Annotated in this window: 40 protein-coding genes and 2 pseudogenes (1 of these 42 running past the window's edge); 33 read left to right on the top strand and 9 right to left on the bottom strand. The window is 28.3% G+C overall.

The features are described from left to right. The 18 genes and pseudogenes from B2W91_RS03665 to B2W91_RS03575 form a co-directional block, all read left to right on the top strand. On the top strand, positions 1-105 hold the end of the coding sequence (locus B2W91_RS03665) for a DUF6483 family protein (RefSeq protein WP_291578923.1). Its footprint begins 249 nt before the window's first position; only the last 105 of its 354 coding nucleotides appear in the window; its start codon lies beyond the left edge, outside the window; its stop codon occupies positions 103-105. Positions 106-444: 339 nt separating this feature from the next. Then, positions 445-1,077: an HD domain-containing protein gene (locus B2W91_RS03660; protein ID WP_291578922.1), complete on the top strand. Its 633-nt coding sequence runs from the start codon at positions 445-447 to the stop codon at positions 1,075-1,077. A 297-nt stretch (positions 1,078-1,374) separates the two neighbouring features. After that, positions 1,375-2,160, top strand: coding sequence for a class I SAM-dependent methyltransferase (locus B2W91_RS03655; RefSeq protein WP_291578921.1), 786 nt, complete (start codon positions 1,375-1,377; stop codon positions 2,158-2,160). A 156-nt stretch (positions 2,161-2,316) separates the two neighbouring features. After that, a complete protein-coding gene (locus tag B2W91_RS03650) occupies positions 2,317-2,829 on the top strand; it encodes a GrpB family protein (protein ID WP_291578920.1) in 513 nt (170 codons plus the stop codon). Between the two features lie 29 nt (positions 2,830-2,858). Continuing rightward, positions 2,859-3,377, top strand: coding sequence for an NUDIX hydrolase (locus tag B2W91_RS03645; protein WP_291578919.1), 519 nt, complete (start codon positions 2,859-2,861; stop codon positions 3,375-3,377). Between the two features lie 275 nt (positions 3,378-3,652). Further along, positions 3,653-4,927, top strand: a complete 1,275-nt coding sequence (locus B2W91_RS03640) for a S8 family serine peptidase (RefSeq protein ID WP_291578918.1) — start codon at positions 3,653-3,655, stop codon at positions 4,925-4,927. Between the two features lie 380 nt (positions 4,928-5,307). After that, entirely contained in the window at positions 5,308-5,790 is a 483-nt protein-coding gene (locus B2W91_RS03635) for a GNAT family N-acetyltransferase (RefSeq protein ID WP_291578917.1), read from the top strand. 204 nt (positions 5,791-5,994) lie between these two features. After that, on the top strand, positions 5,995-7,002 hold the full coding sequence (locus B2W91_RS03630; RefSeq protein WP_291578916.1) for a phosphotransferase enzyme family protein: 1,008 nt from the start codon (positions 5,995-5,997) through the stop codon (positions 7,000-7,002). Between the two features lie 265 nt (positions 7,003-7,267). After that, positions 7,268-7,825, top strand: coding sequence for a DUF3795 domain-containing protein (locus B2W91_RS03625; protein ID WP_291578915.1), 558 nt, complete (start codon positions 7,268-7,270; stop codon positions 7,823-7,825). A 798-nt stretch (positions 7,826-8,623) separates the two neighbouring features. After that, positions 8,624-9,070 carry a GNAT family N-acetyltransferase gene (locus B2W91_RS03615; RefSeq protein WP_291578913.1) on the top strand — a complete coding sequence of 149 codons (447 nt, stop codon included), beginning with the start codon at positions 8,624-8,626 and terminating at the stop codon, positions 9,068-9,070. A gap of 82 nt (positions 9,071-9,152) precedes the next feature. Then, positions 9,153-9,401 (top strand): annotated as a pseudogene (locus tag B2W91_RS03610) (CatA-like O-acetyltransferase); the annotation flags it as partial. A gap of 208 nt (positions 9,402-9,609) precedes the next feature. Next, positions 9,610-10,239 carry a DUF1847 domain-containing protein gene (locus B2W91_RS03605; protein ID WP_291578912.1) on the top strand — a complete coding sequence of 210 codons (630 nt, stop codon included), beginning with the start codon at positions 9,610-9,612 and terminating at the stop codon, positions 10,237-10,239. A 359-nt stretch (positions 10,240-10,598) separates the two neighbouring features. Continuing rightward, positions 10,599-11,180 (top strand): annotated as a pseudogene (locus tag B2W91_RS03600) (flavodoxin family protein). A 352-nt stretch (positions 11,181-11,532) separates the two neighbouring features. Continuing rightward, entirely contained in the window at positions 11,533-12,492 is a 960-nt protein-coding gene (locus B2W91_RS03595) for an alpha/beta fold hydrolase (RefSeq protein WP_291578911.1), read from the top strand. Positions 12,493-12,806: 314 nt separating this feature from the next. Next, positions 12,807-13,373: a non-canonical purine NTP pyrophosphatase gene (locus B2W91_RS03590; RefSeq protein WP_291578910.1), complete on the top strand. Its 567-nt coding sequence runs from the start codon at positions 12,807-12,809 to the stop codon at positions 13,371-13,373. 36 nt (positions 13,374-13,409) lie between these two features. Continuing rightward, positions 13,410-13,739, top strand: coding sequence for a GNAT family N-acetyltransferase (locus B2W91_RS03585; protein WP_291578909.1), 330 nt, complete (start codon positions 13,410-13,412; stop codon positions 13,737-13,739). A gap of 353 nt (positions 13,740-14,092) precedes the next feature. Further along, positions 14,093-14,506, top strand: coding sequence for a GNAT family N-acetyltransferase (locus B2W91_RS03580; protein ID WP_291578908.1), 414 nt, complete (start codon positions 14,093-14,095; stop codon positions 14,504-14,506). Between the two features lie 77 nt (positions 14,507-14,583). Next, positions 14,584-15,180, top strand: coding sequence for a hypothetical protein (locus tag B2W91_RS03575; RefSeq protein WP_291578907.1), 597 nt, complete (start codon positions 14,584-14,586; stop codon positions 15,178-15,180). A gap of 109 nt (positions 15,181-15,289) precedes the next feature. On the opposite strand, the gene B2W91_RS03570 is transcribed toward B2W91_RS03575, so the two are convergent. Next, positions 15,290-15,817, bottom strand: coding sequence for a hypothetical protein (locus B2W91_RS03570; RefSeq protein ID WP_291578906.1), 528 nt, complete (start codon positions 15,815-15,817; stop codon positions 15,290-15,292). A gap of 363 nt (positions 15,818-16,180) precedes the next feature. Beyond that, entirely contained in the window at positions 16,181-18,724 is a 2,544-nt protein-coding gene (locus B2W91_RS03565; protein ID WP_291578905.1) for a lipase/acyltransferase domain-containing protein, read from the bottom strand. Positions 18,725-18,953: 229 nt separating this feature from the next. Here B2W91_RS03565 and B2W91_RS03560 point away from each other — a divergent pair, with 229 nt between their 5' ends. Then, positions 18,954-19,463, top strand: a complete 510-nt coding sequence (locus tag B2W91_RS03560) for a dihydrofolate reductase (RefSeq protein ID WP_291578904.1) — start codon at positions 18,954-18,956, stop codon at positions 19,461-19,463. A 123-nt stretch (positions 19,464-19,586) separates the two neighbouring features. On the opposite strand, the gene B2W91_RS03555 is transcribed toward B2W91_RS03560, so the two are convergent. The 4 genes from B2W91_RS03555 to nhaC all read right to left on the bottom strand — a co-directional run bounded on the left by B2W91_RS03555 (position 19,587) and on the right by nhaC (position 25,534). Beyond that, positions 19,587-20,885, bottom strand: a complete 1,299-nt coding sequence (locus B2W91_RS03555; RefSeq protein ID WP_291578903.1) for an AfsR/SARP family transcriptional regulator — start codon at positions 20,883-20,885, stop codon at positions 19,587-19,589. Positions 20,886-20,920: 35 nt separating this feature from the next. After that, positions 20,921-22,468, bottom strand: coding sequence for an amidohydrolase (locus B2W91_RS03550; RefSeq protein ID WP_291578902.1), 1,548 nt, complete (start codon positions 22,466-22,468; stop codon positions 20,921-20,923). 406 nt (positions 22,469-22,874) lie between these two features. After that, positions 22,875-24,077, bottom strand: coding sequence for a M20 family metallopeptidase (locus B2W91_RS03545; protein ID WP_291578901.1), 1,203 nt, complete (start codon positions 24,075-24,077; stop codon positions 22,875-22,877). A gap of 11 nt (positions 24,078-24,088) precedes the next feature. Next, positions 24,089-25,534: a Na+/H+ antiporter NhaC gene (gene nhaC / locus B2W91_RS03540; RefSeq protein ID WP_291578900.1), complete on the bottom strand. Its 1,446-nt coding sequence runs from the start codon at positions 25,532-25,534 to the stop codon at positions 24,089-24,091. A 342-nt stretch (positions 25,535-25,876) separates the two neighbouring features. On the opposite strand from nhaC, the gene B2W91_RS03535 reads away from it, so the two are divergent. The 6 genes from B2W91_RS03535 (at position 25,877) to B2W91_RS03510 (ending at position 35,446) form a co-directional block, all read left to right on the top strand. Continuing rightward, positions 25,877-26,686 carry a DUF368 domain-containing protein gene (locus tag B2W91_RS03535; RefSeq protein ID WP_291578899.1) on the top strand — a complete coding sequence of 270 codons (810 nt, stop codon included), beginning with the start codon at positions 25,877-25,879 and terminating at the stop codon, positions 26,684-26,686. 648 nt (positions 26,687-27,334) lie between these two features. Continuing rightward, a complete protein-coding gene (locus B2W91_RS03530; RefSeq protein ID WP_291578898.1) occupies positions 27,335-28,906 on the top strand; it encodes a sigma 54-interacting transcriptional regulator in 1,572 nt (523 codons plus the stop codon). Between the two features lie 194 nt (positions 28,907-29,100). Then, positions 29,101-30,300 (top strand): methionine gamma-lyase, encoded by a 1,200-nt coding sequence (megL, locus tag B2W91_RS03525; protein WP_291578897.1) that lies wholly within the window; start codon positions 29,101-29,103, stop codon positions 30,298-30,300. Between the two features lie 423 nt (positions 30,301-30,723). Further along, positions 30,724-30,969, top strand: a complete 246-nt coding sequence (locus B2W91_RS03520; protein ID WP_291578896.1) for a FeoA family protein — start codon at positions 30,724-30,726, stop codon at positions 30,967-30,969. A gap of 10 nt (positions 30,970-30,979) precedes the next feature. Beyond that, a complete protein-coding gene (gene feoB, locus B2W91_RS03515; RefSeq protein ID WP_291578895.1) occupies positions 30,980-33,106 on the top strand; it encodes a ferrous iron transport protein B in 2,127 nt (708 codons plus the stop codon). A gap of 645 nt (positions 33,107-33,751) precedes the next feature. Continuing rightward, entirely contained in the window at positions 33,752-35,446 is a 1,695-nt protein-coding gene (locus tag B2W91_RS03510) for a phospho-sugar mutase (protein WP_291578894.1), read from the top strand. A gap of 143 nt (positions 35,447-35,589) precedes the next feature. Here the strand turns inward: B2W91_RS03510 and B2W91_RS03505 are convergent, their stop codons facing one another. Together B2W91_RS03505 and atoD are read right to left on the bottom strand one after the other, a co-directional pair. After that, a complete protein-coding gene (locus B2W91_RS03505) occupies positions 35,590-36,249 on the bottom strand; it encodes a CoA transferase subunit B (protein WP_291578893.1) in 660 nt (219 codons plus the stop codon). A gap of 1 nt (position 36,250) precedes the next feature. Continuing rightward, positions 36,251-36,904: an acetate CoA-transferase subunit alpha gene (gene atoD / locus B2W91_RS03500; RefSeq protein ID WP_291578892.1), complete on the bottom strand. Its 654-nt coding sequence runs from the start codon at positions 36,902-36,904 to the stop codon at positions 36,251-36,253. Between the two features lie 439 nt (positions 36,905-37,343). On the opposite strand from atoD, the gene addB reads away from it, so the two are divergent. The 7 genes from addB to B2W91_RS03465 all read left to right on the top strand — a co-directional run bounded on the left by addB (position 37,344) and on the right by B2W91_RS03465 (position 55,197). Beyond that, on the top strand, positions 37,344-40,787 hold the full coding sequence (gene addB, locus B2W91_RS03495) for a helicase-exonuclease AddAB subunit AddB (RefSeq protein ID WP_349680781.1): 3,444 nt from the start codon (positions 37,344-37,346) through the stop codon (positions 40,785-40,787). Continuing rightward, positions 40,780-44,502, top strand: a complete 3,723-nt coding sequence (addA, locus tag B2W91_RS03490; RefSeq protein WP_291578890.1) for a helicase-exonuclease AddAB subunit AddA — start codon at positions 40,780-40,782, stop codon at positions 44,500-44,502. Before addB ends, addA begins: the two co-directional genes overlap by 8 nt. A 187-nt stretch (positions 44,503-44,689) precedes the next feature. Next, entirely contained in the window at positions 44,690-45,049 is a 360-nt protein-coding gene (locus B2W91_RS03485) for a hypothetical protein (RefSeq protein ID WP_291578889.1), read from the top strand. A 138-nt stretch (positions 45,050-45,187) separates the two neighbouring features. Then, positions 45,188-45,424: a hypothetical protein gene (locus B2W91_RS03480; protein WP_291578888.1), complete on the top strand. Its 237-nt coding sequence runs from the start codon at positions 45,188-45,190 to the stop codon at positions 45,422-45,424. A 303-nt stretch (positions 45,425-45,727) separates the two neighbouring features. After that, positions 45,728-46,891: an exonuclease SbcCD subunit D gene (locus B2W91_RS03475; protein WP_291578887.1), complete on the top strand. Its 1,164-nt coding sequence runs from the start codon at positions 45,728-45,730 to the stop codon at positions 46,889-46,891. A 1-nt stretch (position 46,892) separates the two neighbouring features. Then, positions 46,893-50,042, top strand: a complete 3,150-nt coding sequence (locus B2W91_RS03470; protein ID WP_291578886.1) for an AAA family ATPase — start codon at positions 46,893-46,895, stop codon at positions 50,040-50,042. Positions 50,043-51,108: 1,066 nt separating this feature from the next. After that, positions 51,109-55,197, top strand: a complete 4,089-nt coding sequence (locus tag B2W91_RS03465) for a glycosyl hydrolase family 18 protein (protein WP_291578885.1) — start codon at positions 51,109-51,111, stop codon at positions 55,195-55,197. Positions 55,198-55,420: 223 nt separating this feature from the next. On the opposite strand, the gene B2W91_RS03460 is transcribed toward B2W91_RS03465, so the two are convergent. Beyond that, a complete protein-coding gene (locus B2W91_RS03460) occupies positions 55,421-56,272 on the bottom strand; it encodes a 4Fe-4S binding protein (protein WP_291578884.1) in 852 nt (283 codons plus the stop codon). Positions 56,273-56,698: 426 nt separating this feature from the next. On the opposite strand from B2W91_RS03460, the gene B2W91_RS03455 reads away from it, so the two are divergent. Further along, the gene (locus B2W91_RS03455; protein WP_291578883.1) at positions 56,699-57,352 is read left to right on the top strand and encodes a DUF2628 domain-containing protein; all 654 of its coding nucleotides are present in this window, start codon (positions 56,699-56,701) and stop codon (positions 57,350-57,352) included. Positions 57,353-57,671 lie beyond the last annotated feature (319 nt).

Below are 57,671 nucleotides of genomic sequence, written 5' to 3'. Positions count from 1 at the left end.
AATATTTTACTTTCAAAGAGTGATGAAGAACTTATTAAAGGAAAATTCTCAAGGGAAGAAGTACTTCAAGGATTAAAGGATATGGAAAAAATTATTGAGAATTAATATTAAAATCAGTTTTTAAATAGATAGTAATTATTAAGATATCGTATTGTTCAGCAATGAATTTTACGGTGTTTTTATTTCAAAATTTAAAGGTTTTTATATTAAATTTAGTAAGTAATTTATAGAACATAATATTATTTTGTATAGGGGAGTGCAGTGCTCACTTAAAAATTAAGCTCTTTTAGAACTAAGTAATATGATGTTAGAAGATAAAAATCATTCCTAGGGAATATGGCGAAATAATACAATAAAGTGTAAAATATGTTATAATTTTCGTATAAATTAAGACATAATTGTATTATGATGGCAAACAATTTGATTATTAGGGGGATGAGTGAATTGAAAAGTCATATTATAGAGGGAGTTCCAACTTTAGAAGAAGCAAAGTTATTATTGGAAGAGGCTGAAAAGATAAATCCAGGACCGTGGATTGGACATTGTAAATATGTTGCGGAAAGTGCAAAATTGATAGCAGCTAATTGTAAGGATTTGGACCCTGAAGTGGCATATACCTTAGGTCTTCTTCATGATATTGGTAAAACAACACCGAGTGGAAGGACCACCATAGGACATATTATGGAGGGATATAAGTATTCTATGGAAAGGGGATATAATTTTTTAGCTAAAATTTGTGTAACACATTCTTGTCCAAGTAAAAATATTTCAGATATTTTTGAAGTTAAAGAAAGTTGCACAGGTGACGGATATAACTTTGTTGAAGATTTTTTAAATAAAGTTGAGTATGATGATTACGATAAATTAATACAATTATGTGATGCATTAGGATTACATAATGGTTTTACACTTATAGAAAAAAGACTTGTAGATGTGGCATTACGACATGGGGCAAGTGAACATGTTATTCCAAAATGGAAAGCTTTCATGGAACTGAAAAATTATTTTGATGAAAAAATAGGAAAATCTATATATAGCATACTACCAGGAGTTGTAGAGAATACCTTTGAATTATAAAGATAACTTTCTACTAAGAATATAATGATTAAATTTGAAATATTCTTATAAAATGTACTACATTAATAATTAAATAATTTATTCATAATACCGTATTATTCAAATTTGAATTTTACGGTATTTTTGTTCCATAATTCAAAGGTTTTATACTAACTTTAATAAGTAATTTATAGAGCATAATAATGACTTTAAATGACTTGTTTCATATCTAAAATTTCGAGCGTCTTAGGTTTAAAAAATATGTTATGATTAATTCATTATAGTAAAATATTGTGAGATAAAAGGGAGGAGAAAGTTATGGGTGAACTTAAATATTTAACAGAGTATTATAATAATTATGATGAAGATGGTCGTCTTACATCAAAGCATGGTCAGGTGGAATTTCTTACTACGATGAAGTATATAAACAAGTTTCTGAAAAAAGGAATGCGTGTTTTAGAAGTAGGTGCAGGGACAGGCAGATATTCACTTACAATTGCAGAAAAAAGATTTCAAGTTGATGCGATTGAACTTATACAACATAATATTGATATTCTCAAGGACAAGGTTACTGAAAATTGCAATATAGATGTCAGACAAGGCAATGCGATAGACTTGTCATGCTATGACGATGAAACTTTTGATATTACGTTAGTTCTTGGTCCTTTATACCATTTGTTTAATGATGATAAAAAACAAGCCATCAGTGAAGCTATCAGAGTTACGAAAAAAGGTGGGGTTGTATTTGTCGCGTATTGTATGAACGACGCAACGATTGCAACTTGGGGTTTCCAGCAAGGCAATATTCTTGAGGGTATTCAAAATGGTATTGTTGACGGAGATACGTTTAAATGTCTGTCAAATCCATCATTACTGTTTGAAATGTATAGGAAAGAGGAAATTGATGAATTAATGGCAGGATATAATATTGAACGCCTTCATTTTGTTGCAACTGATTTGTTAACAAATCATATGCGTAATACAATTGATGAAATGGATGAAAAAATGTTTGAAACTTATTTAAAATATCATTTTTCTATATGTGAGCGTACTGATTTAGTCGGAATAACGCATCACAGTTTAGATGTTTTTAGAAAAAAGTAATACATATATAAAATATATTATATAAATTACCTATGATAGTAAGAAAAGGTGAAGTAAAGATCATTTGTATGATATGCAGATAAATTCAAATGACAAATTCAAAATTATTATTTAATGTTAAGTATGATAAATAGTAAATTTGTGGAGGAGATTTTAATGAAAACAAAATATGTAATAGTAGAAGATTATAATCCAGGATGGAAAAATGAATTTGAACGTATAAAAAATGAATTGTTAATAGTTTTGTCTGGCAAAATAAATTCAATTGAGCATGTAGGAAGTACATCTGTTGAAGGATTGGCAGCAAAACCAATTATTGATATAGATGTTGTGATTGACAAAAATTTCGAAGAAGTAAAAAAGGCATTAAAGTCTATTGGATATATATATGAAGGAGATTTAGGTATATCTGGTAGAGAAGCATTTGCTTATGAGAATAAGTCACATTTAATGACACACCATTTGTATGTATGCAATAAAGATAATGAAGAATTGTATCGGCATATAGTATTTAGAGATTATTTAAGACAACATAAAGAAGATATAGATAGATATAGTTCAATAAAAAAAGAGATGGCTTTGAAATATCCAGAAGATATAGATTCGTATATTGAAGGTAAACAATCTGTAATTTTGGATATTTATAAGAAGTGTGGTTTATGTGAATAAATACAGTAAATTTGAAAGGATGGTGTAATGTGGCAAGAGAAATTTGGGATGCTTATGATAAAGATGGTAACAAATTAGGATTTGATCAATTTAGGGATGAAACTATTCCAGAAGGTGTTTATCATATTGTTGTTGAAATTTATGCGGTGACAGAAAATAATGAAGTGTTGATAACTCAAAGACATCAAAATAAATCATGGCCGTTAAAATGGGAAGTAACTGGCGGCTCAATTTTAAAGAGGGAAACACCAGAGCAAGGCGCTGTAAGAGAACTAAGAGAAGAAACAGGAATAGAAGCAACAGAGTCCGATTTAAATTTTGTATATTCTTATATTTATAAAAATGTTCCTTCAATTTATAAATGTTTTTTAGTATTCATAAATAAAGAAAAAACAAAGATTAAATTGCAAGAAGGAGAAACTATTGATTATCGTTACTTACCATATAATAATTTTAAACAATTCATTAGAACAGATGATTATGTTGATTCGATAAGAGAACGTTTTTGTACTCATGAAAAAATATTTGATACTATCATCAATCAGTGATATATTTCCAATTTACAATAAGTTTATATATAAGTATGATATGCCTAACATCTGAAATTAACTTACATCCTTTATTAAATGAACCAATGACTACATATGTCATTGGTTCATTTAAAATGGAGATATTTATGTGAGCAAAATAGGAATGGATTGTTTACAATCACTATAAAATATTGCTGAAAGATATGTAAGGTAAATGTAAGATAAATTTAACCTCTTTCGATTTCTTCATATGGTTATTAGTACTAAAATGAAGGTAACAAGGGGGGTGGATTATGAAAAAGAAGATATTTTTTACACTTGTTATTATTTTAGGGGGATTTTTAATATTTGCCTTTAATTTCCCACTGTTCAAATATGGAGATTCTAATGTGGATGGAAATAGTGGAATAGCTAGAGTACCTACTGCTGTGGAGTATAAAAGAGGAAAGCTTAAAGAACTTCCTAAATATGATGAAAACTCAAAAAAACCGTGGCAGGTTGATTTGAGAAGCTATGATTTATCAGAACTCAATGTTAAAAATAACTTAAAGGATTTAATGCATGCTGATTTTGATAGTAAAACAAAATGGCCTTCTGATATTCCAAAAGAATTTGATATACAAACTATTATGGAATATGGAAAAAACCCAGGATTGAATTTAAGAAAACTTCATGAAAAGGGCATTACAGGAAAAGGAGTGAGCATGGCCATAATTGATGGGACTCTTTTAGTAGATCATGAAGAATATAAAGATAGATTAAAGTTCTATGAAGAGATTCACAATTATGAAGATGATACTACAACTCTGCATGGGGCGGCTGTTAGCTCTATTGCAGTAGGGGAAACTGTAGGTGTTGCACCAGAGGCAGACTTATATTATATTGCAGAAACTGATGATGATGGAAAATTTACTTTAAGTAATATGGTAACTGGTATTAACTTTGATTTTAAGTATTTAGCGAAATCTATAGATAGAATTATAGAGATAAATGAAACTCTACCTAAAGAAAAAAAGATAAGGGTCATTTCTATGTCTATAGGATGGGATAAGAGGCAAAAAGGATTCAATGAAGTAGAGTCAGCAGTAAAAAGGGCTAAAGATGAAGGAATATTAGTGGTTTCATCAAATTTTGAAGAACATTATGGAGTTGCATTGAGAGGACTTGGAAGAGAAAGCATGAAAAATCCAGATGATTTTAAAAGTTATGAACCAGGATTATTTTGGAAAGATGAATTTTTAAAAAATTACGAAAGATTTAATATAGAAAAGGACTTTATGGTACCGACGGATAGCAGGTATATTGCATCACATAGGGGAAACTCAGATTATGTATTTAGTAGAAAAGGTGGATTTAGTTGGGCTATACCTTATGTATCCGCTTTATATACCTTATGCTGTCAGGTAAATCCTAATATAATTCCAGATGAGTTTGTAAAAGCAGTATTAGATACAGGAGATGTAGTGAAAATAGAGGAAGAAGGGAAAAAATACAATTTAGGAAAAATAGTAAATCCAGAAAAACTTATAGAGAAAGTATCCTCTCAGGAATTAAAAAATCTTAATTAATTCTCGATTAGAATAGAAACCTTATACCATATACTTTTTATTTAATGTAACGACTAAAAAATGAATGATTTATGTGAACATCCCACTATTTAAATATGAATTTTGGGGTGTTTTTATGTTATATTTCAAATATATTACGACTTTATACTGACTTCAGCCAAGTAGCTTATAATAATATGATAGATAATGTTATTTATAAAATAAGGAGAGTAATTATTTTTATTGAGATAAGAAGAAGGAGAACAGTACTTTCTAGGGAATATATTACAATTAAATATTGAAATCAGACTTGAATTTATAAAAATAAGCTTTGAGTGGAATTTAGCACAATAAAAATAAAATTTACATTATAGCAGAATTTTTATGGAAGGATGAGTTTTATGGACATAATGCTAAAAACAAGAAGGAAGGATCATGTAGTGACCTTTTGGGAAAAAACTCGAGATAAAGAAATAAAGAAATTATTTCCCTTTAGTATTAGATCTTTAGACGAAGCATTAAGATTATTTGAGGAGTCTATAAAAGGGGATGCTTTAAGCTACGGCAAGGTAATATATTTTGAAGGAAAATATATTGGAGATATTTGGTGTTATGGTATAGATGAAAGTAATGAAAAAATGTCTATGCTAAGTGTTGTCATCTTTGAAAAGGAGTTATGGGGCAAGGGTATAGCAACAGAGGCTACAAAAGCTTTTGTTAAAGAAGTATTTAATAAGTTTGATATAGAAAAAATTGGAGCATTTACATATTCCAATAATTATGGATCAATAGGACTATTAGAGAAAGTTGGATTTATAAAAATTGAAACATTTATTGAAGATGGAATTGAATCAATATATTTTGAAATACAGGATAAAAAATAAAAGAGACACTAAGAGAATATGATATTAGCTATAGCATTATATATGAGGAAAATAGAATATTTTAAACAAAGCTAAGAAATTTGTTATTAACAAAATATAATCATGAGATATTGTATTCAAACAATCTATTGATTCAATTATTCATCGATTTAAAAAACTGAAAATAGATAATTTTGTGTGAATTATTCTGAAGTGGGAGGAAAAATGGAGGATAATAACAATTTAATTCTAAAGCAAGCTTTTAAACTTTTTCAATTAGACATATCAGAAGTTAATATTAATAAAATTGGTAATTCGGCTAATCTTATTTATGATTTGCAAAATGAACACAATGCATATATTTTAAGAATTTCAAAAAAGACATCTTATAATTTATCACGTTATGAGGCTGAGATGGATTATGTAAATTATTTATTTAGTATGAAAGTAAATGTATCGAGAATAATACTATCTATAAATAATAAGTTTGTAGAAGTTATATATGATAATGATGAATGCTATTTTATTTCGGTATTTGAAAAAGCTAATGGGCATCCTCCAAGAGTGGATAATGCTGATGAATGGAATGAACGCTTATTTTATCAATGGGGAAAGACAATGGGCAAGATTCATTGTTTAGTGAAGGATTATACACCAAAAGAAGGAATAGTTGCAAGAGAGCAGTGGAATGAGGACATTAATTTTGAAGAAGGATATAGAGTTACCAAAGAGGATTTTGCTATTTATAATATATGGACAGAAATAATAAATGAAATGAGTACTTTTCCTAAAGATAAGAACTCTTATGGATTGATACACAATGATTTTCATCAATGTAATTTTTTTATTCATGATGATAGTATAGTTGTCTTTGATTTTGATGATTGTTTATATCATTGGTATGCTTGTGATATTGCAATTGCTCTTTATCACTCGTTACAAACAATTCCTATAGTGAATGCGCAAGAGCGTACAGAGTTTGGAGTTAAATTTATTGAAAATTTTTTAAAAGGATATTTAGAAGAAAATAAAGTTGAAGAAGAATGGATAGAGAGAATACCATTATTTTTGGAATACAGAAGGATTTGTTCATACAACTTTATTTTAAAATTATGGACAAACAATGAGCTTAATGATTCACGAAAAGAGTATTTAAAAAATATCAGATATAATATTGAGAATCGACTACCTTATATTGATATAGATTTTAAAAGGTTGAAAAAATTTGAATGATTTAATGTAATATATTTTGTTTCATGACTTGATTATTAGACGACATAACTACTTAAATAAGGGATGCAAACAATGTTCTTTGAAAATTGAATAATAGTCTATAAAAAATAAAAGTTAGGTCAAGGGTATGGAAAATTAATTTAATAAAATGGTAAATATGATAGGCTTTTCTTATGAGTTAAGACATAGTTGTAAATAACTTCGAAATAACGATTATTTATATAATCTTACTGATAAACAGGAATCTAACAGGGGAGGTACATAAATGAAAAATTTCAAAAGGAACTATCCTTTATTTTCTCTATGTGGCTTAAACTGTGGTTTATGTCCAATGCACTTGGGTAATTATTGCCCTGGTTGTGGTGGTGGTGCAGGTAATCAGTCATGCAAAATTGCAAGGTGTAGCCTACAGCATGGCGAAACTGAATATTGCTATCTTTGTGATGAATACCCTTGTGAAAAATATGATGATATAGATATGTTTGATTCTTTTATTACTCATCGCAATCAGCTGAAGGATTTGGAGAAGGTCAAAAAAATAGGAATAGATGCTTATCAAATTGAACTGGCTGAAAAAATAGAAGTATTAAAATATTTATTGGCGAACTACAATGATGGGCGGAGAAAGAATTTTTTCTGCATAGCTGTCAATCTTTTAGAATTGCAAGATGTAAAATCCGTAGTGGAGCAAATTGCAACTGAAACAAAATCAGATAATCTAACACTAAAAGAGAAAGACACACTTGCAGTAAGCATGTTTCAATCTATGGCAGTAAGTAGAAATGTTGTGTTAAAACTTAATAAGAAAACCAGTAAAAAGTAGTAGTTAAATTACTATTTGTAGTTGAGGTATTTCACATTCTCTTATTTAACGCCAAACAATAAAAAATGAATAATTATTTTAAACACCGTATTATTCATAATAATTATATATTGTGCTCGATAAATAGGAATTTGAAATTCAGATTATTTATAATGCTCAAGGAGAATTATTTATGAAAAAGAAAATTAGAGTTATCACCATACTTTCATTAATAATAGTAGCCGGATTGCTATTTCTAAGCACTGGGGGAAAAATGGCAGGTATTATGCTAACTGATTACTCAATATCCGAAGATGGCAATGTAATGACGCTAGAAGTTGGTGTTGCAAGTAGTATGGGATATATAAGAACGTTTAAATCGAGTCAAGACGGAAATAAAAAATATATTACCTTTTATTCAACATACGGACTTAACAGTAATATCGGTGCTAAAAACGAATTTCAAGTTGAATTAGACCCATCTTGCGATGAAATATATTTTTATCGTGGGAATAGCGAGTACNNATTATTCAAATGAATTTTACGGTGTTTTTACGTCGCAGTACAAATATTTTGCGACTTTATATTAATTTTGATAATTAGCTTATAGTATATAAGGGAAAAGAAATCTAGATGTGCAAAAGAAAACCAGCAAGTACTCTTCCTATCTACGACATCATAGATAATAAAGTAGAATATTATCTGTAAATCTAATACAGCATACACACATTATATATGAAAATAGTAAGGCGTTAGAGATATGTATAATGCATTAATGCGTATTTAATAAAATATTAAGAAGTAAATAATGGGGGTAATATGAGAGACTTAATTATTAGAGAATGTACACATGAAGATTTAGATAGAATCATTTTTCTTCAGCAACAATGGTGTAATACAGATATAACTTATGGGTTTATTCCTGCTGATAAAAAATATCTAGAAGAAAAGCTTGGTAAATATTTTTTTGTTGCTGAGTTAAATGATGAGATTATAGGATTTGTCTATGGGACAGTTCATAAAGCAGAAAATATATGTGTAATTGATAGTGGTCAGTTTTATATAGAAATAGATGATATTTATATATCAGCAAATAATAGAGGATTAGGTATAGGAAGTATTTTATTAAAAAAAATATTAGAAGTTGCTAAAAACAATGGAATTGAGAGGTCTTTAATTTATTCATCAACAAAGGATATTGATAGTATTATAAATTTTTATAAAAAGCATGATTACAAGACATGGTGTGTTCAAATGTTTAAGTAATATATTAAATATAGAGAATGATATTATAACTTTTTCAAATAATGCAAAGAAGAAATCAGAAGAATAAAAAGAATATTTCCCAAAGATAAGTGAAGTAAGAGATGATTTAATATACTATTCTTGTATTCCATGGATATCATTTACACATATATCTAATGAAATAATAATGAATAAAGAAGACTCTATTCCTAAAATATCTTGGGGAAAATATTTTAAGGATGGGGACAAGGTGTTACTACCTTATTCTATACAAGTAAATCACATGCTATTAGACGGTGTGCATGTAGGAAAATTCATTGAAAGATTGCAAGACTTTATAAATTCCATGTAAATTTATTTTTGTAGTGGTGAACAGTGTTTATTTCTAAGATATCATAAATAATAAAGCAGATGAAAAATATTCTTTAAAAATTGAATAATGAGGTGTTAATAAATAAAAATAACTATCTGAAATTATGTAAATATGATATATTTATCATTAGTTAACTGAAAATGTAATTTGAGATGACATATTTTTAATATTAATGGGAGGGTTAAATATGTATACTTGTGCTATGTGTAGTGAAAATTATTGTAAAAAAGGAGAACTTGAAAAATTACCCCGTAATTGTCCATGCAATGAAAAAGAAGAACAAGAAAAAATAAAGAAATTATATAATGAAGAGGAAAATTATAAATTAGCATATAACTCAGCATTAGTTGAAGCAGAAGGATACTGTAAAAACACAAGACTTGAAGAGATAATGGATTTTGCAAATAAGTGTAATTTTAAAAAGTTAGGAGTAGCTTTCTGTGTAGGTCTAAATAAAGAAGCAAAAATATTATGTTCAATATTAAAAAATAATGGGTTTGAGGTTAATTCAGTTGTATGTAAAAATGGAAGCATACCTAAAGATTTTTTAAATATTAAAGATAGTGAAAAAGTAAGCCCAGGCACTTACGAGCCAATATGTAATCCTATAGGACAAGCAATACTTTTAAATGAATCTAAAACAGAACTTAATATAATTTTAGGTTTATGCGTAGGGCATGATAGTTTATTTATAAAGCATTCCAATGCACCTATAACTGTTTTTGCAGTAAAGGATAGAGTTTTAGGTCATAATCCATTAGCTGTAATTTATCAAGCAGAAGCCTACTATAAAAATAAATTATTTCCACAAAAATAATAAGTTGTATTCACCTCAAAACTTGATACTCAAACAGATGAATATAATAAAAGCTTCGGAATATTCTCATTTGAGGTAACAATGGAAAAATGAACAATTTATAAAGACACCGCATTATTCAAAATTGAATTCTGTGGTGTTTTTTCGCCGCAATTCAAATAAATTGTTACAATATGAATAGTAGACGACACATACGGATAATGTTCTTTTAAAATTGAATAATGCGATGATAGAAAATCAAACAGTTTTACATTTATTGCAAAAACAATCCTACATTATTATATGAATGTGATATAATTATCATTAGTTAAGACAAAATATGAAATTTTTATGAAGTATCTTTAAAATGGAGGTATAAAATGAAATATTGCATTCTTATGGGTAGCCCGCGTAAAAATGGAAACACATCTAAGCTATTAAAACCTTTTGTTGAAGAACTTAAACTTCAACAAGTTCAATATGATTTAATTTGACTTTATGATAAACATATTAAGCCTTGTACTGCTTGCCGGAATTGTCAAAAAGACTGGACAATTTTTGGATGTCGATATGCTGATGACGTGCAGGAAATTTTTGATAAAATATATGGTTGTGATGTCATTATTTTAGCTACACCTATCTATTCATGGTATTGCACACCACCTATGAAATCATTATTGGATCGTTTAGTGTACGGAATGAATAAGTATTATGGCGATGAAAAAGGGCCTTCTCTTTGGAATGGTAAAAAGTTAGCTATTATAACTACCTGTGGGTATAAACCAGGAGAAGGAGCTGATTTATTTGAAGAAGGTATCAAACGATATTGTAAGCACTCTCAGCTAAAATATATTGGAATGCTTGCTGAAAGAGATTTTGGATATAAATCTACTTTTATAACGAATGATAAAATTGAGCATTCAAGATTATTTGCCCGAAAACTAATAAGTGGTAAAGTATAATATGATATAATTCTTAGCTCATAGTTTTCTTATTTAATGTTATAATCGAAAAATAAATGACTTACTTGAACACCGTATTATTCAAACTAAATTTTGTGGTGTTTTTGCGTTGTAATGAAAATATATTGTAAATAGGCAAAATAGCTAAATGATGAAAAAATATATAAATATTAAATATGAAAATAATATTCTTTTATTATTTAATTTGTAAAATATATTGATGTATATTTGGTAAAATCGGGTATGATCTCATTAAAGCTAATTCTACATTGTATTAGAAGGTAACCAAATATTATTTATATAACATAACTCAGTAGAAAAGGGGGCAATTACTATAAAGATAGTGAAAAATGTGAATGTAAGCATTGTAACAATTGCTGGTATTTTACTAATAATTATTTTAATTAGCTTTATTAATCATAAAATTAAGTTAAGCCAAGAATCGAAATTATTTCAACCATCAGGTACAATGGTTACGGTCAATGAACACCTTATGCATGTTTATAGTGAAGGTAAGGGTGATTTTACTTTAGTATTTATGTCAGGAGGGGGGACTTGTTCTCCAACATTGGACTTTAAAAGTTTATATTCCCGATTAAGTGATGATTATCGTATTGCAGTTGTAGAGAAAGCAGGATATGGATTTAGTGAAGTTGTAGATGTTCCTAGAGATATAGATACAGTTCTAGAAGAAACGAGAAAAGCGTTAACCTTAGCTGGAGAAAAAGCTCCATATGTACTATTTCCTCATTCTATGTCTGGAATAGAAGCATTTTATTGGGCAAGAAAGTATCCAAATGAAGTTGCGGCTATTGTAGGATTAGATCCAGCTGTTCCAGATGCATATGAGAACTATCCAATGCCAAATAAAGTTGCTTTAAATTTGTCTGCATTTGCAGCTAAAATTGGATTAACTCGATTTATTCCATCTATTTGTAGCAATTCAGCAGCAATACAAAGTGGTTCTCTAACTGATGATGAAAAACAAATATATAGATCAATTTTCTATAGAAGAACGGCTACGAAGACAATGTTACGGGAACTAGATTATATTAAAGAAAGTGCAAAGAAAATTAATGAAATGGGATTATTGAGAGTACCTATGTTATTCTTTATTTCAAATGGTGATGATACAGGTTGGGAGAAAGGACAGTGGCGAAAATATTTAATAGACTATGTTTCAAGGGTGCATGAAAGCCAACAAGTCTTATTAGATTGTGGTCACTATGTTCATGATTACGAGTATGAAACAATTGCAAATCAAAGTAAAAAGTTTTTAAGCAAGGTAATAGTAGGAGAAAGAGTAAATTAAGAAGTTAAGTCGCTTTTTTCTTAAATAATATAATAACTATAAAATCAAAAAATTCTTAAGGTAATCTATTATTCAGTAATAAATTTTACAGTATTCATTAAAGATATTACTGATTTATGTGATGAGGCAAATTGATAAACTTTAGTATAAAAATAGTGATCTCTAAAACCTGAATAATGCTATATTAGAAATAATGTGCTGATACATATTTAAAGAAATATAGTGAAATTCTCCTAAGATAATTTTACATTATAAAAAACTGTTAATTATGTAGAAAAATTAAAATTAATTAAAAGATAAAAAGGAGTTTATTTATGGATAATACTTTAGTTTATGTTACAGGCAATGATACTAAGTTTGAGGTTGCGTTAAAAACATTTTCTAATACAGGAATTACTCTATTACAAAAGAGTTTAAGTACTCCTGAAATTCAGAGCGAAAGTGTTCAAGAGGTAGCTATGTATTCTGCTAGTTGGGCAAGTAAGGAACTAAATAAGCCAGTTATTGTAACAGATGCTGGTTTTTATATTGAAGCTTTAAATGGATTTCCTGGACCTTTTATCAAGTTTGTAAATGAATGGTTCTCTGTAGATGACTATATTAACTTAATGAAAGGTAAAACTAATCGCACTATTATCATTCAAGATTGCTTGGCATATTGTTATCCCGATGAGGATCCAGTTGTTTTTACTGGAACATATCGAGGAAAATTATCAGTTAACCCTGGAAATAAATGCGGTACTCCAATTGAACAAATTTTTATTCCTGAAGGTTTTGATGTTCCCATTTCAAATATACCTGAGGAGGAAATGGTAGCCTATTGGAGTAATGGTGAAATAATGAGTAATTTTAAAGAATATATTTTGACTAAATGTAGGTAGTCTTGAAATAAATATTATTTTAAAAAAGGAGTTACAATGAGAGTATATAGATGTACTAGTTTAGATATCGAACTAGTAGTTGAAGCAATGAGTAAAGTAAAATCAGAAGAAGATAGTGTTGAAATATTAAATGAAACTGCTATTAATAAATTCCTTGCTAATGAAAATAATTATTTTTTAGCTGCAATGGAGAATCAACAGGTTTTGGGGTATGCAATAGGTTATTGTCAAAATCGTTTGGATATGACAGGAGATATGATGTGTTTATATGAAATTGGCGTATTAAAAGAATTTAGACGACAAGGTGTTGGAAAGGCATTAATTAATGAGCTAATAGAAATATGTCATAACATAAATTNNCTATAAAAATGTGGGTGCCAACAAATAAACATAATATTTCAGCTTGTACTCTTTATGAAAAAACCGGCGGAATTACTTCTGTATTAGAGGATGAGATTATATATACATACAAATTTTAAGTATATTGATCTAAATATAAAAATGTTTTTAATTAGGGGGAAAGCCATGGAGGATAAAAATATAAAAGAACTCCATAAATTCTTTACCAGAAAATGAAGAAATGGATAAGATTTTTGTTCATATAAATAATTTTATGGATAATAGATTAAAATTGAAATGCTAAATTATTAATTTTAAATATATTGGTAACAAATATAAAGTTCTTATATAGATAGTAATGTATAAAGGATGTGAAATATTTGATTATAGCTAAGTTAGCAACTTTAGAAGATATAGATGAACTTATTAATATGAATTATGAATTTAATGGTGTAAAGGTAAGTTATGAGAAAGTTAGAGAAAGTCTTAAAAGAAATAATGAACTAGTAGCTGTATCTATAGCTGATGATAAAATTATAGGTTTTGCTTGTGCACAGTATAATAAATCTTTTTGTTATGAAGAGTTCAGTGGCGAAATTACAGAACTTTATGTAAAAAAAGATTTTAGGCGCATGGGAGCAGCCTCTACTTTAATATCCTATCTTGAGAAAGAATTAAGATCATTAGGAGTTAAAGATATAAAGATAATAACTAATATAAAAAATGAAGCTGCTCAAAAAATTTACACTGCATTAAATTACAAATTAAAGAATTGGGTAGTGTTTCATTCGTAAATTTATTAATAAAAATTATAATAAATTTTACAAAAGATTAAACTGGACTTATCTAATTATATGAAAAGAGGTTATTCATGTTTAAAAGTAGAAAAATAGAAAATTCACAAGTCATAGAGATGAGGACAAACTTTGAATTGAAACTTCTTGAGAAAGCAAAGCTAATGGAAGTAAAATCACCACCTACTCCTTGGACTAATAAAGTAATTCTTTCTGGAGCTGGAATTATTGCAGGTGGTTGGGATTCACAGGATAAAATCTTTCTAATTTCAGATTCTGCATATAGTATAAATAATCCATCAACTGGTGAGATGATTAACATAGTTTATGATGTTGAAATTATAGACAATAATCTTGCGGATGATTATTTAAGGTTCATTAATCCAGTTACTAGGGAAGTTATTGATATTTTTGGACTGAATGCAGGAGATGGGGTTCATGTAAGCTATGATGGATGGTGTTTGGAAGTAATATATCCTTGGTGGCCACGAGCGTCAGTTGTTATTAACAACGTTTTTCAGCCTGGAGCTTCATCAAGAGAATATTTAGATTATGCATATATGATTGATACTGAACAATTAGATGGATGGATCAAATGTGGATTTTCTAAATCAGGTAATCATTTTGCAATATTAGGTTCAGGAGGGGCAATTATATATTCAAGAGAAATATGATTGATTGTAAAATTTAATAGTTACAGATATTTTATAATAAAATTTATTTTATGTAGGGGAGAACAGTGTTCTCCCGAAAATTTAAATTAGTTATTGAATATATAATTTTTTATTTATAAGTTTTAAAAGCCACATTAAAATGACCCTCTTTAAATTCTTTACATAAACTTTTTTCTAAATAATCCTTAAAATAATCATATTCTTCATTTGGAATAGAAAGAGTAACTATTATATCAGCATAAAAGGTACCTCTTAAATTATTAAAAGATATATTTATACAATTTTTATCAATGTATATATGCTGTTTTTTAAGTTCATTTAATACGGTATATATAATTTTGTCTTGATATTTATTTAAAAATTTTTTATTTGAAGTCTCTTTATTTTTTTCCTTGCAAATACTTATAGTAGGTATTGCTAAAGGAATAAAAGTGAATATTAAATGAACTTCACTAAGATTATAATATTGTCTTAAAATTAAATTTATAGTAAAAATAATTAGAGGCGCTACTAGGGTTGCGTATAAAGTTAGTATAAAAATGTCTATTAAAAGTTTTTTACTACAACTTTTATATAAAAATCTATAAATGATAAAAATTATTATTAAGAGCACTATATTAATTAATATTACTTCCATAATAAATAGCTCCTTTAAGGCATTTTAGCATATAGATGTACTACTCATAAATTTAATCTATCTCTGGAAAATTAGTATCTGAACTAAAATTCAATTTACAATGCACAATTCATGATTAACAATTATGGATATTTCTCAGTGGTAACTGGGAAATTTAAAATTGATTAATTGTAGCGGCGAACAGTGTTCGCCATATAATAACTAGCAATTGTATTGTTAGTCAAAAATCTATTAAAGAAATTATTTTGATAAAAATAATTCCATCCTTAATTGTGCATTTTGCATTGTGAATTGTGAATTAAAATACAATAAAGGTATGCATTAATTTTTAAAGTAGTTTATCTATTATTTTTAAAAAGATGCCTAATATCTAAAAATTATATTATGAACCCTAAGTACTTTAACACTATTAATTTTTACTTCAATTACAAGGAAAAAAGTGTTAAATTCCTCAGAAAAAATATTTTTATTTAAAAGAGAAGCTTTTAAATCTTTAGGAATTAATTTTGAAGAATAAGTAAAATCTTCATTAAAAGCAGTAGACAATTGATAAATGTCTTGAAAAGCTTTGTCCTTATCTTTTATACCTATATAAGATTTTAAATTGGGATATATTAATAATTCCTTTGAAGATTTATTAAAAAGCTTATAAGTAAAGCTATAAGGATTGTCACTATTTAAGTCTATCTCCTCATGAAGATTATTAAATATTACTTTTAAAAGTTCTTCTTTAATTATTTCAACTTCAAAAATATCAGATATTATAAATATAGAGTTATTGCTTATAACATTATCTCCCTTAGAAGGTTTTAATTCTACTAACAAATCATTATCTTTTTTGCATATTTTGTAGTTATCAGTTTGTAGACCTTTCATAAAGAGGTCAATATATTTACAACTGTCCTTATGGGATTTTATTATTTTTTCTATAGCATCTTCATCAATAGTAAAGGTTAAACTTCTTTCTATGTCAAAAGCATCTTTAACTTTTATCTCCATAGGTCTGACAATATAATCATAATTTATTCTAGTAAGCTTATTACTTTCTATTAGAGATAAATCAATAAGTTCAATTTCTTTGTAAAGGCTTTTATTATTTAATTCTACAGAAACAGAATATGATAAACTATTAAATTTTAATTTTACTTTTATATCTTTTATATCTAAGTAATAAAATGTTTTTTCTTCTATAGGCTCTTTATTTCCTAAGGCATCTTTAGAATATACTATAATATTATTTATTCCAGGTTTTAACTCTAAATCAATTAAATCACCATTATCAATTAATATAGGTTTATTTTTGTTTATTGAGCACCAAGTTTGAACTACACCATAAGAGCCTTCTTCTAAATTATCTATTTTTAAATTAACTTTCCCAGTACCATATAAGTACCCTTCATCAGAAGCATTTATTTTCTCTCCTATTATGCTATATTTTGTTTTAGGAAGATCTATATTGTTTTTGTTAATAAAGTTATCCAGAATATAAAGTTGCTGCTTAATTTTTTCTATACCATTATTGATGAATAGTTGGAACTTATCAATGAGTGAATTAATTATTAAATCTGCTCTAAGTCCTTTATCAATATTAAAGCTTTTAAATACCGCAGTCTTTTTTAAATTTCCATCCTCGTATTCATCTACTGAAATTGTTACAGCACCTCTATCATAGCCTTCAATAATGAAACTTTCGCTATCATCTTCATCTTCAACTATAAAATAAATACTATCGCCTATACTTTGAACTTTGTTATTATAGCTATATATATTTAGGTTATCCAATTGAAGATTTTCTGTATTGCCATAAAGTGTATTGCCTTTTTTATCTTTCAAATATACAACTACTGGACAAGCAATTTTAACAATTTTATATTTAAAATTCATGGCATTTACATCATCTAGAGTATAAACTTTATGTTTATCTCCATATTGTACTGGAGCGTTATTAAAAATAAGCTTTAACATATTGTGTACAACAGAACTCCTAACTAATTCACCATGATCACATTTCACAAAGTATTTTTTTGTAGTATCAGTCATAGCACTGTAAAGAGGCACTGTACCATCACCATCATTAAATTTGCCTTTAAACTCACCATGATTTTCAATTAAATTACATAGAGTAGGTATGTTAAAACCTATGACTTCATGATGAGATATATGAGATGGCAGGGAAGAAGTTAAAGCTTTATAAAATTTATCTAAGGTTAAAATTGCATTTAAATCCACATCTTTTAATAGAGAAATGTATATATCATTATAAATTTCTTTCCAAGATAAAGCTTTGTTATTTTTAATTAAATAATAGTCTTTAAGATTTTTATAGTGATTACAATAATCTTCATTAGGCAAAAGCTGATATATACTTGGGAAATATTTAATAATTTTTTTTGATTCACCTTTAGATAATATTATAGGGAACAAGTCATTAGGAACAGATTTACCAAATAATATAGCTTTATAGGCATCAGGAGAACCATTGTAGGGGGTTCCAAGAGTTATTATTTTATTTATTTTTGATAGTATAGGATCATCTTTATACTCTTCCAAAAATAATTTGACTATAATTCCACCCATGCTATGAGCTACAATTACTACTTCATCTACATTTTTATTTATTTTTCCTCTTAAAATGCTAGGTTGAAGGAGGTTATTTTGTCTCCAATCATAGTAAAAAGCTGTATATTCTGTACATTGAGTTTTCAAAAATCTTTCTAAACTAGTATAAGCTATAGGAACTATGCTAGAAGCAGAGATAGAATTATCATCTAAATCTTTAAGTACATCATAAAAATTAATATCAAAAATATGTGAGATGTGTTTAGGCCAGATTGTAAGTTGTTTTTGAGATAATGTACTTCCCATAATTCCTGGAATCATTATTATTTGTCTAGTTATTTCACTCAAAATTTCCCCCGAAAATTACTTGTTTTCTATATAAATATATAAAGTTAAACATACTTTTAGAAATAAAATTAGTTATCTTTAAAAATAAATAATTTAGAGAGTGATTATTTTTAAAAAGAGCTTAAAAATAACATAATAGATAAATTAAAATAAGAGAATTATGCATTAGAATTATGGATATGATAAAATATTATTAATTACAAAATATTAGAAAAAGTGGAGATGAATTATGAATTTAATTGTTGCTGTTGATAAGAATTTTGGTATAGGTAATGAGGGGAATTTATTAACTTATATTCCAGAGGATTTAGAAGATTTTAAGAAGAAAACTATAGGAAAAGTTGTAGTTATGGGAAGAACTACCTTAGAATACCTTCCAAATAAAGCGGCTTTGAAGAATAGAATTAATATAATATTAACTAGAGATGAAGACTATAAAGTGGAGGATGCCATAGTCGTAAGTTCATTGGAAACTTTATTTGAGATTCTTAAAAGTTATAATAGTAAGGATATATTTATAATTGGTGGAGAATCTATTTATAAAAAACTTGAAGGCTATTGCGAGTTTGCATATGTTACTAAAATAAATAACACTTATAAGTCAGATAGGCATTTTTTAAATATAGATGAGGATAAAAAATGGGTATTGCAGAATAGAGGAGAAACAATTACTTCCTCATCTGGAGTAAGTTTTAATTTCAATATTTATAGAAATACTAAAATATTAAATTTTGATTAGCATGGTTTCTCAGGGGAGCCATAAAGAGCTCTATTATTGTTTTAAAAAGTGGCGAACACCGTTCGCCGCTACAAATAAAAATAATCAGTTATTCATGGTCAATTCTTGATTATATAGGTTATACTAAGTATATTTTAATTTATCAAATTTGCTATCATTTTCATCAGAACTTACAATAAATTTTATATTAATATTTTCATTCCTAATTATATAGTATTGCAAGAAATCAAAGGAGATATTATCCATCATATGCAAGTTTTCTATTATAATTGTAATAACAGTTATAGCAGATATATAATTTAATAAATTTTCTAAAGCAATAAATATTCTATTTTTTTCTGTTTGAGGTGTTAGTATGTCTCGGACAATTAAGGTATCATCTATATATTGAACTTTAGGGTGTACTCTAAGCAGGTCTACCCAATAATACTTTTCAAACCTTCTTAATTGTCCTATATCATAAATTGAAATAATACAATCAATAACATTTGAAATCCAACAGTAATTTATAGATTTTATAGGATAACATTTTGTGCACATTATATTTTTAGATGACGCTTTTGATAAATTCATTTGCAATGGTTTTATATCATTTTTATCTATTTTTAAAAGTGTTAACTTAACAGATGTATTTTCTATGTATCTTTCTTTATGGGAAGGTTTTAAAGAACCATTGATTAAACCTTCATAAAGATTACGAATATCCTCCATGGGTCTCACGTTTAGCTCTTCTCTAAGAATATTTTCACATCTTTCATATTGTTTAATAGCAGAACTTCTATCCCCTAAGTCAATATATATTTTCATAAGTTTTAAATATAATTCTTCTTTAAAAGGATTTATATTTAACATTTCTTCTAAAAGATTGATAGCATTATCATACTCTTTATCTTCATAATGTATATCTATAAGTTTACATAAAATATCTTCATAAGTCCTTTGGAGCTTTGCTCTTTCATAAAATATCCAGTCATTAAATTCAGGACAATTTTTTATATAAAATTCTTCTAAAAATTCACCTCTAAAAAGTTTTTTAGCATCATTAAGATTAACTTTTGTATTATGATTTTTTTCTATAGAGTTTAATATATTGTCTAAATGAAAAATATCTATATAAAAATCATAATTAGGATTAATCATACATGAATCTTTTGTGCTAATTATTATGTCTTCAGAAAATTTATTTTCATTTATAATTTTTCTTATATTCCAAAAATTATATCTTAAATTGTATCTAGCAGATTCAATATTAACTCCATTCCAAAAGTAAGTAGCCAATTTATCTCTTCCAAACTTTTTTCCTTTATTAGCACATAAAAAGCACAGTAAAGCAATAGCTTTACTACTTAGTTTTTCGAGGATTGATTGGCTGTCTAATCGTATTTCTATATTCCCGAGAAGGTATATTTCAAGTTTTTTCAACTGACATCACCCTTTGTTCTAAATAATATCTTCAATTATCTAAGGTTATTTTCATAAAGTATATGTCCTTCTTTTATAGTTGCCAAAATCTCTATATCCTTAAGATTTTCTTTAGGTATCCCTAAAGGATTTTCATTTAAGACTACAAAATCAGCATACTTATCAACTTTAATTGATCCTTTAATATTATCCTCAAAAACTGCATAAGCACTATTTATAGTAAACATCTTAATGGCTTCTATAACAGATATCCTATGTTCACTTATAGGATGATTGACAGCAGAATGAATACCTAAAATAGGGTTAATAGGAGTTACATCACTATCTGAACCACCACAAATTATTAGTCCATTATCAATTATTTTTCTAAATGGATTTGTCTTTTCACATTTTTTCTTACCAATTGTTTTAGAGTACATTTTATCATATCCACCCCAAAGATATTCGTAGGTAGGCTGCATGGATGCAATTAATCCAAGCTTCTTTGCTCTTTTTATGTGATTTAAAGATGGAAGTTCAAAATGTTCTACTCTATTCCTAAGATTTTTATTAGGATAGATGCTTTGGGCATATTCATGAGCAGTTATAATTTGCTCAATAGCTCTTTCTCCAACAGCATGTGTACTTACTTGCATATTATTTTTATATGCTTTAAGAATAAAAGAATTTATTTCTTCTTGAGTGAAATAAAGTTTTCCGTAAGCATCGTCATAGCCTAAATAAGGTTCAGAAAGAGCAGCAGTTCTGGAACCGAAAGATCCATCTAGGAATATACTTCCGCCAATTCTTTTAAGATTTTTATCAAGAACTTTGTTTATATTCACTGTTTGATAAAATAAAATAATATCTATAGGAAAACTATCTTTATTATTATAAATGAATTCAGCATCCTTATCATGGAAGGTGAATCCTCCTTCCATAGCATTTATGGAAGTTACTCCTTTAGCTATAGCATCTATTAAAGTTTTATTTACTCCTTCTAATCTCATCTCTGAACTGATTTTTGCTAGTATTTGCTTTCTTACTAGAGCACTAGCACTTCCTGTTAAAACTCCTGTAGGAATATTGTTTTTCGTTTCTATTCCTTCTGCATTTAAAGGTGTTTTAAGCTTATGAAGAGCTAAGGAATTTACTATACTAGTGTGATATTCAACTCTATTTATCCATACAGGATGATCAGGTGCACAATTATCTAGCTCATATCTATTAGGAAGTCTTTTTTCATCTAGCTTATATTCATCAAGTCCCGTAGCTCGTATAAATTGACCTTTAGGAGTTTCTTTAGCTTTGTATTCAATTAATCGAAATATTTGTTTAAGGCTTGTACATTCACTTAAATCAAGGCTTAAGCTATTTAATCCTGTTTGAACTAAATGGACATGACTATCATAAAAACCAGGAAGAATAGTTTTTCCTTTTAAATCAATTACATCTGAACTATTGGATATATAAGCTTTAAAACCTTCATCATTTCCAAAGTCATATATTAAATTATTTTTTATAGCTATCCAATGATAAATAGCATTGTTATTTTCTAAACTTATAATCTTTCCATTATATAAAAGTAAATCTACTGATATCATAAACTTCAACTCTCTTTTAATTTAATTATAAAGAGCTCATCATACTTAACAATTATATATTAAGATATTTTGCTCTCTTAGGTGCCTCATAAAAAATAATTATTCATTATTGTAGCAAATTTTAGACCCCTTAAATAAATTTATAATTCTCATGAATCATGAGAATCTCTAAATTCATAGCTAATAATATTCTATCATTGAGAGGAGATAAAAAACAGTTCCAATTTGTATTTATATTTAAATGCTTAATAGGGTTGAGGCATTTAATTTTTTAAAGAATTAAGAATAAAATAAGCAACTTTTAATTGTTAAGTTAAGCTTTTATTTCTTTCTCTTTAAGAAATCGTAAAATTATATTAATATTTAAGCAGAGAAACCTCCTATAGAAACTACAGGAGGTTAGTGCTTAAATAGAAAGACTATTTATTAGAAAATCAAAAATTGAAAGTGCTGTATCAATAACTGAATCAATATATACAAATTCGTTAGCAGTGTGATAGTTTTCTCCATCAGCACCGAAAATTAGAGTAGGAATATTCAATCTTGAACCTATATAATTAAAGTCACCTATGCTTGAAAAATACGCAATATGGGGACTTTTACCACAACAACTTTCAATAGATTTTATCATTTTTTGAACATAGATGTTATTTTCATCTACAGTATAAGGCATAAACCCTCTAGTTCCTTCACTAGGAGCTTCTCTAAAATTAAATTCTATTTTTGAATTTATGTCAGCTTTTTTTACAGCTTCAAACAATTCATTTTTAATAGTTTCCTCATTTTCTCCTCTTACAATATGTCTAAAAACTGTAAAGGAAGAAGTGTCTGGTACACTACATGCTTGTCCGCCGCCTTCTGTAGAAATGACACATATTGAACCTTTTCCTAATTTGTCATCTTCAATTAAATTTGATTTCTCAAGTTCAAGCATAACTTTAGCTGCTTCTATAGCAGCATTTATACCTTTATCAGGATTAGCTGCATGAGCAGATTTACCATGAAAGTTAACAGTGTAATTATAACCACCTCTAGCACCTAAACATAGACAAGGAAAAGGTTTAGAGCAAAAACCGCTACTAGGTTCAGTAACTATTGCCACATCAGCATTTTTGGCAATTCCATCTTCAATTACTGCGTTAGTACCTAATCCGTAAGGGCCTTCTTCATCAGAAACAAAGGAATATATTATTTCACCTTTAAAGTCATCTACTAAATTTTTAAAAGCTTCTAAGGCAAGCATTATAGCTACTGCGCCAGATTTCATATCTAAAGCACCCAAACCATAAAGTTTATTATCTTCAATAGTTGTTTTTAATCCATCGTAAGTCCAACCGTTACAAAGATTAACTGTATCTAGATGAGCATTTAAATATATACAAGGTCCACTTGAATTACCCTTTAAACTTCCAATAACATTTACTCCTTGAAATTTTGTTACGTTATTTTCTACATAATTATGAAATTTAGGATTTAAATCTCTATGTTTTAACCAATCATAAGTAAAATTCATAATTTCTTTTTCTTGAAAATAAGGACTAGGTATTTCAACAAGTTTTGATAATAGACTTATTACTGTTTCTTTATTAATGTAATTAGTTTTATTCATTAGTCTTCTCCTTATTTTAATTCTAAGTTATTATTTTTATAGCTACTTAAAGATTTAATATCTCCTTCTTTGAACATAAACTTATCAGTATAAGCGTAAATTATAGCTATTAGTGGTGTTAAATATGCCAAGAACACATAAGGTGCATAAGAAAGAGTTGGAACTCCTAGTACTCCTGTAAAATAAACACCACATAATCCCCAAGGAACTAATGGAGAAGTTACTGTAGCAGAGTCCTCACAGGTTCTTGAACAAACTTGTGGAAGTAAATTTAGCTTCTTATAAGCTGGAACTAACATTCTGCCAGGAATAATGATGCCCATATATTGGCTAGCTGAGAATATGTTAACTGCTATACCGGATAAAACGTGTGTAGTTATAAGCCCTTTTTGAGTACTTACAATTTTAGGAATTTTCCCTAATATGACTTCTAATACTTTAGTTTTCTCTAGAACTCCACCAAGGCTTAATGCTAAGAAGCCAAGAGAGATTGTCCACATCATACTTTGAAGTCCACCACGACTAAGTAGAGAGTCAATTTCTGCAATACCTGTGCTAGAAACAAATCCATCATTCATAAAAGAAAGCATTTCACCAACACCATAACCTTGAAATAACACCGCAAATAATAGTCCAACTAAGGATGCAATAACCATAACTGCAAGGCCAGAGACTTTTTTTACAGCTAATATAACTACTACAATAGGTGGAATTATAGTTGCAGGACTAATCCAATAATTATCTTTTAATCCATTTAACATGATATCTATTTGAGTTGTATCAATTGATGTACTCTTAAACTTTAAGCCTAATATTCCATAAAGTATTAATGAAAGTATAAATGCTGGACCAGTAGTATAAATCATACTTTTTACATGATCAAATAAATTTGCTTCACCAACTCCGGCAGAAAGGTTAGTTGAATCTGAAAGGGGAGACATTTTATCACCAAATATAGAACCAGTTATAATAGCACCAGCAGTTAGCTCAGGTGGAATATTAAGTCCCATACTAATACCCATAAAGGCAACACCAAAGGTAGCACCTGTAGTATAACTACTTCCAGTTGATACTGAAGCAACTGCACAGATAAATGCGGCAGTTAATAAAAAATATTTAGGCGAAATTAGTTTAAGTCCATAATAGATTAATGTAGGAATTGTACCAGCAGGTATCCAAGATGCTATAAGTACTCCTACAAGCATCAGTATAAGCATAGGAATCATTGCTATTTCACAACCATAAAGTATTCCTTTTTCAACATCACTCCAACTAAATCCAGACATAAGTGCAACTATTGCAGCAACCACTGTTGCTAAAATTAATGTAATATGTGTTGCGTATGGTTGCTTTAATACAAAGATTTGTACTGCCATAGCAGCACATAGAAAAAATACTACAAACAATGCAGCACTAAAGCTAGGCATTTTTTCTTTAGATTTGTTTTGACTTGCCATAAGTTTAACCCCCTATAAATTAACTTTCACCATCATGATAATCTATACATGTTTTTTTATTTGTTTTAAAAAGTGTTTATATTAAGAAAATTTAAAATAATTTTTATGTATAATCTATAAACAATAAACAATAAATAGTAGATAAATAAACAAAAGATTTATTTTAAATTCAAGATAAGAGCTTTATTATAGATTTTAATATATTTTTTTGACAGAAATATTATAAACTTATTAAAATAGCAAATAACTAGTGCTTTTATAAGCAAGCTATTTTATAATATATCTGTTAACATTATAAATACGACTTTAAAGATTAGTCTCAAAAATAAGGAGAGATTTAAGATGGAGAATTTAATAAACTTCTTTAAAGGAATGGTTATAGGTATTGCCAATATCATTCCAGGTGTTAGTGGAGGAACAATGGCTGTAGTATTAAATATATACGATAAGCTTATAGCCTCTATAAGTGGGATTTTAAAGGATTGGAAGAAAAACTTAATATTTTTATTTCCAATAGGTATTGGTGCAGGCACAGGTATTGTACTTTTTAGTAAATTAATTAAGACTTTATTAGAGAATAAACCTATACCTACAAATTTTTTCTTTATAGGGCTTATCATAGGAAGCATTCCTATGATAGGTAAAAAGGCGTTAGAGTCTAAATTCAAAACATCTAGTATAATTCCATTTGCAATAACTCTTGGAATTTTAATAGCTTTGTCTATAATAATGCCACCAGAAGCTAATGTAGCGGTTATTAGAGATTTAACTGTTAATTCATTTATTAAACTATTATTAGCAGGAATAATAGGAGCCTCAGCGATGGTTGTACCAGGGATAAGTGGTTCTTTTATACTACTCTTAATAGGATTATATACAACAGCTATAACTGCAGTAGCAGAATTTAATATTCCTCTTTTAATTCCAATAGGATTAGGAGTAATAATAGGTATAGTATTTACAACTAAGGTTATTGATAAATTATTAAGTAGATTCCCCCAACCTACATATTTTGCAATATTAGGACTTGTAATTGGTTCTGTATTTCCAATTTATCCGGGATTTATTCTTAATATAGATGGAATTATAGCTATAGCAGCTATGATAGGAGGAATTATATTAGCATATTTTTTAGGATCAGATAAAAAATAAAAGTATATATTTAAAACATTAAAAAGCCCTACAAAAATTGTAGGGCTATATTTTTTAGAGAAATCACTTCAACTGCTATAAATTGGGTTGTTGCAATGTAATTGCTAAGTTTATATCATTAAAAATAATGTTATGCTTTCAAACAAATAAAATACTAAACTATTTTGGGTTATACAATCAGCTGTGATTAGGGCGATGCTTGCTACTAAATAAAATATCGATTACTTGCTAAATTTATTGCTACATTTTACTAGTTAATTATAGCAGTTGAAGTTGATAACTAACTAAATTTATATAGTTATTATTTTCTTTATTATAACATTTAAGATAAAGTGAGTAAATAGAGAAAATTTGAACAAATGACTGTTAAATTTTAAATTATTGTAAAATATTTGTTAATAATTATGAATTTCATAAGAAAAATGAATGATTTGACTATTGAGGTTACAAAAATACATGAAAGCTACTAAGGTTTCTATAAAATTGCAATCAAATAAAGTTTTAGATTGGAAATCTATATTATAATATAGGATAATAAACATAGTGTATAATTGGCAATTGACTATAGAAAATTGTTGATACTTCTTTTTAAAAAGAGAAGTATCAAGTTGATTTCTTTGATTTAAAAGTAGCCTGAGGGAGAGAGTTATGAATAGATATATTAGATTTAAAATCATAACAGAAGATAAAATAGGTATAACCCTTCAAATATTAGAAAAACTATATGCTTCTAATATAAATCTTATATCTATTGAGGTATTTCCAAAGAAGATATATATTAAAATTGAAAAAATTAGTGAAAATAAAAAGTTATCTTTAATGGAAGATATAACTTCTATAGATGAAGTTAAGAGTATAAATGAAGTAGAGTTATTAACTTATGAAGCAAATGAAAGAAAACTTTTAGCACTTATAGATTCTGTAGATGATGGTATTATGGCAGTAAATAAAAATTTTCAAATAGAAACATTTAATCGTTATTGTGAAAAAATCTTTCATTACAAAAGAGAAGAGGTTATTGGCAAAGATGTTCGAACCATAATAAAAGAAGATGCACCTATAATAAATCTTATTAAAAGCGGAAAGGACTATACTAATTTAGAATTTAACAGCAAAAACGAAAGGGGAAATAGCCATTATATTGCTACAGGAAGACATATAAAATGTGATAATGGAAATACATTGGGATGGGTGTCATCTATAAGAGATATGAAAAAAGCTATAGAAATGGCAAAAGTAGTATCTTATACAAAGGATGGTGCATTTAATGAGATTGTTGGGAATAGCATTGTTATTGAAAGAACTAAAAAAATCGCACATACAGTAGCAAAGGGTAGTTCCACCATATTAGTTAGAGGAGAAAGCGGTACAGGAAAAGAGCTTTTTGCGAAAGCCATACATAACCTAAGCCCAAGAATGGACAAACCTTTTATAGCAATAAATTGTGCAGCATTACCAGATAGTTTAATTGAAAGTGAACTTTTTGGGTATGAAAAAGGAAGCTTTACTGGTGCTTTAAATAGTGGTAAAGATGGACTTATTAAAGAGGCTAGTGGAGGAACATTGTTTTTAGATGAAATAGGAGAGTTATCAATGGTTCTTCAATCAAAACTTTTAAGAGTATTACAAAATTCTGCAGTAAGAAAAATAGGAAGTAGTAGGGAAGAAAAAGTAGATGTAAGGATAATAGGGGCTACAAATAGAAATTTAGAAGAAATGATCAAGAAGAAGAGTTTTAGAGAGGACTTATATTATAGATTGAATGTAATTCCATTATACATACCACCTTTAAGAGATAGAAGTGAGGATATACCTAGCCTTGTAAACTATTTTATTGAAGAATTGAATCTATCTTTGAATAAAAATATAGTAGGTGTAGATACAGGATTTATAAATAAACTATTAGAGTACCATTGGCCTGGGAATATTAGAGAACTTAAAAATATTGTTGAAAGAGCTATGAATTTATCCTCTTCCAACATTCTAACTATAGATAGTTTGATGTTAGATATAAATCCGCATAATTTTAATAGAGAACCAAGAGAAGATGGGAAATGTCTAACTTTAAAAGAAAGTATAGAAAAAGTAGAAAAGGCATCAATAATTGAAGCATTACAAAAACATAAAAGTATTAGAAAAACTGGAAAAGCATTAGGGGTCACCCATACTACTATTATAAATAAGATAAATAAATATAATATAAAATGGAAAGAAAATTAACCATATGTAAAAATTATTTACCGTTATTGGTTTGAAAAAGTTCCACTTGCTTATTATAAAATAGTTTAATAGTAAGATTATCAGGTAGAATGGCTAGAATATTAACAACTTACAGATTTTTCATCCTGTGGCATAATAATTGCTTTAATATTATTTTGTGAAGATACAATATAAAATATTAAGGGGGCATACATATGAATAAAGGGCAATTAAAGCAAATGGGATTTTCGACAAAAGCTATACATGGTGGGGCTAAAAAAAATGAATATGGTGCATTAGCTACTCCAATATACCAAAGTTCTACTTTTGTTTTTGATTCAGCAGAGCAAGGTGGAAATAGATTTGCTTTAGAGGAAGAAGGATATATATATAGTAGATTAGGTAACCCTACTAATAGTGTTTTAGAAGAAAAGTTAGCAATACTTGAAGGTGGAGAAGCTGCTATGTCAATGAGTTCTGGTATGGGGGCAATTTCTTCAGCATTATGGACAGCTTTAAAAGCAGGAGATCATATAGTAGCAGCAAAGACTCTTTACGGATGTACTTTTGCATATTTAAGCCATGGATTAACTAGATTTGGAGTAGAAATTACTTTTGTTGACACCAAAGATCCACAAAATGTGAAAGATGCTATGAGAGAAAATACTAGAGTAGTTTATTTAGAAAGTCCAGCAAACCCAAACTTAGATTTAACAGATATAGAAGCTATATGTAAAATTGCTCATGAAAATGAAAATTGTTTAGTAATGGTAGATAATACTTTCTGTACACCATATATCCAAAGGCCATTGGAATTAGGTGCTGATGTAGTTATACATTCTGGTACAAAATTTTTAAATGGTCATGGGGATGTAGTATGTGGATTTGTAATAGGTTCAAGTGAATTTATAAAGCAGGTAAGATTATTTGGAGTTAAAGATATGACAGGGTCTAGTATGAGCCCATTTGATGCTTTCTTAGTTATAAGAGGGATGAAAACACTTCCACTTAGAATGGAAAAGCACTGTGATAATGCCATGAAGGTAGCAGAATTCTTGGAAAATCATAAAGCAGTCGAAAAAGTATATTATCCAGGACTTGAAAGTTTTCCACAATATGAATTAGCACAAAAGCAAATGTCATTACCAGGTGCAATAATTGCTTTTGAAATAAAAGGAGGACTAGAAGAAGGTAGAAAAATGATAAACAATACTAAGCTTTGTAGTTTAGCAGTAAGCCTTGGAGATGCAGAAACTCTAATTCAACATCCTGCATCAATGACTCACTCACCATATGCTCCTGAAGAAAGACTAGAAGCTGGAATTAAAGATAACTTAGTTCGTTTAGCTGTAGGACTTGAAGACGTTGAAGATATAATTTTAGATTTAGATAGAGCTTTAAAAACTATATTATAGTTAAGATTTAAAATGGTAAACCCTAAAGTAATCATGGTCAAAGTATTAAATGATTATTTTAGGGTTATTATTTTTATAGACAAAGTCTATTTAATGCACAATGCACAATTAAGGTTGAAATTATTTTTTAGCAAAATAATTTCTTTAAAGGGATTTTTTTGCCTAGCAATTTTATTGCTAGTTATTCTGTGGCGAACATTGTTCGCCGCTACAGTTAATCAATTCAAAGTTTCTCAGCCACTGCTGAGAAATATCCATAATTGTGCATTGTACATTATGAATTCAATAGCTTAACTATGATACCAAAAAATATTGATTATTTTCATATATATCAAATTTAGAGCCGGTATATGTATATAGCTGTAGCCATATACATTATTTTACATATTATAAAATAGGGACTAATTTTAAAGGAGGCAAAAAGTGGAAAAACATTTAAAGAAATTAAGTGAAGTTAATGTTGGAACTGTAGTAGTAATTTCAGAAATTCTATCAAAAGGCCTGTCGAAACAAAGATTATTAGACTTAGGTTTTGTTCCTAATACAGAATTGTATGTATTAAGAGAAGCACCTTTAGGTGAGCCAACTGCTTATTTTATAAGAGATACTTGTATAGCTTTAAGAAAAGAAGAGGCAGATAATATATTAGTATGTGAAGAAAAACTTTAGGAGGTATACTATGGGGTTAACTTTTGATTCTACTAAAAAGAAAAATTTAGAGGACATTCAAATAGTTAATAAGAAAAAGGATAACCAAAGAGTTATTGCATTAGCAGGCAATCCCAACACAGGAAAAAGTACAGTTTTTAACGCTCTAACAGGACTTCGACAACATACAGGTAATTGGCCTGGAAAAACAGTAGTTAATTTTCAAGGTAACTTTAATTATAAGGAGAAAGAATTTATTTTAGTAGACTTACCAGGAACTTATTCTCTTTTAGCTAGTTCAACAGAAGAGGAAGTAGCTAGAGATTATATTTGCTTTGGAAATGCAGATTTGACTGTAGTAGTTTTGGATGCTACTTGTATTGAGAGAAATTTAAACTTGTTGCTTCAAATATTAGAAATTACTCCTAAAGTTTTAGTTTGTCTAAACCTTATGGATGAAGCAAAAAAGAAGAATATAAAAATAGACATAGACGAATTAAGCAAGAAACTAAAAGTACCTATAATACCTACCTCTGCAAGAAGTGGAATAGGAATAGAAGATTTAAAAGAAGCTATATATGAAAATGCACTAAAAGAAAAATGGGAAGAAACTTTAAAAATAAATTATAGTGAAAGCATTAATGATGAAATAAATAAAGTATCTTCATTACTTGAAAACAAATATAGTGGAATAAATTATAGATGGACTGCACTTAGATTGTTAGATGGAGATGAGAGTATAAAACAATCTATAAGAAAATATATAAGTGAAGATTTTATTGAAGACGATAGTGAAATTGAAGAGGAAATCAAAAATTTTAGAGAAAAACAAAATAATAAGGTAAGGGATATAATTGTATCTGATATATATAAGCAATGTGAAGATATAGTAAAAAGTACTATTAATAAAAGTAAAAATAAGATATTACAACAGCAGAAGATAGATAATATATTGACTTCTAAGGCAACAGGCATTCCTATAATGCTTTTGATGCTAACCTTAATTTTATGGATAACTATTGAAGGTGCTAATGTACCTTCGGAGTTTTTAGCTAAGGTATTATTTTCTTTTGAAGATAAGATTATGGATTTACTTATTACAATAAAATTGCCTATATGGTTTTGTAACATTGTAGTTTTAGGAGTATATAAAACCTTAGCGTGGGTAGTTTCAGTTATGCTTCCACCTATGGCTATATTTTTCCCCCTATTCACTATATTAGAGGATAGCGGATACTTACCTAGAGTTTGCTTTAATCTAGATAAAGCATTTAAAAAAGCTTGTTGTCATGGAAAGCAAGTCTTAACTATGTGTATGGGTTTTGGCTGTAATGCAGCAGGGGTCATTGCTTGCAGAATTATTGATTCACCTAGAGAGAGGTTAATAGCGATATTAACTAATAATTTCGTTCCTTGTAATGGAAGATTTCCTACTTTAATAGCTCTCTCTATAATTTTTGTAGGAGGCACATTTGCCTCTGATAGAGTTAATTCTATAGTAGCAGCATTGATGGTTGTAGCTTTAGTAGTTCTAGGAGTAGTAATTACGTTAATAAGTTCTTTTATTTTATCTAAAACTATATTAAAAGGAATGCCTTCTTCCTTTACCTTAGAACTTCCACCATATAGAAAACCTCAAATAGGCAGGGTTATATATACTTCAATAATTGATAGAACTATATTTGTATTATGTAGAGCAATGCTAGTAGCAGCTCCAGCAGGGCTTATAACCTATATATTAAGCAATGTAATGATAGGTGATATGAGCATAGTAGCACATATTGCTAACTTCCTGCAACCTTTTGGAAAACTAATAGGTCTTGATGGATATATATTAATGGCTTTTTTATTAGGATTTCCTGCAAATGAAATAGTACTTCCTATACTTTTAATGGGATATCTATCAAATGGTGTTATGATTGAACATGACAGTATAGAGCAACTTAAGAATATACTAGTTAACAACGGTTGGACATATTTAACATTATTAAATACCATGTTATTTTCACTATTACATTTTCCTTGTGGTACAACTATTTGGACTATTAAAAAAGAGACTGGTAGTAATAAATGGACACTAGTATCATTTTTGATGCCTACTGCCATTGCAATAATGGTTTGCTTTATAACAACTACTATAAGTAAAATAATTTTTTAAAGTAATAAATTATGGAATATAGAATTTTTACAATTGATAATTGACGATTGTTGTGACTTCTCCTTTAAAGGAGAAGTTTTCAATTTATTTTAAATGTTAATAGTTAAAAAGTGCGGCAGTCATTCACAATTTTACTTTTTACTTTAAGTGATCTTATTAATTTTTAATGCATACTAGGATATAATATATAGATAAACTACTTTAAATTTTAATATATGTCTTAATATAGTTGAGAATTTTATGTGTTAATTTATGACCTTAAAAATTGACAATTGACAATGGAGAATTGACAATTATTGTTGAAATTAGTTTTATCAAACTAATTTCTTTAATTGATTTTTTTACCACCCCTGGGGAACAGCGCGAAGCCCTTTAGGGTTACCTTGGGGTGCAGTATAGTTCGGAANNCTACATTTGCTAGTGTTTTATTGTAGATGAGAACAGTGTTCGCCAGTTTTTTTAGTGCGTCTTGTGGTTTAATATTTATTCAATAATATATGGCGAACACTGTTCGCCGCTACAGTTAATCAATTTTAAATTTCTCAGTTACCACTGAGAAATATCCATTATTGTCCATTGTCAATTGTCAATTGTCAATTATCAATTATCAATTATATAAATCTTAGGAAAGAAGGGTTTAGAAGTATGAAGTATAGAGAAATATATAAATCATGGATAGAAAGTGATTACTTTGATGAAGCTACAAAGAAAGAACTTATAGATATAGAAAGTAATGAAGGTGAAATAGAGGATAGATTTTATAAAGATTTAGAATTTGGAACTGCTGGGTTAAGAGGTAAGATTGGAGCAGGGACAAATAGGATGAATAGGTATATAATTGCTAGAGCCTCACAAGGACTTGCAGATTATATAAATGAGGTAGAGAATAAGTCAGCGGATAAATCAGTAGCAATAGCTTATGATTGTAGACATTTTTCTGAAGAATTTGCAAGAACTGCTGCTAGTGTTTTAGCAGCTAATAATATAAAAGCTTATATTTTCGACTCTTTAAGACCTACACCGGAGCTATCTTTTGCAGTAAGAGTTCTAGGATGTACTGCAGGAATTGTGGTAACAGCCAGCCATAATCCAAAAGAATATAATGGATTTAAAGTTTATTGGAAAGATGGAGCACAAATATTATCTGATATAGCAGATGGAATACTAAATAAAATTAATCAAATAAATGATTTTAAAGCTATCCCTAGTATGGAAATTCAAAGTGGAACTGAAGAAGGACTTATTGTATTTTTAGAAAGGGATATAGATGATTTATATCTCCAAAAAGTAAAATCATTATCTTTAAGTGAAGATATTGATAAAGATATAAATGTAGTTTATACACCTCTAAATGGTACAGGAATGGTGTTTGTACCTAGAGTATTAAATGAAAGAGGATTTACCAATATTCATATTGTAAAAGAGCAGAAGGACCCGGATCCAGATTTTACTACTGTAGGATACCCTAATCCAGAAGATGTGAATGCCTTTAAACTTTCTATTGATCTTGGTAAAAAAGTTAATGCAGATTTATTGATGGCAACAGATCCTGATTGTGATAGGATAGCTATAATGGTTAAAGATAAAAACAATGAATATGTAGCTTTCAATGGAAATCAAAGTGGTGCTATATTAGTTAAATATGTTCTTGAGGGAATGAATAATAAAAATATACTTCCACCTAATGGAGTTATAGTTAAATCTATTGTTACAGGAGATTTAGGTAAAACTATAGCTAAAAGTTATGGTGTTCATACTGATGAAGCACTTACAGGCTTTAAAAATATTTGTGGAAAAATCAATGAATATGAAGTAGAAGGAAGTTATCAATATATTTTAGGATATGAAGAAAGTATAGGATACAATGTAGGTACATTTGTAAGAGATAAAGATGGAGTAACTGCATCTATGCTTCTTTGTGAAGCTGCTGCGTACTATAAAAAAAGAGGAAAAACACTAATTGATGTATTAAATGAAATCTACGAAGAGTTTGGATACTATAGAGAAAAGCAAATTTCTCTTGTTCTTGAAGGGATAAGTGGACAACAGAGAATAAAAAGAATGATGGAAGAGTATAGAAGGGAATATCCTCATAGTATAGAAAATTTAAAGTTAATTGAGGCAATAGATTATACAAATCCAGAAGAAACTAATATGCCATATTCAGATGTATTAAAATTTAAGTTTAATGATGAGTCATGGTATGCAGTAAGACCTTCAGGTACAGAACCTAAAATAAAAATATATATTTATACTAAAGGAAACGATTTAAAAGAGGCAGAAGATAAAATTAATATGATAAGTGAAGTTGTTTTAGGTAAAATAAATTCTATAGAATAGATTTTACCTATTAAGAAAAGCGTGATAAAAATCACGCTTTTTCTAATCATGTCTGGGATTAGCTGAAACCACTTCTATTGCCCTAAGCACGGAAGTAGTTATTTAAGAACTCCCGTGACATCTTAGTGAATATCTAGAAGGAATTAAAGTTCCATCTTTTTAACATTGTCTGGTATTATTAAATCAGCTAATGTTGCATTTTTTACATCTTCGATTGTAGCTTCAGGTCCTAATTCTCTTAATACAAGACCTTCTTTAGTAACTTCCATAACAGCCATTTCAGTAATGATTAAGTTAACTTGATTAGCAGCAGTTAATGGTAGTGTACATTTTTTAAGAATTTTAGGATTTCCTTTTGCAGTATGTTCCATAGCAACTATAACCTTTTTAGCTCCAACTACAAGGTCCATAGCTCCACCCATTCCAGGAACTTTTTTTCCTGGTATCATCCAGTTAGCAAGGTTTCCTTCTTGGTCAACCTCTAATGCACCTAGTACAGTTGCATCAACATGTCCGCCTCTTATTATTCCAAAAGATATTGAACTGTCAAAAAATGCAGCGCCAGGTAAAACGGTTACAAATTGACCGCCAGCATTAACTAAGTCTTTGTCTTCTTTTCCTTCAGCAGGAGCAGGTCCTATTCCTACGAATCCGTTTTCAGATTGTAATGTTACATCTACTCCTTCTGGTATATAGTTAGCAACAAGAGTTGGAAGACCTATACCTAAGTTTACAACGTCTCCATCTTTTAATTCTTTAGCAACTCTTTTTGCGATTACTTCTCTTATCATATTTTTATCCATATTATTTGTCCTCCTTTACGATGTAGTCAACAAATATTGATGGTGTCATCACTATGTTTGCATCTAATTCGCCAGCTTTTACTAATTCTTCAGCTTCAACGATTACAACGTCAGCAGCTGCAGCCATTAATGGGTTAAAGTTTCTTGTAGATTCGTGATAGTATACGTTTCCTTTTTCATCAACTTTAGAACCAAATATTAACGCTACATCAGCTTTTAACGGAGTTTCAAGAAGATATTCAGCACCGTTAACAGTTATTTTTTCTTTTCCTTCTTCAACAATTGTTCCAAGACCAGTTGGAGTTAAGAATCCACCAAGTCCAGCACCGCCACATCTAACTCTTTCAGCTAGTGTACCTTGAGGAACAAGTTCAACTTCCATTTCTTTTTCATTCATTTGTCTTCCAGTCTCAGGATTTGTTCCAATGTGAGAAGCAATTGTTCTCTTAACTTGCTTATTAACTATTAGCTTACCAATTCCTCTATCAGGGAATCCAGTATCATTAGCTATAATAGTTAAATCTTTAATACCTTTTTCTACTAGCGCATCAACAAGTTTTTCAGGAGTTCCAACGGCTAAGAAACCACCAATCATTAATGTCATTCCATCTTGAATATGTGCTAGAGCTTCTTCTACAGTAACAATTTTTTTCATATTTCTACCTCCATCGAATTAAACTTTCTTTAAAAATTCATCAAATAAAAAATTTGTAGAATATCAGAACTATATAAACATTCTATATAGATTCAATAAATCCTCTTTTTATCTGAAATTTTATAAAAATTTTAATTATATTTATTTTATTTAAGGATTTTATTGTAAAACTTAAGAAATTTGTAGAATCATTTTTTTATCTTAATGAAAAAGTTTTTAAATTTAAGGTAAAATATATAGTAAATACATTTGAAAATTTAGAGTGTAAGTTAATACAAATTTAATAGACATATTTAAATTTATAATGCAGTTGAAAGTTTATAATTTGAGAAATAATGATATAATTGCTTAAAATTAACTGTGAATTTTAGATGGCATAATGATTGTTCCCTTTTCATAATAAATTTATGAAACTAATTACAACTTTATTACAGAGGATGTGAAAATATTGAGTTTAAGATTTATATTTGGAGGAGCTGGTAGTGGAAAAAGCTATCGTTGTATTGAGGAAATAAAAAGAAAAAAAGAGAATGAAGTAGAACATCCATTAATTTTATTAGTACCAGAGCAGATTTCTTTTAGAGCAGAAAAATGGTTAATAGAGAAAATAGGGGCTACGGGAATAAACAATGTATATGTACTTAGCTTTAAGAGAATGGCATATACCATTTTTAATGAGGTAGGTGGAATCACTCATTCTCATATGAGTCCAACAGGTAAGGCAATGATTATAGATAGAATAATGAAGGAAGTGCATGAAGATTTAAAAATATTTTCTTTAGCTTCAAGGCAAAAAGGTTTTGTAGAAACTATTTCTGAAATGATAAATGAGCTTAAAAGATACAATATTTCTATAGAGACCTTAAATATATTAAAAGAAGATGTAAGTCATAGTTCGTTACTTACAGATAAACTTTCAGATATATCATTAATTTATAGCAAGTATGAAGAAATATTGAAAAGAGGATATTTTGATCCAGAAGATGACTTAACTATTCTTTACGAGAAAATAGATGAAAGTAAATTATTTAAAGGAGCAGAGGTATGGATAGATGAGTTTTCAGGCTTTACTCCACAACAATATAAAATTATTGAAAGACTTCTTAAAAATTGCAGAAAGGTTAATATAACTCTTCCTTATGAAGGAAGCGATGCTAAAGGTATAAGGGAAGGAGAAATAGATAATACAAATGCTTTTTATACTGTGTATTATACAGAAAAAACTATACTGAAAATAGCAGGAGAAAATAATGTTGGCTATGATAAACCATTAATTTTAAAAGGAAATCCACGAAATGAATATAACTATAGATTTATAAATTCAGAGGAACTAGGGTATTTAGAGAAAAATTATTTTGGGGCAAACTTCAAGCCTTATGAAGGTGATACAAAGGATATAAAGATTTTTAAAACTTTAAATACATATTCAGAAGTTGAGCATGTGGCTAGAGAAATATTAACACTTTGTAGGGAAAAAAATTATAGATTTAATGACATAGCTGTAGTTGCTAGAGATTTAAATTCATATGAAGAAATAGTGAAAGTTATTTTTGATGAATATGAAATTCCACATTTTTTAGATAGAAAAAAAGATATAGAAAATAATCCTATTATTATATTAATAAAATCTTCGCTTGAGATATTTACAAAGAATTTTAGTTATGAATCAGTATTTAGATATTTAAAAAGTGGACTTTTAGATTTAACCTATGATGAAGTTGATATTTTAGAAAACTATGTATTAGCTTACGGAATAAAAGGTAAGAAGAGATATGTAAATGACGATTATTGGAATGATGAGACAGTAAAAGAGATTAAAAATAAATTTATAAGCCCACTTATTAACTTTAGAGATAAAATTACTAATAGAAGCTATGTTAAAGATATTTGTAAAGCAATTTTTGAATTTCTAGAGGAAATTGAAATTTATGAAAAGCTTACTATATGGATTGAGAATTTTAAAGAAGATAAGAATTTAATAGCAGTAAATGAGTATAGTTCAATATGGAACTTGCTAATTGAACTTTTAGATCAATTTGTAGAAGTTTTAGGTGAAGAAATATTACCACTAGACGAGTTTATAGATATTTTTTCCATTGGAATATCAACTCATGAGATAGGATTAATTCCTCCAGCACTGGATCAGGTCATAGTAGGTAATATAGACCGTATAAGAACTCATGAAATAAAAGCACTTTATGTTATAGGAGTTAATGACGGAGTATTTCCTAAAATTATAAATGAAGAAGGCATTTTTAGCGATATGGATAGGGCTGTTTTTGAAGGTAATGGTATTAAACTTGCCAATGACACTAAAGCACTAGCCTTTGCAGAACAGTATTTAATATATGCAACCTTGGCTGTCCCTAGTGAAAAGCTATGCCTTAGTTATCCTATTGCAAATTTTGAAGGTAAGACCCTAAGACCTTCTATAATTATTCCTAGAATTAAATCTATATTTAAAAATATTAAAGAAGAAAGTAATATATCAGAACTATGGGAACAGCATAATAGCATAGAAAAAGTGGCAGCAAAACTTCCTTCTTTTAATGAACTTATTATGGAAATAAGAAAATTTATTGACAGTAATGAAATTTCTCCATTATGGGAGGAAATATATAGATGGTTTATGGAAGAAGAAGAGTTTAGAGAAAAAAGTAAAACTATTTTTGAAGGTTTTTCTTATACAAATATTATTAATGCTATTAATAGTGAAAAAATAAGAAAACTTTATGGTGGAAACAATTATTTTAGTGTTTCTAAAATTGAAAAATATGCTCAGTGTCCCTTTGCTTATTTTATTCAATATGGCTTAAAGGCAAAAGAGAGAAAAGTATATAACTTTTCAGCGCCAGACTTAGGAACTTTTATGCATAATGTACTAGATACTTTTTCAAAGAAAATTGAAAAAGATAATCTTAAATGGAAAGATTTAAATAAGGAATATTGTGAAAAAAACATAGAGTATATTGTGGAACTTATAGTTAGTGAAGATAAGAGCTTTGTTTTAAATAGTTCTGCTAGATATAAATATATAACTGAAAGATTAAAAAGGGTTTTAATTAGAGCTGTGTTAGTAATTGTTGAGCAACTTAGAGTAAGTGGATTTGAACCACATGGCTATGAAATTTCTTTTGGTCTTAAAGATACAGATTATCCGCCTATAGTACTTAAACTTTCAAGTGGAGAGACTGTAAGACTTATGGGAAGGATAGATAGAATTGATAAATTTGTAAGTAATAATGAGATTTATTACAGAATTATAGATTATAAGTCTGGTAATAAAGAATTCAAACTTAGTGATGTTTATTATGGACTTCAAGTGCAGTTATTAACCTATCTTGATGCAATTTTGAGTAATGAGGAGAAAAATAATACATTTTCAAAACCAGCAGGAGTGTTGTACTTTAAGATAGATGATCCTATTATTGCTATTAAAAAAGGAGCAAGTGATGAGGAAATAGAGGAAGAACTTCTAAAAGAATTAAAAATGAAAGGCCTTCTAATTAAAGACATAGAGATTTTAAGACAAATGGATAACACTATGGATAATGGAAATAACTCTTCTGTAATACCAGCAGGAATCAAAAAAGATGGGGAGCTTACCTCTGCATCTTCTGTTATATCTTATGAAGGGTTCAATGCACTTAGAAATCATGTAAAACAGGAATTAGCTAAAAATTGTGAAGAAATGCTCAGTGGAGAAATTGGTATAAAGCCTTATAAAAGAGGAGGAGAAAATCCATGTGATTTTTGTGAACTTTCTCCTATATGTCAATTTGATTTGTCTTTTGAAGAAAATAAATTTAGATTAATAAAGGAAAAGAAAGATAAAGAAATATTAGAAATACTAGAAAAGAAAGGAGATAGTAGTAATGAGTAGTAAAGAAGAAACAAAAGTAAGTTGGACTAGAGAGCAGTTAGCTGCAATTAATACAAGAGGAGCAAATTTATTAGTTGCAGCAGCTGCCGGTTCAGGAAAAACAGCAGTTTTAGTTGAAAGAATTATAAAGATGATAACAGATAGGGATAATCCTGTTGATATAGATAGGCTTTTAGTTGTTACTTTTACAAATGCTGCTGCCTCTGAGATGAGGGAGCGAATAGGAGAAGCAATTTCAAAAGAAATTCATAAAAATCCTAATTCTAAGAGCCTACAAAGACAGCTAACTCTTTTAAATAAGGCAAGTATTACTACTATACACTCTTTTTGTCTTGAAGTAATAAAAACAAATTTTCATATGATAGATTTAGATCCATCCTTTAGAGTTGCAGATGAGACAGAGGCAATTCTTTTAAAGCAAGAAGCTTTAGATGAAGTATTTGAAGAGATGTATGATATAGATGATAAGCTATTTTTGAAGCTAGTGGAATGCTATTGTAACAATAAAAATGATAGTCAGCTTTTTGATATGGTACTAAATCTTTATAACTTTGCTATGAGTAGTCCTAGTCCAATAGAGTGGCTTAAAGAAAAAGCTGATGTATTTAATGTAAGTGATAGCTTTTCTTTTCAAGATTCAAAGCTAGGGCAATCGCTACTTAAAGATGTGAGGATAGAATTAGAGAGCATTGTAAGCTCTATGAATATTGCTAGGGAAATAGTTAATAATACTCCTTCATTGTTAAGTTATCAGGAAAATATAAATCCAGAGTATGAAATGATTAAAGGATTATATGAAAGCTCAAATTCCTTTGAAGATTTAAAGCATAGCTTTGAAAATGTATCCTTTGGTAAGCTTACTACAATAAGAGGATGTAAAGATAAAATAGAGCAGGAAGAAGTTAAAAAAATAAGAGATAATGCTAAGAAAAAAATAGGTGAGCTTTCAAATATCATAATTCAAGCTTCTTCAAAGAAGAGTATAGAGGATTTAAAATATTTATATCCTCTTATGGATAAACTTTCAGAGCTTGTGGTTAAAATGAAAGAAGTCTATGATAAAAAGAAAAAAGAAAGAGCATTAATAGATTTTAATGATTTTGAACATTTTGCTTTAGATATATTAACAGAAAAGAATGATGAAGGGAAAATAATTCCTTCTAAAGTTGCAGAAGAGTTAAGAGAAAAGTATGAAGAAATCTTAATAGATGAATATCAAGATTCTAACTATGTTCAAGAGTATATTTTAACTATGATTTCCAGAAATCCTCTAGGAGAAAATAATATATTTATGGTAGGGGATGTTAAGCAGAGTATCTATAGGTTTAGAATGGCTAAGCCGGAGCTATTTCTTCATAAAAAAAATACTTATAGTGAAGAAGAAGACGCAGATGAAATAATAATAAAGCTATACAAAAATTTTAGAAGTAGGGAAGAAGTTATAAATGCTACTAATTTTATATTTAAACATATAATGTCAAGTAATGTAGGAGAGCTTGAATATACAGAGGAAGAGGCTCTAAATTTAGGAGCAGATTATAAGCCTTTAGAAGATGAAGGTACAGTAGGTGGACCTATAGAAGTAATGCTTTTTGAAAAAAATAAAGATATTGAAGAAATTGAAGAAGAGGACAGCGAGCCATTAACGAATATTCAAATAGAAGCTAGAGCGGTAGGAAACAGAATTAAGGAGCTTACTAATATAGAAAGTGGTTTCAAAGTTTTTGATAAAAATACCAAAAGCTATAGAAATGTAGAATATAAAGATATAGTAATATTACTTCGTGCTACCTCTGAGTACGCACCAGTATTTAATGAGGAACTTAAAAATTTGGGTATTCCTGTATATGCAGATACTTCAGAAGGATATTTCAATACATTAGAAATTCAAATTATGATAAGTCTTCTTCAAATTATAGATAATCCAAGACAAGACATTCCATTATTGGCAGTACTTCGTTCTCCAATAGGTGGATTTTCAGCAGAAAATCTAGTAGATATAAGAATAAATGGTCCTGAAACTACAGTTTATGAGGCTATGAATAGTTATATAAATGAGGAAGAAGATTTAGAGCTTAAGAAAAAAGTTGAAAAGTTTTTAGAAAAGCTAGTTCATTGGAGAAATAAATCTTTAATAACTCCTATTGATGAATTTATCTGGTATTTATATATGGATACAGGATATTATGGGTATGTAGGCGCCATGCCAGCAGGAGTTCAAAGACAGGCGAATTTAAGGATTTTATTTCAAAGGGCAAGACAATATGAAAATACAAGCTACAAAGGATTATTTAATTTTGTTAATTTCATTAATAAGTTAAAAGTAAGTAGTGGCGATTTAGGAACTGCTAAAATCATAGGAGAAAATGAAAATGTAGTTAGAATTATGAGTATTCACAAAAGTAAGGGATTGGAATTTCCTATTGTATTTTTAAGTGCTATGGGTAAAAATTTTAATCGTATGGATAGTAGGAAAAAGGTATTATTTCATCATGATTTAGGCTTTGGACCTGAACTAGTTGATGTAGAAAAAAGAATCTCTTATTCTCCTACTGTAAAGGAAATATTAAAAAGTAAAATCAATATAGAAAGTCTTTCTGAGGAGATGAGAGTTTTATATGTTGCATTTACAAGGGCTAAAGAAAAATTGATATTAACGGGTACTTGTAGAGATTTTGATAAGTCTATAGAAAATTGGACTTCGGTGGCAAGAAATAGTGAAGATAAAATTTTAGAAGGATATTTATTAAAAGGAAATAGCTATTTAGATTGGGTTATGCCTTGTATTATAAAGCATAAAGATGGTGAACCATTAAGAAATTACTTAAAAATCAATGAGGAATCGGTAAGATTAGTACAAGATAACTCTAATTGGAATATAAAACTTATGAATTATAAGGATTTAAATGTAGAAGAGAGCATAGCTAAGCTAGAAGCTATAGATATTAAAGAAAAGCTAAATGAAATAGAATTAAAAGAAATTGATATTCATTACAGACAGGAAATGGAAAAAAGACTTAATTTTAAATATAAATATGAAGCTTCTACAAAGATACCTACTGTACTCACTGTATCAGAATTAAAGCGTACGTATAATCAAAGCTTAAATGATGAATTTGTTAATACAAATTATATACCTGCTATTGTTAGAAAGCCTATATTTCTAGAGGAGAAAAGAGGATTAACTCCTTCAGAAAAAGGAATTGCAATGCATAGTGTGATGCAAAGGTTAGATATTAATAGCATTAGTTCGAAGGAAGACATAATATCTCAAATTGAAAATATGGTTATAAAAGAACTAATTACAGAAGAGCAAGCTAAGTCTATTAGAGTAGAAAAGATATTGAAATTTTTTAATACGGGCTTAGGGGAAAGAATTTTAGCAGCACATAACAAAACTAAAGTTTATAGAGAAACTCCTTTTAGTATTGAAATAAGTAGTACAGAAATAGATGAGAGCTTAGATAAAAAAATTTACGAAAAAGAAAATATAATAGTTCAAGGCATAATAGATGGATACTTTGAAGAAGATGGAGAAATAGTGTTATTTGATTACAAAACAGATTATCTACCTAATGGTGATACTGCTTCAATAGTAGAAAAATATAGAGTTCAAATTGATTATTATACTAGGGCATTAGAAAAGATATTAGGAAAAAAAGTTAAAGAAAGATATCTATATTTATTTTCTATTGATAGTGAAGTAATACTATAATTTTATTTAGAAAAAATCTATTTGTTGTAAAGTGAAATTGAATTAATAAAAAATATAGTTAATTTTTCTAAATACAATAAACCGAAATTTTGCATTAGCTTTTCTTTTAATGGTAAAATTGTAAAAACTAATAATGAATGGAAATTATTATGAAATATGATACTATTAAAGAATAGGAGGAGTAATTATGAGTATTAAATCAAATAGAGAAAATGAAAGTGTAGAAACTATTGGAAGTAACTCTGAAATAAAAAAGAATATGAGTTTATATTTAGTTCTTAAGCCTATAGTTGGGCTTATCATTTCTATTGCGTTAGCAATTATTTTTTTAATACGTAAGGTTACATGGTCTATTCCTACATTATTATATTTGCTTATGCCAGTAGGAGTTTTAACTTTGATATATGTTTTATTATATATACCACTGCATAAAACCCTTGATTTATCTCCAATTTTTTTAAAAGGTAAATTTAAATATTTAACAATTGCCTTAGTAGTAGTTTTCATAGGATTAAATGTATTACTTTTTAAGATTAGCCCTATATGATTGTAAATTAAGACTAATTGAAAATAAATCATAAATAATGTTATTCATAGGTCATAGATATGAATAATTTTACAATTTCCCTTTCCGCAGTAATTAAAGAATCTTTTAGAAATATATTTACAGTGGGAGGGGATATTTATGAAAAGAAAAGATTTATTTATTACTTTATTAGCAATATTAATGATAATTTTTATAGGAAGCCTAAGCTATATAAAGTTAATAAAAGACGATAAAATAGCGCTACATCATAGCCATAAAATAAAGCCAGAGGTCCAAAAGTATACCTACAATGAAGAAAATAAATATAGGTCTTATAATTTAAAATGTAAGTGTGATGATAATATGTTAGAAATACATTTATATAGTAAAAGATAAAGAATTGTAAAATAGCCAAATTTAAAATATGTTTATTTTAAATTTGTTTTAGCAAATAATTATAATATAAAAAAATCGTGATTTTCAGTCACGATTTTTTATATTATAACTACTTTAAAATTATTTTTTTATAATAAATTTATGATATAGATTTGATAAATATAAAATGAATGTTAGAATTTATTTAGAGTAGAATAACTTAATATCTTAGTAAAGAAGATATTATAGCTTCAGATATAACAGATTAATATAGTAACTTAATTTTTATGTAAAAAGAATGTTTGTTTTTAGGAGGAGATTTATATGAAAATATTACATACTGGGGATTGGCATATTGGAAAATTAGTTCATGGATACCATATGACTGAGGATCAAGATTATGCATTAAATTCACTATGTGATGTTATTAAAGAGGAGAAGCCAGATGTTTTAGTTATTGCTGGAGATATATACGATAGATCAAATCCTCCTGTGGAAGCGGTAGCACTTTTAAATAAATATCTTAATAAAATTCTTATGGAATTAGAAACTCCTATTATTGCTATTGCAGGAAATCATGATAGTGCAGATAGACTTCATTTTGGAAGTGATATATTTTCAAAAAACGGATTATATATAGAGGGTGTATTTAGAAAAGATATAAAAAGGATAGTTTTAAAAGATGAACATGGCCCTGTAAATTTTTATTTGCTTCCATTTGTTGAGCCAGCTATAGTTAGAGAGGTTTTCAATGTAGATGTAAGAAATTATGAAGATGCTGCAAAAATTATTTTAGGTCATATAAAAGAGAATATGAATAGTGAAGAAAGAAATGTATTAGTTGCTCATAGTTATGTTACAGGAATAAATGAACCGGAAACCTGCGAATCAGAAAGGGCATTATCTATAGGGGGAACTGATTACATAAAAGCTGAAATTTTTGAGGAGTTTCATTATACAGCGTTAGGTCATTTACATAAATGCCAAAAGGTAAGTGATGATAGAATTAGATATTCTGGATCACTTTTAAAATACTCTTTTTCAGAATGTAATCATAAGAAATCTGTTACTGTGGTTACTTTAGATGAAAAGGGGGAAGTTGAGATAAATTTAAAACCTGTAAGGAACCTAAGGGATATGAGAAAAATAAAAGGAAATCTAGAAAATCTTTTAGATATGGAAGTGTATAAGGATACTAACGTAGAGGACTATATTCATGCTATTTTAACAGATGAAGGTGAACTTTTAGAACCTATGAGAAAATTGAAATCTATTTATCCAAATATTATGTCATTAGAGAGGGAAAATAGAATTAATAATTTAGGCGATATTAAAACTTCAGCAGGAGAAGGTGCAAAATATAAATCTAAGATGGAACTTTTTGAAGAATTTTATGTTTCTATAACGGGAAAAGAATTTACTGAGGAGAAAAAAGAAATTATGTCATCCGTTATAGGTGAAGTACAAAAAGAAGAGAGGAGCAATTAGCATGAAGCCTATAAAACTTACCCTAAATGCTTTTGGGCCTTATAGAGATAAGACAATTATAGATTTTACCTTACTTGAAAATAGAAATATATTTTTAATTACAGGAAATACTGGAGCTGGAAAGACAACAATTTTTGATGGAATAAATTTTGCGCTTTATGGAGACGCTAATGGCTCAGAGAGAGATGGAAAAAGTCTTAGAAGTGACTTTGCAGATATAGATGAAATTACTTATGTAGAATTGGAATTTAAACTTAGAAATCATATATATTTTTTAAGAAGAGTACCACCTCAGCTCACTAAAAAGAAAAGAGGAGAGGGTACAACAGAATTTAAGGGAGAGGCAGAGTTAAAGTGCTTAACCAACGATGAATTTAAGATTATAACTGGTCTTGATAAGGTTACTAAAAAAGTAGAAGAACTTTTAGGTATTAATAATAAACAGTTCAAACAAATAATTATGATACCTCAAGGAGAATTTAGAAAACTTTTAACCTCTGATAGTAAGGAAAGAGGAGATATACTTCAAAAGATTTTTCAAACAGAGTGTTATAGAAGTATACAAGAAAAACTTAAGAGGAAAGTACAGGATATAAATAAAAACACGTCTATAACTAATGAAAGAAGAAATGTATACATAAAAAATATTGATCCTTATGAAAACACAGTTTTAAAAGAGCTAATTATAGAGCAGAACCCTAATATAGATAAAATTCATGAAAACTTAATTTTATTATTACATGAGGATAAAGGCTTAGAAAAAAATATATTAAAATCTATTAAAGACATTGAAGAAAAGATAAGTGAGAAATCTAAAGAAATAGACAAGGCTGAAGAGACAAATAAGAAATTAAAAGAAAAAGAGGAAATAAGCTCAAAAAAGGTTCAACTTGAAAATGAAAAGGAAATCTATGAAAAATTAGAGGTAGATTTAAATAGAGCAAGAAATGCAGAAAGTATTAAGCCTATAGAAGAAAATTATATTCAAAGAAAATATAGTGTAGATAATAGGATAAAAGAAATAAGTAATTTAGAGGGTACACTAGTAGAATGCAAAAAACAATTAAAAATATCTGAGGAAAAATATAACCTTGAGAAGTTGAAAGAGGAAGAAAGAAATTCTCTTATAGAGTATGGCACAACACTTAAGTCTTATATAGATAAAGTAAAAAAAATAGATGAATATAAAATTTCTGCAAATAGTTTAAATATTACGTTGAAGAACATAGATAAAGAGTTAAAAAGTTCTAACGAGAGGTTAGAAAAGATTAAAATAGATGAAATAAGTACAAGAAAAAGAGTAGAAGAAGGAACTAAAGCTTCTATTGAAATTGCCACTATAAACTCTTTATTAAAAGAAAAAGAGTCGATTAGAAAAAAATTATTAAATCTTCATGATGATAATAAAGAGCTCTTAGCTTATAGTGCAAAATTTAAAGAGCTTAAGTTAAAATATGATACTGTTGAACAAGAAACTAAAGCAGCTAAAGAAAAATTAAGCATGTTACAAGAAAAATTTTTAAAAGGACAGGCAGCTATAATGGCTATGGCATTGAAAGATGGGGAAGAATGTCCTGTATGTGGAGGTACAAGTCATCCTAAAAAAGCAATTAATAATGTGAATGTACCAAAAGAAGAAGAAATAAATCTAGCTAGAGATCATTTTGAAAAACTTGATATGAGATATAGGGATGAATTAGAAAAATATAATAAATTACAAGAAAAAATTAAACTTAAAAAAGAAGAAATAGAAAAGAAAAAGCATGAAATAGTAGAAGAAAAAATAGCAAATTTCGGTGAAGCAATAGGAAGTGAGCTTACAGAATTAATAATTGATAAAGGTAAGTCAATAAAGATTGAAATTGATCAGCTAAATAATAGATTTATAGAATTAAATATTAAGTCAGAATTGCTCTATAAGCTAAAAATAGAAGAAGAAAATCTTGTTAAAGAAAAAGAACAATTAGAGAAAAAGATAAAAGCTTTAGACGAAAATAAAATGGAGATTCATGGGGAGAATGAAAAGACTAAAGAGAAATTGGAGGGAATCTTAAGAGAGGTACCTAGCGAAATACAAAGTGAAGAAACACTAAATATTGCTATAAATGAAACTAGAAATAAATTTTTGACACTTAAAAAATCATTTGAGGAAGCAGAAGAACATTATAATAAATATAAAACCTATTATGAGAAGCTTAAGACCTCACAGGATGAAAAGATAAAAATATTAGAAGAAGAAAAAAAATTACTAGAAAAAAGTAATAATCAATATTTAGAGTGCATATTAAAAAGTGGATTTAACGCTATAGATGAATACAAAGCTTGTAAGAGAAGTAGTGAGGACATAACAAATTTAGATAAAACTATTCAAAATTATAAACAAGAGTTAAAATCTATAGTTGATAGATATGAAATAATAATTTTACAAACTAAAGAATTTCAAATTGTAGATATTGAGGAATTAAAAAAGGAACTTGATTTGCTTATATTAGAAAAAGAAAAGATTACAGAGGAAAGAAGCAAAGTATTTGCTAGAATTAAAAATAATAGTGAAGTTTTAGAAAATATAAGAAAAATAAATGAAGAACTAAAAGATTTCGAAGAAAAATATAGAGTTATAGCAGATTTATCTAATGCAGCTAATGGATTTACTACTGTCAAGACTACTTTTGAAAGATATGTGCTTGCCTCTTTTTTTGAAGAAATCATAGGCGCAGCTAATATTAGATTAAGAAAAATGACATCTAATAGATATGAGTTAAATAGAACAGATGAAGGAAAAATTGCTAGTAGCCAAAGTGGACTTGATATAGAGGTTTTCGATAACTACACAGGAAAGGCTAGGCCAGCAAAAACTTTATCTGGTGGAGAAGGATTTAAAGCATCTTTGGCTTTAGCACTAGGACTTGCAGATGTGGTGGAGAGTAACGCTGGTGGAGTAAATATAGACACTATGTTTATAGATGAAGGCTTCGGTACATTAGATCCAGAATCCTTGGATGTCTCTATAAATTGTTTATTAGAACTCCAAGATGCAGGCAAATTGGTGGGAATAATATCTCATGTACCAGAATTAAAAGAGAGAATAGAAGGTAGATTAGAAGTTATAGCTACTTCAAGAGGAAGTAGTGCAAAATTTAATATAAAATAAAAAGAAAACGTAGTAAATATAATTTTATTTAAAATTGTATTTATAATTAAATTGAACAACAAAAACACTATCGATATTATGAAATTTAATAATATTGATAGTGTTTATTTTATTTTTAAATGAAAATTACTAAAATATGTAAGTCGAATTAATAGAGTTTAAACTTCAAAAAATATCATAATATCTTAAAAAAATCTACAGACACACAATATTCGACAAATATTGATAACGTATAGCATAATTTTAGAAAAAATATATTGTTATTGAAGTTTAGTAAAAATTTATGCAATTCTTTAATTATACCATAAAAAATTCTAAATTTTTAGACTTGTATTAAATTTACGAATAATTTATAATCAAATTATAGCAATTTGAAAAATAAGGATATTTAGAGATTATATAATTCATATATAAATTACAACTTATTACACAAAATCCTCATTACGAAAATCAATTAAATATAAGTTAACAAATAATTTAAATTTTGTTTAATTTTTATATGAACAAAGTATTATTCCTTTAAGATATAAATAAATTGAGCATAGAATTTTCGATAGAACTTTAGAGAAACATTTAAGTTTTTTCTATTGTTTATTACAGTTTTTTAAAATTTAGATATAAGTATTCCATCTTTGTGTTTTTATCAATAATTAAAAGATAGATTAAATTCTTTAATATATGCTTTACAATTTATTTTATTAATTAAATCTTTAGATAAAACGTAATTAGACTTTCAAAAAATAAGCTTAATAATAACAATGAAATAATTAAATATATCGTAAAAATTAAATTTAAAAAGTTAAAATTGGTGAGAATTTTTATTAAACTCACCAAAAAATTTGGCACAGATAGATAATTTTTTAACATTTATAAACACTACAGATATAAACTTGACTTTTAAAATTGAATCATAAAGGATATTTCTTCATATACATTTTTGATATAAGGTATATTAAAGATTAAATGAAGAAGATTCTTTTTGAAATAAGTTTAAAAAGCTTTAAATATAATGGTCATAAAGCTTTGAGAACTATTAAATTGCTATGTTATATAAGGGGGAGAAAAAATGAAAACTACTAAAGGTAAAGGTAAAAAAGGTACAGTTGCAAAAAGAGTTGTATCAGCTACAACAGCAGTATCACTTTCACTAGGAATACTAGTTGCAGGTATAGGTCCTATGGAAGTGAAAGCATTAGACTTACAAAATTCTAAAAACGTTCAAAATTTTTTAAGTACAGCAGGAAAGCGTAATGTTATGTATTATGGAGATTGGTCTATCTGGGGAGGGGAAGGAAATTTTTACCCTAAAGATATTGCAGCAGATCAAATAACACATTTAAATTTTGCATTTTTAGATTTTGATGCAGAAGGGAATTTAGTATTTACAGATATAGATGCTGCCACAGGTGCCCCAGTTGGAGAAGCAAATGTTCAATGGGGAGATGCAAATGCAGGTATATTACCAGCATTACAAGAACTAAGATCAAAGAATCCTAATTTAAAAATAGGAGTATCCTTAGGAGGATGGTCTAAATCAGGAGACTTTTCAGTTGTAACCGCAAATCCACAAAAACGTGCAAAATTTGTAGAAAATGTTATAAAGTTTATTGAATATACAAATATGGACTTTGTAGATGTTGATTGGGAGTATCCGGGCTCAGTACGTCAACCAGATTTAGTTGATAATAAAAATGATGAAGGTACACCTAATGCTAAGCCAGAGGATAAAGAAAATTATATATTATTGTTACAAGATTTACGTAATGCTCTAAATAAGCAAGGTGATAAATTAGATAAGCAATATGAGTTATCAGTAGCATTGCCAGCTCCAAAGGCAACTCTTGATCTTGGAATTGACATTGATGCTTTATTCAATATTGTTGACTTTGCTAATATTATGACTTACGACCTAAGAGGTGCTTGGGATGACACAAGTGGTCACCTAACTGGATTATATTCAAATCCAAATGATCCACTTGCAGGAAAAGGATTAAGTGTTGATGAAAGTGTTAACTATTTAATTAGCCAAGGGGCAGAGCCGGAAAAAATAGTTGTTGGTGCAGCATTCTATACTCGTGGATGGGAGAAGGTAAGTAAAGGACCAGATCCTAGGACACCAGGATTATACGGCGAAGCATCTATAGTAGGAACTGATGCAGATCAATCTCCAAGCCGTGGAGCACAAAATGAAACACCGTTAGTATCAGGAGACAGAGGACGTCGTGGTGGAGTATGGGCACATCGTAGCTTTGATAAATTAAAAGCAAAATATCCAGGAGTTAAAGAGTACTGGGATGATATAGCTAAAGCACCATATCTTTATGATGAAAACTCAGGAGCGTTCTTTACTTATGATAACGTACGTTCAATTACAGAAAAAACAAATTATGTTAATGAAAATAATTTAGGTGGAATGATATCATGGATGTCAGCACAAGATGCTCCAACAAATTCTAGCAAACGGGATGAATTAACAAAAACCCTAAAAAAAGGTCTTTTTGGTGATGATGAATTACCAACTTATGAAATAAAATATGCAGACTTAGATATAGTGGCAACAATACAACCATACAAAGAGTCATGGGGATCAGGTGGTGGATATGAAATAACTATTAAAAATAATGAAGTAGCAAATGAATCTGGCCAAGCATTAAGGGCTGTGGAAAGATTAGCAGAGACAATTAAGCTTCCTAAACTATATATTAAGAATAATGGTGGAAACTTAACCTCAGGTGATTATAAGGCAGGTACTGTAACAAATAAAGATGGCTATACAATAGTAGACCTTAAAGGTGTATGGGAAGGTAAAATGATAAATCAAGGCACAAGCTATAGTTTTAGGCTAAAATCTACTGTAGCACCTCAAGATATTTCAGCTATTGAAAGTATAGAAATCACTCAACGTATTACACCAGATGGAGCGGAAATGGTAAGGCAAACTATTTTTGGAGAGGCAACAGGACCTTCTGAGGTAAATACTAAGCCTGTATTAAAGGGAATATCAAATAAAACAATAACTGTTAATGATAACTTCGATCCAATGGCTGGTATAACAGCTTATGATAAAGAAGATGGAGATTTAACAAGTAAAATCTTAGTAAAAGGAACTGTTGATACAACAAAGGTTGGAACTTACAAATTAGTATATAGCGTTACTGATAGCCAAAATGAAACTACTACAGAAGAATGTACAATAACAGTAAAAGCAAAAGATGTAAATACTAAGCCTGTATTAAATGGAGTATCAAATAAAACAATAACTGTTGATGATAATTTCGATCCAATGGCTGGTGTAACAGCTTATGATGAAGAAGATGGAGATTTAACAAGTAAAATCTTAGTAAAAGGAACTGTTGATACAACAAAGGTTGGAACTTACAAATTAGTATATAGTGTTACTGATAGTCAAAATGAAACTACTACAGAAGAATGTACAATAACAGTAAAAGCAAAAGAAAGTAGTGTTATTGATTTTGGAGTTGGACAAGGTATAGAATGGCCAGCACAAGTAAATGCGCCATTTGTTGATATGGTTGCATGGGTAACAAAACCAGATTATAACAATGATGGAGTAGCAAATTTAGAAAGGTTATCTCTTGATACAGGAGTTAAATTCTTCAACCTTGGATTTGTACAAGCTACCTCAAAGACTATTAAAGATGGAAAAGTTCAATGGGGTTGGGGTGGACACTCTGTTCTAAGTGAGGAACATACAGATAATACACAGTATCAAGGAATTAAAAAATCAATACAAGAATTACGTGAACTTGGAGGAGACGTTGCAATTTCATTTGGAGGTTTAAATGGAACTCCATTCTGGGAAGCAACTCAAGATGTAGAAGTATTAACTAATACTTATATGGACATTGTTCAAGGTTATGGATTAACTAGATTAGATTTAGATATTGAAGGATCTGCACAAGATAAAGGTAAAAATACTGCAAATGCTAAAGCTATTAAAAAAGTTCAAGATGCAACAGGAGTTGAGATTGTTTTAACTGTCCCTGTATTACCAAGTGGATTAACTTGGAATCAACTTGAGGTTTTAGAGGCATATCTTTCAGAAGGTGTTGATGTTGAAGTTGTAAACATAATGACTATGTGTTATGGCCCAGCAACTTTATTACCAGGAGAAAATTATGGAACAGCATCAGTAAGAGCAATAGATAGTACAAAGAATCAATTAAAAGATTACTTTAAGAAATTTGCAAATATAGAATTAACAGATAGACAAGCCTATGGCAAAATAGGTACTACTTCATCAATAGGCTTTGAAGGAAGTGCGCACCCTATATTTACAAAAGAATGGTCTAAGTTGGTTGTTGACCATGCTATTGAAAAAGAAATAGCTATGACATCATTTTGGTCAATGAATAGAGATGCTATGTTAGAGTCAAATGCAGGAGTATCTAGTCAATATGAATTCACAGAAGTGTTTAAGAAGTTTGAAGAAGGTAATGAAGGAACAACTCCTCCAGTAAACACTGCACCAACATTAAAAGGAATAGAAGACAAAAAAGTATTTATTGGAGAAGCTTTTGATGCTATGGAAGGTGTTACAGCAATTGACAAAGAAGATGGTAATTTAACAGATAAAATAATAGTTACAGGTAATGTTGATACTAGCATTGCAGGAATGTATACATTAATTTACACCGTTGAAGATAGTGAAGGATTAATTACTACAAAAGAACGTATAATAACAGTTAAAGAAAGACCTGATGTTACAGATGATAATTTTGATCCAAATAAGATTTATCTAGCAGGAGATACTGTAATATATAAGGGTGAAAGATATACTGCTAAATGGTGGACTCAAGGAGGCGTTCCAGAGAACAATATTGCATGGGAAAAGGAAATTATTCCAAATGAAGATGGTAGCATGGATTATGTACAAGGAAAAGCTTATGTAGGTGGAGATATTGTTTTATACCAAGGTAAAAGGTATCAAGCTAAATGGTGGACAAATTCAATTCCAGGTAGCGATGACTCATGGGAGGCATTAGATAAAGATGAAAATGGAAGTATGGATTATGTACAAGGGAAAGCTTATGTAGCTGGAGATATTGTTTCATATCAAGGTCAAATGTATAAAGCTAAATGGTGGACAAAATCAATACCAGGTAGTGATGATTCTTGGGAATTAGCTAAGTAAACACTATTTTAAAGAATTAAAATGAGAGGATATCTTAAAAGTATAACTTTTAAGATATCCTCTTAATAAATGTGTAATATAGAATTTTAAAACATACTATGGAAGATAAATTTTCTATAAAATAGCTTAACCCCTTAAAAATTAAGGATTAATNNCATTCATAGAAAAGAATTTTTGTTATGGAAATTAAAATCATATATAAATAAAATTTTAAATGTAAGGACTATAAATACTGTTTTAGCAGATAGTCTGTCCCAACTCGCTCTATAGTTTCATTAAATTTTTCATTTTCTAGGGCATTTTCGGAGTAGAAATCTAATATTTTTGAAATTACCTCTGGAATTTCTTCTAATTTAAATTTTTTATCTAGAGCAGTTCCAAGCTTTTGCTTTTTACCAGATTTTCCTCCTAGATAAATTATTAAGCCTTCATTATCTATGGATATAGCATCAAATTTACATGCTTTGAAGCATTTACCACAATCTTTACATAGCTCATTGTTTAAAGTTAGCCTATCTTTAATTTCTAAAGCTTTTTTCTTACAAATCTTAGTGCAGGCGCTACATAACTTACAATTTTCTTCATTAATTTTTATAGGACTTGTAGCAATAATTCCTATATCATATTGATTTGAAACTACACAATTATTAGGGCATCCAGATATGCCTATTTTTATTTTATTAGGAAGAATTTTTGAATAATTTTTTTCATATAATTTGGAAGTAAGGGCATAGGTATCTATAATACCATTAATACATATACTGCCTCTACAACTAATTATATAGCTTAATTTTTTATTATTTATATTAATATGTAAATTCATAGAAGCTATTTCTTTCCGTACTATATCTATATATTCGCCTTTAATATCAGGTATTTCAATACTCTGATAGGTAGTAAGAGCAATTTTACCACTGCCATATTTATGGGAAAGGTTTGCTAATTTATTCATTTGTTCATAAGTAAACATATTATCATAACTTATAACTCTTACAGAAAAAAGATTTTCATTTTTTTGACGTAAAAACCCCTTCTCTTTTATTTTTACTAATTGTAATTTTGTTTCATTATTCATGGAATTTGGGATAAAAGATACTCGTGACTTCAGTCATGAAATGGATTTACCCCAGGTTCACCTTCCTTTCCCATAATAAACTCTTTCTTATATACATTAATTTTATCTTCTTATAGCTTGCACTTCTATGAATTATTTCTCCATTCAATTTTCTTAAATCAAAATATCCACTGCTCCTACCCATCAGAGATGTTTACAGGGCCTATATAGAGCTTAGAACTAGGATAAACATTCTAAGGTATAATAATTATAATAACGTAGTAAATTAATACTTAGTCTAGTCAACAAAGGAAATAGATTAAAAGCTTTAACTGGCAATTTTCTTTAAGATATCTTAATTATATTATAAAGTATAAATTATTAACAACTAAGTGATGAAAATGATATAATATCATATGGACCTAATTTATTATAGGAGGAAAATTTATGCAATGTAACAATTGTGGAAGTGAAGTTAAAAATGAAGAAAGTTTTTGTAGTGAATGTGGTGCAAAAATATTAACTGAACAAGATTACATAGATATTTTTAGAAATAAGAATGATGAAATGATAGATGAATCTTACATAAAAGAAGAAAATGTAATTGATTATAATAAAGTTTTTGATGATATTACTAAAGAAGAGATAGAGGCATTTATAGGGAAAAAAAGTAACAGCTATTATTTGGATAAATGGGTTAGTTTAAAGCTTTCAAACAAATATGTTAGCTGGAACTGGTGGGCATTTTTTTTATCTTCTTATTGGCTACTATATAGAAAGATGTATCTATGGGGATTTATTACTATAGTTATAAATTTTGTTTCTATTGGTGGTGTTGTAATTGGAGAAACTATTATACCACCTCTAGTATTATCTATTATATTGGGCCTTTTTGGAAATAGTATATATTATAATCATGCTAAAGAAAAAATATATAAGGTTAAGAAAAAAGATTTGCCAAAAGAAAATGAACTTAAAGCAATAAAAAAACGTGGAGGAATTAATTTAGCAATTGCATTAATTATGTTTATATTAACACTATTACTTTTTTATGCTAGTATAGTATTATTTATATCAATAGTGTCAGAAATAGTAAACTAGTATGTAAGAGAATAACTAATTAATATGTGAGCTATTCATTATATAGCCTAAGCCTTTATAAGATTTTATTAAAAATATTTAAAAATTATACTTTTAAAATAAATTAACTTGTCAAAACTAATTTATTTAATGAATTTTAAACTAGCAATTTTATTGCTGGTTTTTTCATTTTAATAGTTTGATAGCATGATGAAATGAAAGCATAAGTTAAATTTGAAAGTAATACATATATAGGGATACAATGCGAAAATTTAATATATGCCCTGGAAAATAAATTTTCTATAAAAATAGCTCGAATCCTTAAAAATTAAGGATTAAT

Origin of the sequence: Clostridium sp. UBA6640 (assembly GCF_002455975.1) — a bacterium.
Classification (GTDB): Bacteria; Bacillota; Clostridia; order Clostridiales; family Clostridiaceae; genus Clostridium_J.
The sequence above is the reverse complement of the archived record's forward strand: the minus strand, read 5'-3'. Positions and strand labels throughout refer to the sequence as shown.

What these genes read in the sequence shown, in the direction of transcription:
- B2W91_RS03655 (WP_291578921.1), top strand. Translation starts at nt 1,375, where the DNA reads ATGGGTGAACTTAAATATTTAACAGAGTATTATAATAATTATGATGAA.
- B2W91_RS03650 (WP_291578920.1), top strand. Translation starts at nt 2,317, where the DNA reads ATGAAAACAAAATATGTAATAGTAGAAGATTATAATCCAGGATGGAAA.
- B2W91_RS03640 (WP_291578918.1), top strand. Translation starts at nt 3,653, where the DNA reads ATGAAAAAGAAGATATTTTTTACACTTGTTATTATTTTAGGGGGATTT.
- B2W91_RS03635 (WP_291578917.1), top strand. Translation starts at nt 5,308, where the DNA reads ATGGACATAATGCTAAAAACAAGAAGGAAGGATCATGTAGTGACCTTT.
- B2W91_RS03630 (WP_291578916.1), top strand. Translation starts at nt 5,995, where the DNA reads ATGGAGGATAATAACAATTTAATTCTAAAGCAAGCTTTTAAACTTTTT.
- B2W91_RS03625 (WP_291578915.1), top strand. Translation starts at nt 7,268, where the DNA reads ATGAAAAATTTCAAAAGGAACTATCCTTTATTTTCTCTATGTGGCTTA.
- B2W91_RS03615 (WP_291578913.1), top strand. Translation starts at nt 8,624, where the DNA reads ATGAGAGACTTAATTATTAGAGAATGTACACATGAAGATTTAGATAGA.
- B2W91_RS03605 (WP_291578912.1), top strand. Translation starts at nt 9,610, where the DNA reads ATGTATACTTGTGCTATGTGTAGTGAAAATTATTGTAAAAAAGGAGAA.
- B2W91_RS03590 (WP_291578910.1), top strand. Translation starts at nt 12,807, where the DNA reads ATGGATAATACTTTAGTTTATGTTACAGGCAATGATACTAAGTTTGAG.
- B2W91_RS03575 (WP_291578907.1), top strand. Translation starts at nt 14,584, where the DNA reads ATGTTTAAAAGTAGAAAAATAGAAAATTCACAAGTCATAGAGATGAGG.
- B2W91_RS03570 (WP_291578906.1), bottom strand. Translation starts at nt 15,817, where the DNA reads ATGGAAGTAATATTAATTAATATAGTGCTCTTAATAATAATTTTTATC.
- B2W91_RS03560 (WP_291578904.1), top strand. Translation starts at nt 18,954, where the DNA reads ATGAATTTAATTGTTGCTGTTGATAAGAATTTTGGTATAGGTAATGAG.
- B2W91_RS03550 (WP_291578902.1), bottom strand. Translation starts at nt 22,468, where the DNA reads ATGATATCAGTAGATTTACTTTTATATAATGGAAAGATTATAAGTTTA.
- B2W91_RS03545 (WP_291578901.1), bottom strand. Translation starts at nt 24,077, where the DNA reads ATGAATAAAACTAATTACATTAATAAAGAAACAGTAATAAGTCTATTA.
- nhaC (WP_291578900.1), bottom strand. Translation starts at nt 25,534, where the DNA reads ATGGCAAGTCAAAACAAATCTAAAGAAAAAATGCCTAGCTTTAGTGCT.
- B2W91_RS03535 (WP_291578899.1), top strand. Translation starts at nt 25,877, where the DNA reads ATGGAGAATTTAATAAACTTCTTTAAAGGAATGGTTATAGGTATTGCC.
- B2W91_RS03530 (WP_291578898.1), top strand. Translation starts at nt 27,335, where the DNA reads ATGAATAGATATATTAGATTTAAAATCATAACAGAAGATAAAATAGGT.
- megL (WP_291578897.1), top strand. Translation starts at nt 29,101, where the DNA reads ATGAATAAAGGGCAATTAAAGCAAATGGGATTTTCGACAAAAGCTATA.
- feoB (WP_291578895.1), top strand. Translation starts at nt 30,980, where the DNA reads ATGGGGTTAACTTTTGATTCTACTAAAAAGAAAAATTTAGAGGACATT.
- B2W91_RS03510 (WP_291578894.1), top strand. Translation starts at nt 33,752, where the DNA reads ATGAAGTATAGAGAAATATATAAATCATGGATAGAAAGTGATTACTTT.
- B2W91_RS03505 (WP_291578893.1), bottom strand. Translation starts at nt 36,249, where the DNA reads ATGGATAAAAATATGATAAGAGAAGTAATCGCAAAAAGAGTTGCTAAA.
- atoD (WP_291578892.1), bottom strand. Translation starts at nt 36,904, where the DNA reads ATGAAAAAAATTGTTACTGTAGAAGAAGCTCTAGCACATATTCAAGAT.
- addA (WP_291578890.1), top strand. Translation starts at nt 40,780, where the DNA reads ATGAGTAGTAAAGAAGAAACAAAAGTAAGTTGGACTAGAGAGCAGTTA.
- B2W91_RS03485 (WP_291578889.1), top strand. Translation starts at nt 44,690, where the DNA reads ATGAGTATTAAATCAAATAGAGAAAATGAAAGTGTAGAAACTATTGGA.
- B2W91_RS03480 (WP_291578888.1), top strand. Translation starts at nt 45,188, where the DNA reads ATGAAAAGAAAAGATTTATTTATTACTTTATTAGCAATATTAATGATA.
- B2W91_RS03475 (WP_291578887.1), top strand. Translation starts at nt 45,728, where the DNA reads ATGAAAATATTACATACTGGGGATTGGCATATTGGAAAATTAGTTCAT.
- B2W91_RS03470 (WP_291578886.1), top strand. Translation starts at nt 46,893, where the DNA reads ATGAAGCCTATAAAACTTACCCTAAATGCTTTTGGGCCTTATAGAGAT.
- B2W91_RS03465 (WP_291578885.1), top strand. Translation starts at nt 51,109, where the DNA reads ATGAAAACTACTAAAGGTAAAGGTAAAAAAGGTACAGTTGCAAAAAGA.
- B2W91_RS03460 (WP_291578884.1), bottom strand. Translation starts at nt 56,272, where the DNA reads ATGAATAATGAAACAAAATTACAATTAGTAAAAATAAAAGAGAAGGGG.
- B2W91_RS03455 (WP_291578883.1), top strand. Translation starts at nt 56,699, where the DNA reads ATGCAATGTAACAATTGTGGAAGTGAAGTTAAAAATGAAGAAAGTTTT.